The 56,702-nt window shown below is 71.3% G+C and carries 54 protein-coding genes (2 of these 54 cut by a window edge); 17 read left to right on the forward strand and 37 right to left on the reverse strand.

Annotation, left to right across the window (positions count from 1 at the left end; all coding sequences use genetic code 11):
- Positions 1-287 carry the 5' end (the start) of a hypothetical protein gene (locus tag A6A08_RS28440; RefSeq protein ID WP_073700461.1) on the reverse strand. It extends 658 nt beyond the left edge of the window, so 287 of the gene's 945 nt are visible here — the first part of the coding sequence; it begins with the start codon at positions 285-287; its stop codon lies beyond the left edge, outside the window.
- A gap of 89 nt (positions 288-376) precedes the next feature.
- Here A6A08_RS28440 and A6A08_RS00230 point away from each other — a divergent pair, with 89 nt between their 5' ends.
- Together A6A08_RS00230 and A6A08_RS00235 are read left to right on the forward strand one after the other, a co-directional pair.
- A complete protein-coding gene (locus A6A08_RS00230; protein WP_073700462.1) occupies positions 377-1,042 on the forward strand; it encodes a TetR/AcrR family transcriptional regulator in 666 nt (221 codons plus the stop codon).
- Positions 1,039-1,527 carry an NUDIX hydrolase gene (locus A6A08_RS00235; protein ID WP_073700463.1) on the forward strand — a complete coding sequence of 163 codons (489 nt, stop codon included), beginning with the start codon at positions 1,039-1,041 and terminating at the stop codon, positions 1,525-1,527. Before A6A08_RS00230 ends, A6A08_RS00235 begins: the two co-directional genes overlap by 4 nt.
- A 41-nt stretch (positions 1,528-1,568) precedes the next feature.
- Here A6A08_RS00235 and A6A08_RS00240 read toward each other — a convergent pair whose 3' ends face one another.
- A complete protein-coding gene (locus A6A08_RS00240) occupies positions 1,569-2,435 on the reverse strand; it encodes a hypothetical protein (protein ID WP_073700464.1) in 867 nt (288 codons plus the stop codon).
- A 173-nt stretch (positions 2,436-2,608) separates the two neighbouring features.
- Positions 2,609-4,102 (reverse strand): bifunctional ADP-dependent NAD(P)H-hydrate dehydratase/NAD(P)H-hydrate epimerase, encoded by a 1,494-nt coding sequence (locus A6A08_RS00245; protein WP_073700465.1) that lies wholly within the window; start codon positions 4,100-4,102, stop codon positions 2,609-2,611.
- Between the two features lie 153 nt (positions 4,103-4,255).
- Here A6A08_RS00245 and A6A08_RS28445 point away from each other — a divergent pair, with 153 nt between their 5' ends.
- The gene (locus tag A6A08_RS28445) at positions 4,256-6,208 is read left to right on the forward strand and encodes an N-acetylmuramoyl-L-alanine amidase (protein ID WP_242422036.1); all 1,953 of its coding nucleotides are present in this window, start codon (positions 4,256-4,258) and stop codon (positions 6,206-6,208) included.
- An 18-nt stretch (positions 6,209-6,226) separates the two neighbouring features.
- On the opposite strand, the gene A6A08_RS00255 is transcribed toward A6A08_RS28445, so the two are convergent.
- Together A6A08_RS00255 and A6A08_RS00260 are read right to left on the reverse strand one after the other, a co-directional pair.
- Positions 6,227-6,688: an excalibur calcium-binding domain-containing protein gene (locus tag A6A08_RS00255; protein ID WP_073700466.1), complete on the reverse strand. Its 462-nt coding sequence runs from the start codon at positions 6,686-6,688 to the stop codon at positions 6,227-6,229.
- A 228-nt stretch (positions 6,689-6,916) separates the two neighbouring features.
- Positions 6,917-7,735, reverse strand: a complete 819-nt coding sequence (locus A6A08_RS00260) for a DUF4352 domain-containing protein (protein WP_073700467.1) — start codon at positions 7,733-7,735, stop codon at positions 6,917-6,919.
- Positions 7,736-8,010: 275 nt separating this feature from the next.
- Between A6A08_RS00260 and A6A08_RS00265 the strand changes: the two genes are divergently transcribed.
- The 8 genes from A6A08_RS00265 (at position 8,011) to A6A08_RS00300 (ending at position 13,472) form a co-directional block, all read left to right on the forward strand.
- The gene (locus A6A08_RS00265) at positions 8,011-8,373 is read left to right on the forward strand and encodes a hypothetical protein (RefSeq protein ID WP_073700468.1); all 363 of its coding nucleotides are present in this window, start codon (positions 8,011-8,013) and stop codon (positions 8,371-8,373) included.
- Positions 8,366-8,788 carry a hypothetical protein gene (locus A6A08_RS00270; protein WP_073700469.1) on the forward strand — a complete coding sequence of 141 codons (423 nt, stop codon included), beginning with the start codon at positions 8,366-8,368 and terminating at the stop codon, positions 8,786-8,788. The genes A6A08_RS00265 and A6A08_RS00270 overlap by 8 nt, the downstream gene beginning before the upstream one ends.
- A gap of 63 nt (positions 8,789-8,851) precedes the next feature.
- Positions 8,852-9,703: a sulfurtransferase gene (locus tag A6A08_RS00275; RefSeq protein ID WP_073700470.1), complete on the forward strand. Its 852-nt coding sequence runs from the start codon at positions 8,852-8,854 to the stop codon at positions 9,701-9,703.
- A gap of 195 nt (positions 9,704-9,898) precedes the next feature.
- Positions 9,899-10,501: a DUF4178 domain-containing protein gene (locus A6A08_RS00280; RefSeq protein WP_073701024.1), complete on the forward strand. Its 603-nt coding sequence runs from the start codon at positions 9,899-9,901 to the stop codon at positions 10,499-10,501.
- A 7-nt stretch (positions 10,502-10,508) separates the two neighbouring features.
- The gene (locus tag A6A08_RS00285) at positions 10,509-11,042 is read left to right on the forward strand and encodes a DUF2617 family protein (RefSeq protein WP_073700471.1); all 534 of its coding nucleotides are present in this window, start codon (positions 10,509-10,511) and stop codon (positions 11,040-11,042) included.
- Positions 11,039-11,347, forward strand: coding sequence for a hypothetical protein (locus A6A08_RS00290; RefSeq protein ID WP_073700472.1), 309 nt, complete (start codon positions 11,039-11,041; stop codon positions 11,345-11,347). The genes A6A08_RS00285 and A6A08_RS00290 overlap by 4 nt, the downstream gene beginning before the upstream one ends.
- A 64-nt stretch (positions 11,348-11,411) precedes the next feature.
- The gene (locus A6A08_RS00295) at positions 11,412-11,840 is read left to right on the forward strand and encodes a DUF350 domain-containing protein (protein ID WP_073700473.1); all 429 of its coding nucleotides are present in this window, start codon (positions 11,412-11,414) and stop codon (positions 11,838-11,840) included.
- A gap of 66 nt (positions 11,841-11,906) precedes the next feature.
- Entirely contained in the window at positions 11,907-13,472 is a 1,566-nt protein-coding gene (locus A6A08_RS00300; RefSeq protein ID WP_073700474.1) for a polyamine aminopropyltransferase, read from the forward strand.
- 405 nt (positions 13,473-13,877) lie between these two features.
- Here the strand turns inward: A6A08_RS00300 and A6A08_RS00305 are convergent, their stop codons facing one another.
- From A6A08_RS00305 to A6A08_RS00330, 6 genes are all read right to left on the reverse strand, one after another.
- Positions 13,878-15,302, reverse strand: a complete 1,425-nt coding sequence (locus tag A6A08_RS00305; RefSeq protein ID WP_073700475.1) for an FAD-binding oxidoreductase — start codon at positions 15,300-15,302, stop codon at positions 13,878-13,880.
- Positions 15,303-15,345: 43 nt separating this feature from the next.
- Positions 15,346-16,215, reverse strand: coding sequence for an ABC transporter permease (locus A6A08_RS00310; RefSeq protein WP_073700476.1), 870 nt, complete (start codon positions 16,213-16,215; stop codon positions 15,346-15,348).
- Entirely contained in the window at positions 16,212-17,066 is an 855-nt protein-coding gene (locus A6A08_RS00315; protein WP_073700477.1) for an ABC transporter permease, read from the reverse strand. Before A6A08_RS00315 ends, A6A08_RS00310 begins: the two co-directional genes overlap by 4 nt.
- Before the next feature lie 10 nt (positions 17,067-17,076).
- The gene (locus tag A6A08_RS00320) at positions 17,077-18,318 is read right to left on the reverse strand and encodes a PotD/PotF family extracellular solute-binding protein (protein WP_394328470.1); all 1,242 of its coding nucleotides are present in this window, start codon (positions 18,316-18,318) and stop codon (positions 17,077-17,079) included.
- A gap of 206 nt (positions 18,319-18,524) precedes the next feature.
- Entirely contained in the window at positions 18,525-19,679 is a 1,155-nt protein-coding gene (locus tag A6A08_RS00325; protein ID WP_073700478.1) for an ABC transporter ATP-binding protein, read from the reverse strand.
- 98 nt (positions 19,680-19,777) lie between these two features.
- The gene (locus A6A08_RS00330) at positions 19,778-21,226 is read right to left on the reverse strand and encodes a gamma-aminobutyraldehyde dehydrogenase (RefSeq protein ID WP_073700479.1); all 1,449 of its coding nucleotides are present in this window, start codon (positions 21,224-21,226) and stop codon (positions 19,778-19,780) included.
- Positions 21,227-21,454: 228 nt separating this feature from the next.
- Between A6A08_RS00330 and A6A08_RS00335 the strand changes: the two genes are divergently transcribed.
- Entirely contained in the window at positions 21,455-22,831 is a 1,377-nt protein-coding gene (locus A6A08_RS00335) for an aspartate aminotransferase family protein (RefSeq protein WP_073700480.1), read from the forward strand.
- Positions 22,832-22,904: 73 nt separating this feature from the next.
- On the opposite strand, the gene A6A08_RS27825 is transcribed toward A6A08_RS00335, so the two are convergent.
- From A6A08_RS27825 to A6A08_RS00355, 5 genes are all read right to left on the reverse strand, one after another.
- Positions 22,905-23,354, reverse strand: coding sequence for a DUF6069 family protein (locus A6A08_RS27825; protein ID WP_083608698.1), 450 nt, complete (start codon positions 23,352-23,354; stop codon positions 22,905-22,907).
- Between the two features lie 84 nt (positions 23,355-23,438).
- Positions 23,439-23,897: a flavodoxin family protein gene (locus A6A08_RS00345; protein ID WP_073700481.1), complete on the reverse strand. Its 459-nt coding sequence runs from the start codon at positions 23,895-23,897 to the stop codon at positions 23,439-23,441.
- A gap of 117 nt (positions 23,898-24,014) precedes the next feature.
- Complete coding sequence (locus A6A08_RS27830) at positions 24,015-24,155, reverse strand: hypothetical protein (protein ID WP_158069245.1); 141 nt, start codon at positions 24,153-24,155, stop codon at positions 24,015-24,017.
- Complete coding sequence (locus A6A08_RS28450) at positions 24,142-24,582, reverse strand: hypothetical protein (RefSeq protein WP_242422037.1); 441 nt, start codon at positions 24,580-24,582, stop codon at positions 24,142-24,144. The genes A6A08_RS27830 and A6A08_RS28450 overlap by 14 nt, the downstream gene beginning before the upstream one ends.
- Complete coding sequence (locus A6A08_RS00355; protein WP_242422038.1) at positions 24,579-24,755, reverse strand: hypothetical protein; 177 nt, start codon at positions 24,753-24,755, stop codon at positions 24,579-24,581. The genes A6A08_RS28450 and A6A08_RS00355 overlap by 4 nt, the downstream gene beginning before the upstream one ends.
- Positions 24,756-25,128: 373 nt before the next feature.
- Here A6A08_RS00355 and A6A08_RS00360 point away from each other — a divergent pair, with 373 nt between their 5' ends.
- Entirely contained in the window at positions 25,129-25,869 is a 741-nt protein-coding gene (locus A6A08_RS00360; protein WP_242422039.1) for a UTRA domain-containing protein, read from the forward strand.
- A gap of 469 nt (positions 25,870-26,338) precedes the next feature.
- Complete coding sequence (locus A6A08_RS27835; protein ID WP_073700483.1) at positions 26,339-27,004, forward strand: hypothetical protein; 666 nt, start codon at positions 26,339-26,341, stop codon at positions 27,002-27,004.
- A 49-nt stretch (positions 27,005-27,053) separates the two neighbouring features.
- Here the strand turns inward: A6A08_RS27835 and A6A08_RS00370 are convergent, their stop codons facing one another.
- Entirely contained in the window at positions 27,054-28,634 is a 1,581-nt protein-coding gene (locus tag A6A08_RS00370; protein ID WP_073700484.1) for a phosphodiester glycosidase family protein, read from the reverse strand.
- Positions 28,635-28,761: 127 nt separating this feature from the next.
- Here A6A08_RS00370 and A6A08_RS00375 point away from each other — a divergent pair, with 127 nt between their 5' ends.
- Positions 28,762-29,412: an LLM class flavin-dependent oxidoreductase gene (locus A6A08_RS00375; RefSeq protein WP_378701290.1), complete on the forward strand. Its 651-nt coding sequence runs from the start codon at positions 28,762-28,764 to the stop codon at positions 29,410-29,412.
- Positions 29,413-29,623: 211 nt separating this feature from the next.
- Positions 29,624-31,198, forward strand: a complete 1,575-nt coding sequence (locus A6A08_RS00380; protein WP_073700485.1) for an NCS1 family nucleobase:cation symporter-1 — start codon at positions 29,624-29,626, stop codon at positions 31,196-31,198.
- Positions 31,199-31,535: 337 nt separating this feature from the next.
- Here the strand turns inward: A6A08_RS00380 and galE are convergent, their stop codons facing one another.
- The 11 genes from galE to rplM all read right to left on the reverse strand — a co-directional run bounded on the left by galE (position 31,536) and on the right by rplM (position 48,904).
- Positions 31,536-32,546 (reverse strand): UDP-glucose 4-epimerase GalE, encoded by a 1,011-nt coding sequence (gene galE / locus A6A08_RS00385; protein WP_073700486.1) that lies wholly within the window; start codon positions 32,544-32,546, stop codon positions 31,536-31,538.
- Between the two features lie 38 nt (positions 32,547-32,584).
- Positions 32,585-36,130 (reverse strand): bifunctional glycosyltransferase family 2 protein/CDP-glycerol:glycerophosphate glycerophosphotransferase, encoded by a 3,546-nt coding sequence (locus A6A08_RS00390; RefSeq protein WP_073700487.1) that lies wholly within the window; start codon positions 36,128-36,130, stop codon positions 32,585-32,587.
- Positions 36,131-36,221: 91 nt separating this feature from the next.
- A complete protein-coding gene (locus A6A08_RS00395; RefSeq protein ID WP_073701029.1) occupies positions 36,222-38,255 on the reverse strand; it encodes an acyltransferase family protein in 2,034 nt (677 codons plus the stop codon).
- Positions 38,256-38,907: 652 nt separating this feature from the next.
- Positions 38,908-42,411 carry a bifunctional glycosyltransferase family 2 protein/CDP-glycerol:glycerophosphate glycerophosphotransferase gene (locus tag A6A08_RS00400; RefSeq protein WP_073700488.1) on the reverse strand — a complete coding sequence of 1,168 codons (3,504 nt, stop codon included), beginning with the start codon at positions 42,409-42,411 and terminating at the stop codon, positions 38,908-38,910.
- 391 nt (positions 42,412-42,802) lie between these two features.
- Positions 42,803-43,567, reverse strand: coding sequence for a crotonase/enoyl-CoA hydratase family protein (locus tag A6A08_RS00405; RefSeq protein WP_073700489.1), 765 nt, complete (start codon positions 43,565-43,567; stop codon positions 42,803-42,805).
- Positions 43,568-43,576: 9 nt separating this feature from the next.
- Positions 43,577-44,350 (reverse strand): SDR family NAD(P)-dependent oxidoreductase, encoded by a 774-nt coding sequence (locus A6A08_RS00410; protein ID WP_073700490.1) that lies wholly within the window; start codon positions 44,348-44,350, stop codon positions 43,577-43,579.
- 102 nt (positions 44,351-44,452) lie between these two features.
- A complete protein-coding gene (locus A6A08_RS00415) occupies positions 44,453-44,995 on the reverse strand; it encodes a hypothetical protein (protein ID WP_143181624.1) in 543 nt (180 codons plus the stop codon).
- Between the two features lie 225 nt (positions 44,996-45,220).
- Positions 45,221-46,249, reverse strand: a complete 1,029-nt coding sequence (locus A6A08_RS00420) for an ROK family glucokinase (protein ID WP_073700492.1) — start codon at positions 46,247-46,249, stop codon at positions 45,221-45,223.
- 158 nt (positions 46,250-46,407) lie between these two features.
- A complete protein-coding gene (glmM, locus tag A6A08_RS00425) occupies positions 46,408-47,745 on the reverse strand; it encodes a phosphoglucosamine mutase (protein WP_073700493.1) in 1,338 nt (445 codons plus the stop codon).
- A gap of 161 nt (positions 47,746-47,906) precedes the next feature.
- The gene (rpsI, locus tag A6A08_RS00430) at positions 47,907-48,416 is read right to left on the reverse strand and encodes a 30S ribosomal protein S9 (protein WP_073700494.1); all 510 of its coding nucleotides are present in this window, start codon (positions 48,414-48,416) and stop codon (positions 47,907-47,909) included.
- Between the two features lie 38 nt (positions 48,417-48,454).
- Entirely contained in the window at positions 48,455-48,904 is a 450-nt protein-coding gene (gene rplM, locus A6A08_RS00435; protein WP_073700495.1) for a 50S ribosomal protein L13, read from the reverse strand.
- 1,284 nt (positions 48,905-50,188) lie between these two features.
- Here rplM and A6A08_RS00440 point away from each other — a divergent pair.
- A complete protein-coding gene (locus A6A08_RS00440; RefSeq protein WP_073700496.1) occupies positions 50,189-51,175 on the forward strand; it encodes a hypothetical protein in 987 nt (328 codons plus the stop codon).
- Positions 51,176-51,516: 341 nt separating this feature from the next.
- Here the strand turns inward: A6A08_RS00440 and truA are convergent, their stop codons facing one another.
- From truA to map, 9 genes are all read right to left on the reverse strand, one after another.
- Positions 51,517-52,356 (reverse strand): tRNA pseudouridine(38-40) synthase TruA, encoded by an 840-nt coding sequence (truA, locus tag A6A08_RS00445; protein WP_143181625.1) that lies wholly within the window; start codon positions 52,354-52,356, stop codon positions 51,517-51,519.
- Between the two features lie 99 nt (positions 52,357-52,455).
- On the reverse strand, positions 52,456-52,998 hold the full coding sequence (gene rplQ / locus A6A08_RS00450) for a 50S ribosomal protein L17 (RefSeq protein ID WP_073700498.1): 543 nt from the start codon (positions 52,996-52,998) through the stop codon (positions 52,456-52,458).
- Positions 52,999-53,068: 70 nt separating this feature from the next.
- Positions 53,069-54,091, reverse strand: a complete 1,023-nt coding sequence (locus A6A08_RS00455) for a DNA-directed RNA polymerase subunit alpha (RefSeq protein ID WP_073700499.1) — start codon at positions 54,089-54,091, stop codon at positions 53,069-53,071.
- Between the two features lie 182 nt (positions 54,092-54,273).
- Entirely contained in the window at positions 54,274-54,678 is a 405-nt protein-coding gene (gene rpsK / locus A6A08_RS00460; RefSeq protein WP_013156138.1) for a 30S ribosomal protein S11, read from the reverse strand.
- 70 nt (positions 54,679-54,748) lie between these two features.
- The gene (gene rpsM / locus A6A08_RS00465) at positions 54,749-55,129 is read right to left on the reverse strand and encodes a 30S ribosomal protein S13 (RefSeq protein WP_073700500.1); all 381 of its coding nucleotides are present in this window, start codon (positions 55,127-55,129) and stop codon (positions 54,749-54,751) included.
- Between the two features lie 219 nt (positions 55,130-55,348).
- Positions 55,349-55,462: a 50S ribosomal protein L36 gene (rpmJ, locus tag A6A08_RS00470; protein WP_013156136.1), complete on the reverse strand. Its 114-nt coding sequence runs from the start codon at positions 55,460-55,462 to the stop codon at positions 55,349-55,351.
- Positions 55,463-55,507: 45 nt separating this feature from the next.
- On the reverse strand, positions 55,508-55,729 hold the full coding sequence (gene infA, locus A6A08_RS00475) for a translation initiation factor IF-1 (protein ID WP_013156135.1): 222 nt from the start codon (positions 55,727-55,729) through the stop codon (positions 55,508-55,510).
- A 340-nt stretch (positions 55,730-56,069) separates the two neighbouring features.
- Positions 56,070-56,534: a DUF1707 domain-containing protein gene (locus A6A08_RS00480; RefSeq protein WP_073700501.1), complete on the reverse strand. Its 465-nt coding sequence runs from the start codon at positions 56,532-56,534 to the stop codon at positions 56,070-56,072.
- A 67-nt stretch (positions 56,535-56,601) separates the two neighbouring features.
- Positions 56,602-56,702, reverse strand: partial view of a type I methionyl aminopeptidase gene (gene map / locus A6A08_RS00485; RefSeq protein ID WP_073700502.1) — the 3' portion only. It continues 724 nt past the right edge of the window; the window shows 101 of its 825 coding nt (coding positions 725-825); the start codon falls outside the window, past its right edge — the gene reads right to left on this strand; the stop codon is at positions 56,602-56,604.

Consider the following 56,702-nt stretch of genomic DNA (forward strand, 5'->3'; position numbering starts at 1 on the left):
GGCGCGGCGACGACCAGGCACACCAGGCCCTCTCCGAGCAGGGGCCCGGACAGGGCCAGGCCGACGGTGGTGCAGGCCATGGCGACGCCGACGACGCTCCTGGCCCGCACGGTGAACACCACGAGCAGGGCGATCGTCGCGGGCAGGCCGACGTAGAACAGGGCGGTCTGGTCCAGGCCGCCCCAGTGGTGGATCCGCAGGGCCAGCAGGGCGGCGAAGGCGGCCAGGACCAGCCCGGCGAGCAACCAGCGGGCCCGTGAGGGTGAGGGGACGTCGCCTGGGGGCACGGAGACTCCTTCGACATGCGATTAAAACGCTTGATTTAATCACTCGATTAAACCGTATGATGAAAACCTTCCCGAGGGCAAGGAGGATCATGGCCAGGAGCGGCGGAGGACGGCGCACGAGCGAGGAGACCAAGGAGCGTCTGCTCGCGGCCGCGAGCGAGGTACTGCGTGAGGAGGGGTACGCCGGGGCGTCGGCGCGGGCCATCGCCACACGCGCGGAGGCCAACTCGGCGCTGGTCTTCTACCACTTCGGCGGGGTCGACCAGCTGCTGCTGGCCGCGCTGGACCGCTCCAGCGCCGAGCGCATGGCCATGTACCGGGAGATCACCGCACGGGCGGGCACCCTGGAGGAGCTGGTGGAGGCGGCCATGCGGATCTACCGGACCGACCTGGAGCGCGGCTACATCACCGAGTTCTCCGAGCTGGTGGCCGCCGCCGTCACCAAGCCGGAGCTGCGCGAGGAGATCCGGGCCCGCTCCGAGCCGTGGATCGCCTTCATCGAGCACGAGTGGAACCGGGTCCTGGGCGGATCCGCCCTGGGCAGGCTGCTGCCCGCCCGCGAGGTGGCCTACGGGGCGATCACGTTCTACCTGGGCGTGAACCTGTTCTCGGTGCTCGACGAGGACCACTCGCGCACCGAGGCGGTCTTCGGCCTGGCCGCGGGGCTGGCCCCCCGGGCGAAGCTGCTCACCCTGCGCCTGCCCCGGCGGGGCCGGGACGTAGGCTGGCCCCCGGACGAGGAGGAGGGCGCATGAGCAGCGGTATCACGGTGGCGCCGGGGGTCGGGTTCCCGGACACCTCCGACGGGCGGACCCACGTGGCGGGCGCGGTCATCGCCGACGGCCGGGGCAGGGTCTTCGCGCAGCGCCGGTCCCCCACCCGGAAGGTGTTCCCGCACTGCTGGGACATCGTCGGCGGGCACGTCGAGCGCGGTGAGGGCATGCTGGAGGGGTTGGCGCGCGAGGTCGAGGAGGAGACCGGCTGGAGGCTCACCGAGGTGCTGGCCGAGCTGTTCCGGCTGGACTGGGACCCCGGGGACGGCGTGACCCGGCACGAGGTGGACTACCTGGTGCGGGTGGAGGGCGACCTGGACGCGCCGCGCCTGGAGCCGGGCAAGCACACCGAGTTCATGTGGGTGGACGACTCCCTGGTGCACCGGCTGCGCGACGAGCGCGACCCGGGCGACTACTTCATCACCGACATCGTGCAGCGCGGCATCGACGCCGCCCGCTCCCTCTGAGCGGTGGTTCGCGGACTTCGCCCGGAGCGGTGAGCGCGGGGTCAGATGCTCGGAACCCCGGCGAGGACCAGGCCGAGCCACACGGCGAACGGGCTCGCCGCGAAGTCCCGGCCCCACACCACGGGACGGTCGGCGGACCCGGGCAGCCCGTCGCGGGCCTCCCGGACGAACCGGGCGATCCGCCTGGCCACCCTCTGGTTCTGGGCCACGGTGCGCCCCCAGGCCCTGGAGCGGAACACCCCGCCGTCGGCGAGGTGGACGCCGACCCCGTCCCCGGCATCGACCCGTACGACCTGTTCCACGGGAACCGCGACCCTGGCGACGTACCGCTTCAGGATCAGGCCCGTTCCGGACAGGCGGACCTCCGGATAGACCGTCCGCTGCCAGACCACCAGCGCGAGGACCGGCAGCGATACCGCCACTGACGCATACCGGTCACCCTCCTCCGCGCCGAGCACGAGCACCGCGGACAGCGCCATCAGGACCAGCACCACCGCGACCCCCAGGACACGGACGGGGCGGCGGTACAGGGTGACCGGCATGGTGGCCGAAGATCCGGAACGGTCGTCGGCTCCGCGTCCGTCCCGGAGCCGACGCAGGGAGTCGTCGAACGGGTCCGGTGGCAGACCGCTCACGCCCAAGAAGACGAACGCTCCCGCCCCGTAGGCGAGCGCGGCCTCCCTCGCGTACAGGAGAACGCATCCACTGGCGAGGAAACCCCACCAGAAGCGCACGCACGAACGGGGGAACCGCGCTGCCCGGACTGCGTCGAACCACAGCCGTGCGTTGCCGTCTTCCGGTGTCCCCCCGGCCACCCGTCTGTCGGCGGCGATGACGCGCGTCTCCACGTACAGTGCGGCCGTGGTTCCGAGGACGAAGAGCACGAGGATGATCACTGCGGCGGTCATGCGGCACCGCGCGGGTGTGCGGGGGACATGGGGGAACGCCCGTCCAGCCGGTGAAGGGGGACCCCAGCATGCCACACGCCCTCCCCCGAGGCCTTCTCGGGGACCGACGCCCGCCTCCGGGCGATCGGCACCGAGAGCGTCCACGCGGTCCCCGTGCAGGATCCGTACGGGCCTCAGCCGGCCCGGTCGGCCTCCTGGATCGCGAGGGGCAGCGCGTCCAGCAGGTCGGACGCGCTGATCGGCGCCCCGTCCCGGGCGAGCACGGCGGCGCGTCCGTGCAGGTAGGCGCCGCACATCGCGGCCTCACGCGCGGGCAGCCCGGCGGCCAGGAGCGCGCCGATCGCCCCCGACAGCACATCACCGGACCCGGCCGTCGCCAGCAGCGGCGTACCCGTCGGGTTGACGACCACGGGCGCTCCCGGGTGCGCGACCACCGTGGTCGACCCCTTGAGCAGGACCGTGCACCCGAAGCGGTCGCGGGCGCGGGCCGCGTACTCCAGGCGACTCGCCTCCACGTCCCCCCGGTCGGCCTCCAGCAGCCGGGCCAGCTCCCCGGCGTGCGGGGTCAGCACCGTGTGCGCCGTCCGCTCGCCGACCAGTTCGGCCAGCGCGGCTCCTCCGCGCCCCGTGAGCAGGGTGAGCCCGTCGGCGTCGACGAGTACGGGCAGGTCGCTCTCCAGGACGGCGTGGAGTTCGTCGGAGTTGGCCGGATGCGTGCCGCGCCCGGAGCCGATGACGACGGCCGAGGCCCGCCCGGGTGACAGGTCGGTGCTGCTCTGCGGGTCCAGGAGGTCGGCGACGGTCTCCGGCCAGCGGGAGAGCACCTGGTCGACGACGCTCGGCCCGCCCCCGTAGCGGACCATCCCGACCCCGGTGCGCAGCGCTCCCCCGACGCACAGGACGGCGGCGCCCCGGTACCGGTCCGATCCCGCGCGGACGGCGAGCACGCCCCGGCGGTACTTGTCGGTCTCGGCGCCGTGGACCGGCAGGAGCGAGGCGATGTCCACAGCCTGTGGACGGACCAGGGCGGGCCCGGACAGCTCGGGGGCCAGCCCGATGTCCACGAGGTGGATCCGGCCCGCGCGGTCGGAGCCCGGGTCGACGAACAGACCCGGCTTGTGGGTGCCGAAGGTGACGGTGACGTCGGCGCGGACGGCGTGCCCGGAGACCTCGCCGGTGTCGGCGTCCACTCCGCTGGGCAGGTCGACCGCGACCACGGGGGCGGGGGAGTTCGCGGCGAGCAGGGCCAGCGTGGCGTGCGGCTCGCGCAGCCCCCCGCGCCCGCCGATACCGAGGAGCCCGTCGACGATGAGGTCGGCGTCGAACAGGTCGCTCTCGTCCGCCATGGCGTCGGTGAACCACCGGGTCCGGCCGCCCGCCGCGCGCAGGGCGCGGGCACCGTCCTGGTGGAGGCCCCTCCCCGCGAGCAGGGCGTGCACGTCCGCTCCCCGCGCCGCGAGGCTCGCGCCCGCGTACAGGGCGTCGCCGCCGTTGTCCCCGCCGCCGACCAGGAGGACGACGCGCGCCCCGTACACACGGGGCAGGAGCCGGGCGCACTCCGCGGCGAGCCCGGCCGCGGCCCTGCGCATGAGGGTTCCGTCGGGAACGCGCGCCATGAGCGCGGACTCGGCTTCACGGACGGCGCTGACGCTGTGTGCGGAGAGCACGGGTTACCTCCCGGGGGTGGACCGGCCACCATCGTGCCGCAGTCGGGGGCGGGCGGGGTGGGTTCGCCACACCGTAAGGGCCGTGGCAAGAGATTCCCACCGAATGTCATGGATTCACCACCCTCCGGAGTGCTTCCTTGGCACAATGGGGTCATGCCTCGACCGAGCGAATACGTGTCCCGGTCCGAACTCGGCTGGCCGGAGAGCCCGGCCTCCTACGCCGATCCCCGATCAGGCCTGGTCGTCCACTACGACGGTGTCGACCAGGGACTCGCCGGCAGGAACCACTCGGCCTGCCTCGCCTACTGGCACAACACCCGCGCGTTCCACATGGGCCCCTCCCGTGGGTGGGTCGATGTCGGATACTGCGTGGACGAAGCGACCGAGATCCTCACCGAGGACGGCTGGCGGACGTTCCACCAGATCTCCCCCGGTGACATCGTTCTCACCCTCGACCACGAGACGGGGATGTCGGAGTGGCAGCCCCTCCAGGACGTCCACGTCTTCCCCGCCATGCCCCGGGAACTGGTCCGGATGGAGGGGCGCGAACACTCGTCACTGACGACTCCTGGCCACCGGTGGCCCGTGGAGCGCCACCACAGGCGTACAGGAACCGAAAGGCGAAAGCACGAGGACGGGACATGGGCCCGGACCGGCCGCGCGGCACGTGGCGTCAAGGGGCACGAACGGATGTGGGCGACCACGGACACGCTCGGTCACCGGGACCGGATTCCCCTGTCGGCTCCCTGCGCGCACCTGCCCACCGAACCCAAGTGGTCCGACGCACTCGTGGAGCTGGTGGCCTGGTTCTGGGCCGGGGGGCACATCAGGTCGCGGGAGGAAAGCCGCGGAGCCGGCACCAGTGTGGCCGTCCTCCAGTCGGAGGCGAGGAACCCCGCCGGTGCGGCCAGGATCCGAGACGCGTTGCACGGTGCTTTCGGCCCACCCTGTGAGAAGCCTCCCCGGGCCGGCGGGTACACCGACGGCATCCCGTGGTGGCGTGAGGTCCGCAGCCGCCACCAGACCGGGTTCCACCTGTCCTCCGACGCCGGCCGTGTCCTGGACGAACACGCCCCCGGACGGGTTCCCACCCACGCGTTCCTGCGCTCGCTGACCGCGGAGCAGCTCGCCCTGTTCATCGAGGCGTCACCGCTGGGAGGCGGCCACGGCGACCGCACGGACGACGCCCGGGCCCTCGGCCAGAAGGGCCGCGCCGCCGCCGAGGCCCTCCAGTTCGCCGCGATCCTCGCCGGGCGAGCGGCCTCCCTACGGCGCCGGCCTCCCACCTCCTCGACTCCGTATCCCGGGTGGAAGGTGGACCTGCACCGCGAGACCCACGTCGCGCCCCGGGCCGCGGCGGCCGGGAAGGCGGAGTTCACCCTCCTGCGCGAGCCCTACGAGGGACGGATCTGGTGCGTGCGCACACCGAACTCCACCTGGCTGGCCAGGCGTGAGGGCACGGTGTACTTCACCGGCAACTCGTTCATGTGCTGTGCACACGGATACGTCCTGGAAGGCCGGGGCCTGTACAGGGCCCAGGCCGCACAGCCGGGCGGCAACACCACCCACTACTCGGTGACGCTGGCGACCGGCCCGACCGATCCCATCACGCCCGAGCAGGTCAACGCCGTCCGCGCGCTCCGGCAGTGGCTGAGGGAACCCGGCACCTCCGTCTCCGGCAGGGTGCTCGGCCACCGCGACTTCGTCTCCACGTCGTGCCCCGGCGACAGGGCCTACGCCCTCGTCCAAAACGGCACGTTCGAACAGCCCCCCGGTGAGATCACGGAGGTACACGACATGCTCGGACTGCGCATCGGCAGCACGGGAGAGGCGGTCAAGCTTCTCCAACTCAGGATCAGGAGGGCGGGCTTCGGGGACGCACTGGGCGAGAACGGGGCCGACTCCGTCTACGGGCCCGCCACCGCCGAGGGCGTGCGCCGGTGCCGCGAGTACGTCGGCAGCCGGGCGCTGGACGGGTACGGAGACAGGATGACCGCCCACGCGGTCGACCAGGTCGAGGCCGCCGTCACCAAGCGCGCCCTGGAAAGGGCCTCGGAGGCCTTCGGCCCGGTCCAGGACGAGGACGACGAGCCGGCCGTGGGCTAAGGGCCCCGCGCGCAACCCTCACTCGCAGCCGACACCGTCTCCGTCCCGGTCCAGGTGGCGGCCGTAGCCCGCGTCGCCCCGGCGCACGGGGGCCGCGCCGGCGGCGCGCGCCGCGTCGCAGTTCTGGTAGTGGACCGATCCGCCCCCCGTGGCACCGGTGCCCGCGCCGGCGCTGTCGGGCTGTGCGGTCACCGTCTCAGTGGCGGTCTCCGTGACAGTCTCCGCCTCGGTGACCGTCACCTCCACCTCGACCTCCTCGGTCGCGGTCGCGGTGGGCTCCACGGGCTCGGACACGGTCGCGGTGACCGTCTCGGCCGGAGGCGGCGGCCCGGCCTGGTCCGAGCCGCCTCCGGCCAGGGCGCTGGCGCAGGAGCCGACGATCGCGGTGAACATGAGCGCGCCGAAGCACCCCAGGCACCCGATACCGACCTTGGCTCCGGTGGACATACTGCCGACGGGCTGCTGCGGGGGCAGGGACATGGGACGCTCCGACACGTGCGCAGGAAGCGGTGGGGGAACCGCACTGGGTACCGCATGCCGAGCGGGAACACGCGTGCGAGGACGATATCCGAGAGAATCCGGAGAAATCTGTCTTTTCACCAAAAAGGAATGTTCGTCCTCCCCCGTGCGGAGTCCGCGCACGAGCCCGTACACACGACGGCACCCCGGCCGCGGGCGTACCGCCGCCGGGGTGCCGTCACGTCCGGGCTACTCGACCACGGCCACGATCGGCTCCTCCATACCGAAGCTCGGGTCGTACCGGACCTCGGCGACCTCGACCTCGCCCACCACGGCGATCTGCCCGGTGGCACTGGAACCGGGTGCCAGGGTGGTGATCTCGAACGGCGTGATGTCGGCGAAGAGGGCCTCGCCCCAGTCGGTCCGCTCGGTGCCGTCGGCGAGCACCGCGGTGAAGTACATCGGGCTGACGCTGAGGTCCTCGTCACCGTTGTTGGTGAGCTCGACGTCCAGCACCGTGTAGACGGTGTCGTCGATGACGTCGCCCGCGGTGCCCGCGGCGGAGGCGGTCATGCTGACGGCCTGCTCGCCGGCCGCGGGCGCCTCCTCAGCCGCCCCCTCCTGCTGCGGGGCCTCCTCCTCGGTGGCGTAGGGCGTGGGGGAGGACGACGACGTGTCGTCGCCGCTCACGGACAACGCGGCGACGATCACGATGACGACGATCGCGATGATCACGAGTCCGAAGCAGCCGCCGACGCCGATACCGATCTTGGCTCCGGTGGACATGCCCTTCTTCGGGGGCGGGCCGTAGGGGGAGGGCCCTCCGGGCGGCGGGCCGTAGGGGGACCCGGGGGGCATGCCGTAGGGCGGCTGCCCGCCCATGGGGTCGCCGTAGGGGGGCTGTCCTCCGGGAGGAGGCCCGGGCGGACCGCCGTAGGGAGGCTGTCCACCGGTGGGACCGCCGTAGGGGGGCTGTCCGCCCGCGGGGTCGCCGTAGGGGGGCTGCCCGCCGGTGGGACCGCCGTAGGGAGGCTGCTGGGGGCCGGAAGGGTCATGGGGATGGGACACGCGTGTGCTCCGGTTCTCGTACACGATGGCGTAGGGGATGTGCCGCGGCCCTGAGCCTTGTACCGGCTGGAACACATGCGGCTGGAAGGACCATATCCGACACGGGCCCGCCCAGGTCCGGTCCGCCCCGTGCCAGAGGTGTCCCGCGGCCGGGCGTTCCCGCTGCTCGGGCGCCCGCGGCCGGGCGGGGCCGGAGCGATGCGGTGGCCACCGGGTACTACGCTGTGTCGTAGAGATCGCCGACACGGGCGGCAGGACGGACGAGCGGAGGCGGCGTGGTCGACTGGCTGACGGTGACGATTCAGGTGGCGTCACTGGCGATGGCCGGATGGTGCCTCGTGTCGACCTTCCGCGACCAGCCCATGGTGGTCCCCCACCTCGTCGGCATGGGCCTCCTGTGGTTCCTCGTCCTCGGCCAGGTGGGCGCCGCCGTCGTCACCGTGGTCGGCGGAGACCGCCCCGCCGAGACGGCCATGTTCGTGTCCTACCTGGCCACCGTGGCGCTGCTGCCGCCCGCGTGCGCCGTGTGGGGCTTCATGGAGCGCAGCAAGTGGGGTCCGGCCGTGATCGCCTTCGCGTGCCTGATCCTGCCCGTCCTGTTCGTCCGGCTCGAACAGCTCTGGAACCCCGTTGTCTGAGACCACCACGTCCACCGCCAGGACCCTGCGCACCGGCCCCGGACGGCTCCTCGTCGCCGTGTACGGGGTGTTCGCCCTCGCCGCCACCGCCAGGGGCGGCTACCAGCTGGCCACCAGGTTCGACGAGGCGCCCCTGGCCTACGCGCTGTCCCTGCTCGCCGGGGTGGTCTACCTGGTCGCGGCGGTCGGCCTGGCCCGGGCCGGACGCACCTCGCGCGTGGTCGCCCTGGTCTCGTGCGGTGTCGAGGTGGTCGGGGTGCTCGTGGTGGGCGCGGCCAGCGTGCTCCTGCCCGAAGTGTTCCCCGACGACACCGTGTGGTCGAACTTCGGCGGCGGCTACCTGTTCATCCCGCTGGTGCTGCCGGTGGTGGGCCTGTGGTGGATCCTGCGCGTCCACCGCATGGACACGGACTGAACCGCACGTCCGTCACCTGGGCGGACATACCGCGGCCGACGGTCCGGCGTTAGGCTGTCGGCCATGTCCGAACCCTTGTCCCTTCCGGTGGCGGTGTCGGCCGACTGGCTCCGCGAGCACCGTGACCAGGTCGTCCTCGTCGACTCCCGGTGGTACCTCGACGGCCGCTCCGGCCGCGACGCCCACCGTGCCGGCCACCTGCCCGGCGCGGTCTTCACCGACCTGGACGCCGACCTCGCCGCGCCTGCCGACCCCGGGGGCGGCCGGCACCCGCTGCCCGACGCGGACGACTTCGCGAGGACGCTCGGCCGCCTCGGCATCGGCGACGACTCCTCCGTGGTCGTCTACGACGACGCGGGCGGCTCGGTCGCCGCACGCCTGGTGTGGATGCTGCGCGTCCTCGGCACCCCGGCGGCGTTCCTGGACGGCGGCGTCCAGGCGTGGGACGGGGAGCTGGAGGAGGGCGAGGTCACGCCCGAGCCCGTCCGCCGTACCCCGTTGCCCTGGCCCGAGGACCGGGTCGTGCACACCGACGCCGTCCGGGCCCGGACCGGCGACCCGGCGCATCTGCTGGTCGACGCCCGTGCCCACGGCCGCTACACCGGTGAACAGCCCGCTCCCGTCGACGCACGACCGGGGCACGTGCCGGGCGCCCGCAGCGCGGAGTGGACCGGCAACCTCGACGGTGACGGGTTCCTGGCCGCCCCGGAGGTCCTGCGCGAGCGCTTCGCCGCACTCGGGGCCGACTCCGCCGACACCATCACCGCCTACTGCGGGTCCGGGGTCACGGCCTGCCACGACCTGCTCGCCCTGGAGCACGCCGGGTACCCCGGTGCCCGCCTGTATCCGGGCTCGTGGAGCCGCTGGGGAGGCGACGCCTCCCTTCCGGTGGAGACCGGCGACCCCCGCGCGTGAGCCCCCGGCGCGGGGCCCGTCACCGGCTCCGTCCGTTCGCGTGACCTGGGGCCGGCTCCCCGGGGCCGGTTCCGGACGCGTCCGGAACCTCATCCCGCCGAGCGGCGTCAGACTGTCGGCGGGACCGCGCCGCCCTCCCCCTGTGCCCCCGCCCCGTGCTTCACCCCGAAACGAGGAACATTGGCCACAGAACTCCTGCTACTCCTGCTACTCGTCCTCATCGCCGCCGCGGCCGCCGTCGTGGCAGCCGTCGTGGTCGCCATGCGGCGCTCCAAGAGCCGGAGCTCCTCCCCCAAGGCCCCCGCACCGCCGCAGGACCCCTTCGCCGACAAGGGCGACAGCACCGCGGGCGACCCGCGCACGCTCAAGGCGGGCGACATGATCGACTGGGGCACCGAGCGCACCTGGATCCGCGGCACCCTGCGCCTGTCCGAGGGCGGCTACACCTGGTCGGAGCACTTCCTGGAGGTCGAGGGCGGCAAGCGCTGGATCTCCGTGGAGGAGGACCCGGACGTGGAGCTGGCCCTGTGGACCGGCCGCCCCGACCTGGAGATCATCCCCCAGGGCACGTCCATCGAGCTGGAGGGCGTCCTCTACCGGCTCCAGGAGAAGGGCACCGGCTCCTACCGGTCCGAGGGCACCACGGGGCTCAAGGCCCAGGGCGGCCTCGACTACGCCGACTACGAGTCCGACGACGGCAGGCTGCTGTCCTTCGAGCGCTTCGACCACGGCCGCTGGGAGGCCAGCACCGGCACCAAGGTCGTCCCGGGTACCTTCACCATCTATCCGGGGAGCTGAGCCGAACGTGCGCGCGAGCATCAGCGCCCCCTTCGTCGACACCAGCGCCGACGACCTGGTCTGGACCCTGGACCACCCGCTGGTCGCCCCCCTGGCCACCCGCACCGTCAGGGTGCCGGGCGCCCGGGTCGAACTGCGCGTGCTCGGTGCCTCCCACCAGGTGGTCGTCGCGCCGGAGTCGGAGCACGGGTCCCTGGTGGAGACCGTGGCGTGCCTGCCCGGCCTGCCCGGCGGCCTACCGGGCGGTGTCGAGCGCTCCGACCTGGGCCGCTACCGTTTCGACTCGCTCGTGGAGCCCCTGCCGCGCACCGCACTGGCCCTCCGGGTGGAGCGGCTCCACCGCGAGGTGGCGGACTCCCCCCGCGGCCTGCTCGTCGCCTTTCCGGGTGATCCCCTGGCGGTCACCGCGCTGCGCCTGGTTCCCGACCGCGAGGACCCCCTCCGCTGGCGCACCTGGCACGCCTATCCGCAGAGCGGCGAGCTGGTGACGACCACCTCGACAGTGACCATGCCCCCCACCTCTGAGAGAACCGCACAATGAAGGCATACGAGGCCCCCGAGAACAACAACAGGAACGTCATCGTCACGGTGTTCGTCGTCATCGGCGTCATCCTGCTGCTGCTGATCCTGCTCGCCGCATGCAGCAACGACAACAACAACTACTGCCCGGACGACGACGTCGTCGCCATCGAGGGCTACGACGATGACGACTGCGAAGGCTCCTCCGGATCCTCCGGCGGAGGCTTCTTCTTCTTCGGAGGAAGCAGCGGCGGCAGCGGCAGCAGCAGCTACAACGACGGCAGCGGAAGCAGTTACCGTGGCGGCGGCAGCGGTTTCGGCAAGTAGCCCGCTGCCCGCTGCCCGCTGCCGACCTTTCCGAACACGATCCCCCTCACCACCGGACAGGACCATGAACGTCATTCTCTTCAACTCCCTCGCGGCCCTCGCCTACGGAGCGGTGGGTATCGCCATCCTCGTGGTGGGCTACCTGATCACCGACCTCCTCACCCCCGGTAAGCTGCACAAGCTGATCTGGGAGGACCGCAACCGCAACGCCGTGCTGCTCGTGTCCGCCAACACGCTGGGCTCGGCCATCGTCGTCACCTCGGCGATCCTCTCCAGCGACTCCGAGATCGGGCTGGGCGCGGGGCTGCTCTCGACCGCCGCCTACGGGCTGATCGGCCTGGGCGTCATGGCTCTGTCGTTCCTGGTGATCGACCTGATCGTCCCCGCCAAGATCGCCCACATGATCAGCGACAGCGAACCGCACCCGGCCACCTGGGTGAGCGCCTCCGCGCACGTGGCGATCGGCCTGGTCATCGCCGCGGCCCTCACCTGATCCCGGCGGCACCGCTCCCGAACGGCCCCTGTCCCCGGCCACCGGCACCACACGAAGGCACCCTTGTTGACTGAGACGACCGTCCGCCCCCGGTCCCGGCTCCCCATCTCCGCCAGGGCGGCCCGCTTCTTCGTGCTGCTGGCGGTGTTCGTCTGCGCCGCCTGCGGCCTGGTGTACGAGCTGGCGCTCGTCGCCATCGGCAGCTACCTGCTGGGCAACACCATCACCCAGGCCTCCGTGGTCCTGTCCGTGATGGTGTTCGCCATGGGTGTGGGCTCGCTGCTGTCCAAGCGCTTCCAGGCGCACCCGGCCGCGGCCTTCGCCGTCATCGAGGGGCTGCTCTCGCTCGTCGGCGGGCTGTCGGTGCTGCTGCTGTACGCGGCCTTCGCCTGGTTCTCGGCCTACCAGCCCGCCCTGGTGGTACTGGCGTTCGTCATCGGTCTGCTCATCGGCATGGAGATCCCGCTGCTGATGACGCTGATCCAGCGCATCCGCAGGCAGGACGCCTCCGACGCGGTCGCCGACCTGTTCGCCGCCGACTACGTGGGCGGGCTGATCGGCGGTCTGGCGTTCCCCTTCGTACTGCTGCCCCTACTGGGCCTGCCCAAGGGCGCGCTGGCGGTGGGCGCGCTGAACGCCGTGATCGGTGTGGCCGTGGTGCTGTGGCTGTTCCGCTCGGAGCTGTCCCGGCGCGCCTACGCGGGCCTGGGCGCCGGGCTGGCGGTCATCGTCGCGATGCTCGGCCTGGCCTACCTCTACGCCGACCAGTTCGAGGTGAGCGCCCGCCAGGCCCTGTACCGGGATCCGATCGTGCACGCCGAGCGCTCCGAGTACCAGGAGATCGTGCTCACCCGCTCCCTCGACGGCGAGGACGTCCGCCTGTTCCTCAACGGGAGCCTGCAGTTCTCCACGCTGGACGAGTACCGCTACCACGAGTCGCTGGTCCACCCCGCGATGGCGGGCCCGCACGAGGACGTCCTGGTGCTGGGCGGGGGCGACGGCATGGCCCTGCGCGAGATCTTCTCCTACGGCGACGTGTCCTCGGCGACCCTCGTGGACCTGGACCCGGCCGTGGTCGACCTGGCCTCCACCAACCCGGTGATCAGCGACCTCAACGAGCACTCCTTCGAGGACCCGCGCCTGGAGGTCGTCAACACCGACGCCTTCCAGTGGCTGCGCGAGAACCACGAGCGGTTCGACGTGATCGTCGCCGACCTTCCGGACGGTACCGACGTCGGCACCGCCAAGCTCTACACCGTGGAGTTCTACTCGCTCCTGCGCCACGCCCTGTCCGACCGGGGCCGCGTGGTGGTGCAGGCCGGTTCGCCCTTCTTCGCCCCGGAGGCCTACTGGGGCGTGGGCGACACCCTGGAGAGCGCCGGGCTGGCCGCCACCCCCTACAACGTGGACGTGCCGTCCTTCGGCAACTGGGGTTTCTACCTCGCCACCGCGAACGAGGCGCCCGAGCTGCGCGTTCCCGAGGACGCGCCGCCCCTGCGCTTCCTCGACGAGCCCCTGCTGGCCTCCGCCCAGGTCTTCCCCAAGGACCGCCGCGAGGACGACGTGGAGGAGTCGACCCTCATGCACCCCCGGGTGATCGACTACCACCAGGGGGCCTGGCGGGGCTACTGACGTCCGGACGACCGCCGTCCCTCCGGCCGACCGCGGTCCTCCACGGCCGCCGCCCGGCCCGCCACCGCAGGGAAAGAGCACCGCGCGGCCTGAGGACTTGGGCCGGTGGGCGGCCGCGCGGTGGGCCTGGAACGGGGGTTGCTCGGTGTCGGGGACGGCGGCGGCAGGACGGGGAGAAGGCGGCGGTCCGCGGTCGGGAACGCGTGCGCGCACGTACGACGGCGCCGGATCTCCTCGTGACCTGCCCCATCCTGACCCGGTGCCCGGACACGGGAGGCACGCCACGCCGCCCCCGCCGCGTCCCCTGCCAAGCCGTTACCCAGACTTTTCCCCCCTTTTCCGGCCCCTCCCGTGCTCCTGGCCGGCGGCCGACCAGAGCCCTCAGGACGTGCCGCCGGCGCGGCCTCAGCTGTCGAAGCCCAGGCCCACCGCGTCCAGGCCGCGCAGCCACAGGTTGCGGCGGCCCCCGTCGCGGTCGGCGGCGGCGGTGGCGCGCAGGGTCAGTCCGATGCCCAGTGAGCGGACCGGCTCGGGCGGGAAGGGCAGCGGCTTCTCCCGGACCATGCGCAGCCGGGTGCGCTCGGTGTCCAGGCCGTCGAGGCGGTCCAGCATCACCTGCGCGCCGAAGCGGGTCGCGCCCACGCCCAGCCCCGTGTACCCGGCGGCGTAGGCCAGGCGGCCTCCGTACCCGGTGCCGTAGAAGGCGGAGAACCGGCTGCACGTGTCGATGACCCCGCCCCAGCTGTGGGTGAACCGCACGTCGGCCAGCTGGGGGAAGGTCTCGAAGAAGTGCCCGGCGAGCCTGCGGAAGGTCTCCGGGCGCTGGTCGAACTCCGGGCGCACCCTGCCGCCGTAGTGGTGCACGATGTCGTAGCCGCCCCACAGGATGCGGTCGTCCGAGGTCAGCCGGTAGTAGTGGAAGAGGTTCGCGGCGTCGGAGACCCCCTGGCGCCCCTTCCAGCCCAGGGACGCCCTCTGTTCGCCGGTGAGCGGCTCGGTCATCAGCGCGTAGTCGTAGACCGGGGCCAGGTAGTGCTTGAGCCGGCGCAGGGGTCCGGGAAAGGCCCCGGTCCCCCAGGCCACCCTGGGCGCGTGCAGGGCGCCGCCGCCGGTCTCCAGGCGAAGGCCCGCCGGCACGGAGCGGATCGCGCGCACGGGCGTGTTCTCGAAGATCCGCACGCCGAGCCTCCGGCAGGCGGCGCGCAGGCCCCACGCGAGCTTGGCCGGATGGACCATGGCGACGCCGTCGGGGTCGTACAGCGCCCCCGCGTAGGTGGGGGAGTCGATCTCCCGGCGGGTGCGCTCGGCGTCCCACACCTGCGAGGCGTAGCCCAGGGCGTTCATCGTCTCGGCGGACTCGTCGAACCCCTCGGCCTGCCAGGGCGCGGTGGCGGCCAGGATCTCGCCGGTGCGCTCGAACTCGCAGTCGATCCCGTACCTGGCCACCGCCTCCTCGATACCGTCGAGGTTGGCGCGGCCCTGGCGTTCGAGTTCGCCGATCTCCTCGGGCCAGCGCTCGGCGCCGTTGTCGTAGCCGTGGGTGAGGCTGGCGGCGCAGAACCCGCCGTTGCGCCCGGAGGCCGCCCATCCCGCGGTGCGCGCCTCCACCAGCACCACGTCGCGGTCGGGGTCGCGCTCCTTGGCGATGAGCGCGGTCCACAGTCCGCTGAAGCCCGCGCCGACCACCGCCAGGTCGGCGAACACGTCGCCGGCCAGGGGCGGCGCGGGCGCGGGGACGTCGTGTCCGGGGACGTCGGGGTCGAGCCAGAAGACCTGGGGACGGGTGTCCGCCAGGGCCCCCGCCACCCGCTGGGTCGCTCCGTCGGCCATGAGTATCACTTTTTCCGTTCGTGGTTGGGCGGGGCGTTCGGGCTCAGTCCCCGGTCGCGGTCCGGCGCCGGGCCATGGCGATGTTGACCACGGCCATGAGCAGCCCGACCGCGAACAGCAGGGTGCCCATGACGTTGACCTGCGGCGGGATGCCCACGCGGGTGGCGCCCCAGATCCACAGCGGGAAGGTGGTGACGTCGCCGCTGACGAACGAGGTGATGATGTAGTCGTCGATGGACAGGGCGAAGGCCAGCAGTCCTCCCGCCATGATGGCGGGGAACAGCATGGGCAGGGTGACCAGGCGGAACGTGTCCCAGGGTCCGGCACCGAGGTCGCGGGCGGCCTCCTCCAGGCGCGGGTCCAGGGTGATGACGCGGGCCCGCACGGTGATGGCGACGAAGGACACGCAGAACATCACGTGCGCGATGACGGTCGTCCAGTAGCCGGTGGTCACGTTCATCATCAGGAAGGTGGACAGCAGCGCGGCGCCGAGCACCACCTCGGGTGCACTGATCGCCGCGAACATCACCAGGTTGGTGAGCTGCTTGCCGCGGAAGCCGAACCGGCCCAGGGCCAGTCCGAGCAGGGTGCCCAGGAGGCCGGAGACGACCATCGTCAGCAGCGCGATGCTCACCGAGTTGAACATCGCCTCGTTGAGCTCGGTGTGGGCGAAAGCGTTCTGGTACCACCTGAGGGTGAAGCCCTGCCAGGTGATGTTGTGCCGCCCGGCCGGATCGTTGAAGCTGAACGCGATCATGAACACGATGGGTGCGAACAGCCAGGCCAGCACGGCCCAGGTGTGGTAGCGGCCCCAGTCGGTCCGGCGGCGCGCGCGGCGCCGCGCGGTCGCCGGGGCGGTGCCGTTCCCGGCGCCTCCTCCGGCGCCGGCCTGCGTGTGGACGTCGGCGCTCACGCGTGCACCTCCATGACCCGCTCGGTGCCCAGGGCCCGTGCGTAGCTGAAGATCCCGACCAGCAGCAGCCCCATGAGGACGAAGGTGATCGAGGCGGCGATCGGATAGTTGTTGTTGACCAGGTACTGGGTCTGGATGACGTTGCCGATCATCGTGTTGTGCGTCCCCCCGAGCACCGAGGCGTTGACGTAGTCGGCGCTGGTGGGGATGAAGGTCATCAGCACCCCGGCGAACACGCCGGGCAGGGAGACCGGCAGGATCACCCGCACGAAGGCCTGGACGCGGTCGGCGTACAGGTCGTGCGCGGCCTCCACCAGGTACGGGTCCATGCGCTCCAGGACCGCGTAGATCGGCAGGACCATGAACGGCAGGAAGTTGTAGGCCAGGCCGAGGACCACCGCGGGCGCGGAGTTGAGGACGGCGAAGCCCTCCGGGAGCAGCCCGAGGTCCTTGAGCGGGCCGAGCACCACGCCGTTGTCGGAGAGGAAGAACCTCCAGGAGATGGTGCGCAGCACGAACGAGACGAAGAACGGCAGCAGGATCAGCAGCAGGTAGGTGGACTTGTGGGCCCCGCCGCGGAAGGCGATCCAGTACGCCATCGGGTAGCCCAGGGCGATGCACACGAGGGTGGCGCAGGCGCCGTAGAGCAGGGAGCGCAGGATCTGCTCCCAGTAGGTGCTGACGGCGGCGGCGTAGTTGCCCACCTCGAAGGTCTGCTGGAACCCGGTGACCACGTTGCCCGTGGTCAGCGACAGGGACAGCATCCCGCCGATGGGCACCACGAAGAACAGCGCCAGCCAGACCCATGCCGGGAGCACCAGCACGTAGGGCGTGAACTTTCGGTTGCTCATGGTTGGCGGCTCAGCTCTGCGTGACTGCCTGGAACAGGGAGGAGAACTCGCCCTGCTGGTCGGGCGGCAGCGCCACGTAGTTGTGGAGCTTCTGGTAGTCGCCCTCCTCGGGGAAGACGAGGGCGCTCTCCGCCATCGCGCGCAGGGCCTCGGCGCGTTCGCCCTCCCCCTCGGCTTCGGACCACTCGGCCATGACCTCCTGCGCGTGCGGGACCGGGGAGATGTAGCCGATGTACTCGGTGAGACCGGTGGCGATCTCCGGCTCGTAGAGGAAGTTCATCAGCTCGATGGCGTCGACCGGGGCCTGGGTGGTGTACGGGATCATCAGGTTGTCCGTCCAGAGGGTGGCGCCCTCGTCGGGGATGACGAACTTGAGGTCCGTGCCCGCCTCGGCGTTCTGCTGGTAGATGTCGCCGGACCAGGCCATGGTCATCCACAGGTCACCGGTGGTGAGCGGCTGGATGTAGTCCTGCTCGTAGTAGGCGCGCACCACGCCGGAGTCGCGCTGTTCGCGGAGCTTGTCGGCGGCGGCCTCCCAGTCCTCCCGGGTGGAATCCGCCGGGACGGCGCCGTTGGCGAGCAGGCCGAAGACCGCGATCTCCTGCGGGTCGGCGAACATGCCGACCTTGCCCTCGAAGGCCGGGTCCCACAGGTCCTGCAGGCTGGTGATCTCCCGGTCGACGAACTCGGGGTTGTAGGCGATGCCGGTGATGCCCGAGGCGTAGGGGACGGTGTACTTGTTGCCGGGGTCGTAGGAGTTGTTCTTGTAGATCTCGCCCGCGTACTCGGTGAAGGCGGGGAGCCTGCTGTGGTCCAGCTGCGTCAGGTAGCCGAGTTCGATGAGCTTGGCGAGCTCGAAGCCGTTGGTCAGGACCATGAGGTCGTAGCCGATGTCGTCGCCGTTGGCGAGCTTGGGCTGGATCTGCCCGAAGAACGACGCGGCCTCGTGCACGTCCTCCTTGTAGTCGACCTCGATGCCGGTGGCCTCGGTGAACTGCTGGATCTGGGTGCGCTCGGAGTCCATGTACAGCGGCCAGTTGGCCCAGCGCAGGCTGCCCGTGCGCTCCTTGTCCGCCCAGAAGTTCTCGTCCGCGGCGGGGTCGCGCTGCTGGCCGCCGACGCCGCAGGCGGACAGGGCGAGCGCGGCCGCGGTGACGCCGCCCGCCTGGAGGGTGCGACGGCGGGTGAGACCGGGGAGCGCCAGGGGACTGCGACGGGCACGGGTGAGCCCGCGCAGGAGGGCGGAATCCATGTGTGGGCGCGGTCGGTTGTTCATGTCGTCGTTCCCTACTTCGGTTCTTGGGGGCCGCCGTCACGGTGGCGGAGCGGACGGGGTCGGGGGTCCGGGTCGGGGCGGGCGCCTCCCCTGCCCGGAGGTACCGGGAGTGGCTGGTGTGCCTGCCGGGGCCGGGGATGATGGCTGCTGCTCTGCGGGGACCGGTGCGCGTGCGGGCGGAGTCAGGACGGGAGCGCGTAGGAGTGCTCGGGCGGCCAGGACAGCCACACCCGCTCGCCCCGCTCGGCGACCAGGGTGGAGCCCGAGGCGTTCTGCTGGTAGACCGTGACCTCCTCGCCGCCGCCGATGTCCACCTGGTAGTGGGTGGCGGCGCCCATGTAGACGGTCTCGGTGACCGTGCCGGGGACGCGGCTGGCCTCGCCCTCGGGCTGCTCGGTCCCGATGCGGACCTTCTCCGGGCGGACGGTCAGGTGGATGTGGGCGCCGGTGGTGACCGATCCGGGCAGTTCGGCGACCAGGGCGGTGGCGCCGTCGGCGACCTCCACCTTCCACAGGCCCCCCGCGTTGGTGCGGACCACGCCGCGGACGAGGTTGCTGGTGCCGATGAAGTCGGCGACGAACCTGGTGGCGGGACGCTCGTAGATCTCGGCGGGCGCACCGAGCTGCTCGACCACGCCGTTGTTCATCACGGCGATGCGGTCGGACATGGTCAGCGCCTCGCCCTGGTCGTGGGTGACGTAGACGAAGGTGATGCCGACCTCGCGCTGGATGCGCTTGAGCTCGACCTGCATGGACTGGCGGAGCTTGAGGTCGAGCGCGCCGAGCGGCTCGTCCAGGAGCAGGGCGGAGGGCTCGTTGACGAGCGCGCGGGCCAGGGCGACGCGCTGCTGCTGGCCACCGGACAGCTGTGACGGGCGGTGCTTGGCGCGGTGCCCGAGCTCGACGAGGTCGAGCATCCGGCCGACCCGGCGGGTGATCTCGGCCTTGGGGACCCTCTTGCGCCGCAGCCCGAACGCGACGTTGTCGGCCACGCTCATGTGCGGGAAGAGCGCGTAGCTCTGGAAGACCATGTTGACGTCGCGGTGGTTGGCGGCCACACCGGTGACGTCGCGGCCGTCGAGGCGGACGACGCCCTCGGTGGGGTCCTCGAACCCGGCGATCATGCGCATGGTGGTGGTCTTGCCGCAGCCGGACGGTCCGAGCAGTGAGAAGAACTCCCCGCGTTCGATCTCCAGGTCGACGCCGTCGACCGCGCGCACCGTCTCGGAACCGGTCCGGAAGGACTTGACCACTCCGTCCAGGCTGATCGCGGGGCCCGCGGCCGGGACGGTGCCGGCTGCGGGCGCCTCGGGTTGGGTGGTACTGGTGGGAGCCATGGTGGGGTGATTCCTGTCAGTCTCGTTCTTGCCGCGGGCCCGCGGACCGGCGGGCCCGCGACGAGGGCGGGCCGCGCGGAGCGGGCCGACGGGAGGGCTCAGTCTCCGATGTAGCTCATGACGTGCTTGACGCGGGTGTACTCGTCGAAGGAGTACATCGACAGGTCCTTGCCGTAGCCGGAGTGCTTGAAGCCGCCGTGCGGCATCTCCGCGGTGATCGGGATGTGGGTGTTGATCCACACGCAGCCGAAGTCCAGGCGGCGCGAGACGCGCAGGGCGCGGGCGTGGTCGCGGGTCCACACACTGGACGCCAGGCCGTATTCCACGGAGTTCGCCCAGTTCACAGCGGTGTCCTCGTCGGTGAAGCGCTGCACGGTGATGACGGGGCCGAAGATCTCGTCGGTGACCATCTCGTCGCCCTGGCGCAGCCCGGAGACGACGGTGGGCGCGTAGAAGAAGCCCTCGTCCCCGACCCGGGAGCCTCCGGCGAGGACCTCGGCGTGGTCGGGGGCGCGGTCCAGGAAACCGCTCACCCGGGCCAGCTGGTTCGCGTTGTTGACCGGGCCGTAGGCGGCGTCGGGGTTGCCGGGCGGGGCGGTGACGGTGCCGCGCGCCTGTTCGGCGAGGGCGGCGGCGAGGTCGTCGTGGATCCCCGGGGCGGCCAGCACGCGCGTGGCGGCGGTGCAGTCCTGGCCGGCGTTGAAGTATCCGGCCTCGGCGATCCCGGCGGCCGCCTTCTCGACGTCGGCGTCGTCGAAGACCACCACCGGGGCCTTGCCGCCCAGTTCCAGGTGCAGGCGCTTGAGGTCCCTGGACCCGGCCTGGGCGACCTCGTATCCGGCCCGGGTGGATCCGGTGAGGGAGATCAGCCGCGGCACGGGGTGGTCCACCAGGGCGCGGCCGGTGTCGCGGTCGCCTACGACGACGTTGAACACGCCGGGCGGCAGGAACTCGGCGGCGATCTCGGCGAGCAGCAGCGTGGAGACCGGGGTGGTGTCGGAGGGCTTGAGGACGATGGTGTTGCCCGCGGCCAGGGCGGGACCGATCTTCCAGGCCGCCATGGCCATGGGGTAGTTCCACGGGGTGATCTGGCCGACGACGCCCAGGGGCTCGCGGCGCACCCAGGAGGTGTGGTCGGCCATGTACTCGCCCGCCGCCCGGCCCTCCAGGTTGCGGGCGACGCCGGCGAAGAAGCGCAGCGCGTCCAGGACCTGGCCGATCTCCTCGCTGCGGGTGGGACCGACCGGCTTGCCGCAGTTGCGGACCTCGGCGTCGACCAGCTCGTCGGCGCGCTCCTCCACCCTGTCGGCGAACTTGTTGAGGGCGATCTGCCGTTCGGCGGGGGTCCGGTCGCGCCATCCGGAGTCGAAGGCGCGCTGGGCCGCCCGGAAGGCGTGGTCGACGTCCTCCGCCGTGGACACCGGGGCCGTGGCGAAGACCTTTCCGGTGGCCGGGTCGACGAGGTCGCCGCGGATCCCGTCCGCGGTGTCGACGTACTCGCCGTCGACGAAGTTGCGGAGGTGCTCGGTTCCGGGCTCCTGGGTCACTGCGGCTCCCTGCGATCGGGCGCTGTCTCGGCGCGCATGGACTGTGATCCGTCACACTGCCACCCGCACCTCAGGAGATCAAGGGATTCCGTTGTAAAGTTTCTGTTTCTCGACGGATACTTGACAGAACAGCCATGGCTGCCACTATTTCTATTGAGTGGGTTCTGTTGAGACCCCCGGGTCGACCTCCACGGTCCCCGCACCACCCAGCGATCTTGGGAGAACCAAGTGGCAGCGCACCTGAGCCCGGAGCAACTCCAGCGAGCCGCCAAGGACCATCTGTGGATGCACTTCACGGAGATGGCCGCCTACGACGACGCCGACGTCCCCGTCATCACCCGGGGCGAGGGGGCCTACGTCTACGACGCCGACGGGAACAGGTACCTGGACGGCCTGGCCGGGCTGTTCGTCTCGCAGGTGGGACACGGCCGGACCGAGATCGCCGACGCCATCGCCGAGCAGGCGCGCGAGCTGGCCTACTTCCCGATCTGGACCTACGCGCACCCCAGGGCGGTCGAACTGGCCGACCGCATCGCGGGCCTGGCGCCGGGCGACCTCAACCGGGTCTTCTTCACCACGAGCGGCTCCGAGGCGGTCGAGTCGGCCTGGAAGCTGGCCCGCCAGTACTTCAAGGCGATCGGTGAGCCCACCCGGCACAAGGTGATCAGCAGGAGGATCGCCTACCACGGGACCAGCATGGGCGCCCTGTCGATCACGGGCCTGCAGGCGATCAAGACCCCGTTCGAGCCGCTGGTGCCCAGCACCGTCCAGGTACCGAACACGAACTTCTACCGCGCCCCCCTGCACGGCGACGACCCGGAGGCCTTCGGCCGCTGGGCCGCCGACCAGATCGAGGAGGCCATCGTCCAGAACGGCCCCGAGACCGTCGCCGCCGTCTACGTGGAGCCCGTGCAGAACTCCGGCGGCTGCTTCCCGCCGCCGCCCGGCTACCTGCAGCGGGTGCGCGAGATCTGCGACCGCCACGGCGTCCTGATGGTCTCCGACGAGGTGATCTGCGCCTTCGGGCGCCTGGGCGAGTACTTCGGGGCGACCAGGTACGGCTACCTGCCCGACATGATCACCTTCGCCAAGGGCGCCACCAGCGGGTACGTGCCGCTCGGCGGGCTCATCGCCCGCGAGAGGCTGATGGAGCCCTTCAAGGAGGAGGGGGCCGCCTTCCTGCACGGCATCACCTTCGCCGGGCACCCGGTGGCGGCGGCCGCGGCGCTCGCCAACCTCGACCTGTTCGAGAGCGAGGGCATCCTCGACAACGTCCGGGAGAACGGGCCCGTCCTCCGCGCGACCCTGGAGAGGCTCCTGGACCTGCCGATCGTCGGCGACGTGCGCGGTGACGGGTTCTTCTACGGCATCGAACTGGTCAAGGACAAGGAGACCAAGGAGACCTTCACCGAGGAGGAGTCCCACCGGCTGCTCAAGGGCTTCCTGTCCGCGGCGCTCTTCGACGCCGGGCTCATCTGCCGCGCCGACGACCGGGGGGAGCCGGTCGTGCAACTGTCTCCGCCGCTGACCTGCGGACCGGAGCAGTTCGACGAGATCGAGCGCATCCTGCGCAAGGTCCTCACCGAGGCCTGGGACCGGCTCTGACCCTTGTCGCCCGTGCCCTGCGCGCCCCCGACCGGACGGAAGGCCGGGGGCGCCGCCGTGTGCGGGCCCGGCTTCAGGAGAGGGCCCGGAGGCGGACGGCGCCGAGGCCGAACCACACCACCGGGACCAGCACGACGTGCATGAGGGCGAGGACGGCCTCGGTGGCGAGGTCGGTCCCCGCGAGGAACGGCATCGCCGCGGAGGCCACGGCGAGCACGGTCCCGACGATCTGGCCCGTGCGCAGGAAGCCCTTCCACAGCAGGGAGAGCAGGACCGCGGCGACGAACCCGGCGGCGAGCGGGACCGCGCTCATGAAGGCCACTCCGCCGGCCTCCACCGCGGCGATCCCCCCGGCCCCGTCCGGATGCTCCATGGAGGCGCCCACGAGGTGGCCGAGGCCGAGGAGTAGCAGGTTGGCGGCGGTGGCCGCGGCGACGGAGACGGCTCCGGCCGCCCACCAGGGGGCGCCCGGACGCCGGGTGGCGGCGGGGGCGGGAGGGGCGGCGGCGGTGGGGGTGCTCATGGGATCTCCAGTCAGATGTGCGGTGTGCTTCGTGGAGATCCTCCAACCTCAATATTACTTTAGGTCAATGCCGGGTGACGCGCATCACTCCCGCTCCAGTGCGGCCAGGGCGGTGACGGCGCCCAGCTCCCAGCAGGCCTCCCTCGCCTCGGCGTCCGGTCGGCCGGTCACGGTGACCGGCGGCCGGTGCCGCTCCCATCCCATGCCCTTGGCGATGGACTCCACGGCGCGGACCGCGCCGGAGGTGTCGCTGTCCCCGTGCACGTACAGGGAGTACGGCAGCCCCTCGGTCTGCTCCTGGGCGGGGTAGAAGACCGTGTCGAAGAAGACCTTGAGGGCGCCGGACATGTACCCGATGTTGGCCGGGGTCCCCAGGATCAGGGCGTCGGCGCCGAACAGGTCGGCGGCCGTGGCCGACAGCGCGGCCTCGGCCCGCACCTCCACCCCCTCGATGTCGTCGGTGCGGGCGCCGTCGAGCACCGCGCCCAGCAGCTCCTGCGTGGCGGGCGAGACCGTGTGGTGAACGATGAGCAGTCGTGCCATGTCCCCACACTAGGAGGACGCGGGCGCCGCCCCGCCTCCCATGTGCGGGGCGGCGCCCGCGTCCCCGGCCTTTCCGCGTGCCGGGCACGGCGCGGCACACGGAAAGGCCGTCGGGTCTCACCGGATCCGCTGGCGGGCCCGCTGCCATTCCAGATACGCGCCCTGGCGCTCCACCGCCTCCTGCTCCCCGGGGGTGAGCGGACGGTCGGGGTCCAGGTCCTCGCCCGGCCCCGGGACGTAGACGTCAGAGGCGGTCACGGTGCCCCCTCGGAGCCGGGACGGGCGGGTGCCCGGTGTGCCTTCGGAGGTCGGCCTCCAACTGGTCCGGGGTCGGCTCGATGTGCGAGCGCCACCGGACGCGCCGGTCGCGGGCGGTGGCCACCCAGTACGACCCCGTCCACGCGACGCGGTGGGTCCGCCCCCACCGCCGCCTGAGCCGGACGAGGGTGGTGCGGGGCGGCTCCCACCGGGTTCCCCGCGCGTCCTGGTGGTCGCCGTCGTGACCGGTGTCGAGCACGCACACCAGGTGCCGGGTGTCGCGGTCGAGGGAGGTCTCGCCGCACACGGGCGGCGTCACCGGGGCGCCTCCGTCCCGGGCGGACCGGAAGAAGGGTGCCCCGGACGGGCCCACCAGGCCGTCCGGCCGTGCGCCGGACCCGGCGCCCGGCCTACGTCGGCGCCTCATGCGATCGCTCCTCGCAGGTAGTGGGCGACGGCCAGGGCGAGCGGGGCGAGGTCCCCGGCGGGGTGGGCAACATAGTTCCGCACCCGGGACGCGCGGCGCGGACGCCGCCGGCGCAGGCGTTCGGATGTCAGGTAGCGGACGGCCACGAGGGCGCTGGGGTTCAGGTAGCGCACAGCGCACACCTCTCCTTCGGGATGCCGCTGGATGGGAAGTCCGGCGGGACAGGTCATCAGGGCGGGCACCGCGCGACCGCGACCGCCAAGCCAGGCCGCACGGTGCCGCGCTCGGGTTCTGCTCCCTCGGGCACACTGGACGTGTGACCGCCAACCGCTCCGCCGCCTACGCGCCGACGGGTCAGCGTCCTGTTTATAGGGGCTAAACCCTTGCGTGTGACGACGATAACCCACCCTTTCGGCAGGCGCAATAGGGGGGCTAAAGTTTGGGTGGAGTACCCGAAGATGAGGATTCGCCATGGACGCACGGACATTGCATGACATCGCTGGCATGCCCGATCCGCTGGAAAGAGCCCGTGCGGCGTCCGCCGCCATGACCAGCTTGCAGGGACAGAGTGTCGAGCTCTCACGCATTCGTCGCGGCGCCATCGTCGAGGCCCAACAGGGCGGAATGCGACAGGAGGACATCGCACGGCACCTGGGCGTGTCACCGGGCCGCGTGTCCCAGATGAAGAAGGCGGGCGGCGACGGCCCCGCCCACAAGGCACCTGTAGGCCCCGTGGAACCCCGCCCCCGGGTGCTCGTCCAGCGGGCGCTGCCGACCCCTCCCAGCACACGGGGTTCCAAGTCGCTGTACCTGACCGAGGCCGAACAGCAGGGGCTCACACCGGAGCGGAAGATGCTGTTCATCGGGCAGGAGCCCGCGAACGAGCACGTCGCCCTGGGCCTGCGGGTGGATCCGGGAGACCACGTCATCGCCCGGCGCAAGATGTTCTGGGCCAACGGGGTCCCGGTGCGGATCAGCACCAGCTACTTCCGTGTGGACGTCGGCGAGAACACCCGCCTCGACGGTGAGGGATTCGTCCTGCCGACCCTGCAGTCCGCCATCGAGGACCTGGGCCACCGGTTCGGGCACGCCACCGAGACGCTGACCGCCAGGCCGCCGACACCCTACGAGGCGGACCTGCTCGACATCCCCGGCGAGTGGGTGGTGCAGGTGCTGCGTGTCAGCCACTCCACCGAGGACGTGCCGATCCACGCGCTGGAGACGATCTGTGCCGCTTCCCGCCACACGTTCCCGATCGGTCAGGCGGTCGGTTCCGACCAGTTCTGACCGCCCACGAGCAACGGCCCCGGTTTCCGCCGGGGCCGTTCTACGTCCTGATGACGTTTCCCGCAGCCGCTCCGTTCCTGCGGGGAACGCGTGTCCGGTTCCCTGTCCTGTGCCACCTTCCCCCGGAACGCGCTGACCGTTCCCGGGTCCCGAATCCGTCCACCGGCGGGCCGGACCGTGTGGTGAACAGCGAACGGAGAAGGCTTTTCCGCCACACTGGTGCTGGGGCCGAGGGGACCGCTCCCCCGCCGCGATCTTGTACTTGTGGCGAGGCCCGGCGCCGGGCCTCGCCATAAGTACAAGCTCAACGGGTGGTGGATCCCGCCGGCCTCACCGGCGACACCTCCGGTCGGCACACCGGACGCCGGCACGCCGCCGCCCGCAGCAGAAAGCCAGGCCCGCCATGAACCAGCCTCCCGCCCCGCACGGACCGCACCGCCACGGGTCCGGGGCCGCTGGCCGACCGCGCATGGGCCCACCACCCGGCGACGGCCGGCCCCCGGTGGGACCGCCCCCTCCCGGCTTCGGCCCCCCCGGACCGCACGGACCCGCGGGCCCGCCCGGCTTCCCGCCCCCGCCAGGCCCCCGCGGCCCGGGGAACGCCTCCCCCTGGCTGCTCGTCGGCCTGGGCTGCGGCGGCCTGTTCGTCATCGGCCTCGTCCTGGTCGTGCTCATCGCCTTCGTCCTCGACGACCGCGGCGAGGACACCGGCGGCGGGAGCGCGGGCGGCGGCACGAGCACCCCGACCACCGCGGACACGCCCGACGTGAACGAGGCCGTCGAGCACGAGGGCATACTCTTCACGGTCACCGGCACCGAGGTCACCGACGAGATCAACGGCCACCGCCCCCGCGGCGAGTACCTCATCGTGCACGTCGATGTCGCCGACGCGGGCACCGGCGAGTTCTGGCGCGACGAGCAGCACGTGTACACCTCCTCCGGCGAACGGGTCGGGGAGGACTACGGCGCCACCCTCGAACTCGGCAGCCCCATCTGGCAGGACCTGCCCGCCGACGGCTCCCCCGTGGGCGTCAGCATCGCCTTCGACGTGGAGTCCGCCGCCGACGTCTCCCACATCGGCCTGAGCTCGCGTTTCCGGGGCGGCAACGAGGTCGCGGTCGACCTCGGCGACTGACCGCGCCGGGCAGCGCCGGGCAGCGCCGGGCAGCGGGCCGGGCGGAGCCTCACCCGGCATGCACGACGACGGCGTCCCCGACCGCCCGCTCTCCCTCGGCGGACACACCGACGAGCACGGGTTCACCGTCGAGCACCATGCTGACCGAGCCCCCTCCGTCCAGGGCCACCGCCTCCACCGCGCCGAGGTCCCGGATGAGTCCGGCGAGTCCGGCCAGGCCGAAACCGTCGCTCTCCCCCGGCGCCCTTCCCGAGGCGCCCAGCAGGAGCAGGCGGCCGCCACCGTCCACGCCGACGGCCATGCGCGGATTGGCCCTCAGCGCCCATGCGTAGGCGAAGCCGGGGTCGTGGGGGTGGATCAGGCCGTTGGCCTCGGCGTCGATGCTCACCTCGCCACCGCTCAGCAGCCGCGGACCGGCGTTGACGATACTCGTGCCCGCCCCGAGGGGCAGTTCCCTGCCGTCGGCGCCGACGACCCGGGCGTCGACGTCGAAGCGCGCGCCCGGGCGGATGTTCTCCTCCACCCACAGGGCCGCCTCGCCCTTGCCCTGGAGTGCGTATCCCCCGGTCGGGACCACGGCGCCCGGAGGGCCGACCGAGACGACGGCGCCCGTCGCGTCCACCACCGCCTCGGTGCCGTCCGTCTCGGGGGTGGCGCCTTCGAAGGCGTCCGTGAACAGCACGAGCTCGGAGTCCAGCAGGCAGGTCACGTCATGCAGGGGGAAGCGGGTCGGCCGGTCGGGGTCGACGCAGTTGCGCCGGATCCCGGGCACCCGGTTGATCCCGTCCGCCTCCTGGACGGCCTCTCCCACGGAGACCGTGACCCGGGTGGACAGCTCCTCGAAGGAGGGGGACAGCCCGTCGCCCTCCAGTACCACCGCGGTCCTGCCCTCAGTCGCCTCGCTCTCCAGCCTTCCGCCGTAGACGCCGATCCCGGCGGGCGTCCCGGGCACGCCGTCCTCCTCGTCCATGACGAAGTAGCCCCCGTTGACGGCGAAGAGGGCCTCCTCCTCGCGCGCCATCTCCGCGACCGTGCTCGGGGAGTCGATCCCGCTCCCGTACGTGGCGCGCACGCTCCCGTCGAACTCGGCGGGGTCGATGACGGCCAGGGCGACCCTCGTCCGCCGGTGGTCCCCGTAGGGCTCGGCGCCCGGCCACTCCACCGACGTGTACCAGCCCTCGGCTCCGAGCGCCTCGGCGCGCGCGTCGGCTTCCTCCCTGCTGGGATACCGCTCCTCCAGGACGACCTTCCATCCGAGCACCTGCCCGGACCGGACGAAGGCCTCGGGCCAGCGGATCCGGACCACCGCCGCGGAAACGCCCTGCTCCGCGAGCTTCGAGGCGAGCCCGTCCGCCTCGGCGCGCGACCGGATCCAGTCCTGTCCGGCGGTCACCGACACGGACCAGCCGGCCTGCTCCCCGCGGACGACCTCGCCCTCGTAGAGGAGGAATCCCGGCGCGGCCTCCCGGACGGCCCAGTCCTCGGGCGGGCCGGGAACCCCGTCCACCGGGGCGCCGGGCGCCACCTGGGCCTCCAGGAGGGCCGGGGACACGTCCGTGCCGGCACAGGCGGTGGCCGCGAGGACCAGTACGAAGAGCCCGGCGGCGGGCCTTCCGAGGGAACGGGACACAGGACCTCCCCATGAGGTGGGCGGTTGGCGGGAGGGAACCGTCGGCCGGCGGGCGGGACGCGTTCCGAACACGGACGCCGAACAGGATCACCCGCACACGTGACGGGAGCAAGGACGACAGGGGTACGTGCGGGAGAATCCGACGACAACAGCCGGTCGGCACCGGACCGCCACGCTCGTGTCACCTGGAGGACACACGCATCTCCAGCCCCACGGACAACATGTGCGGACCCATGAAATGGACCTGGCGGGCCGCCAGGTGGACGGTTTCATCCTGCAGCTGGCCGACCCGTACCTGACCGAGTGGATGGTCAAGGCGGTGCGCACGGCGGCGGCCGACGCCGGCCGCGACCCCGACGGGGTGACGGTGTGCGTGGCCGCGCCCGCCTACGTCACCGACGGCTCCGCGGAGGGACTGGCCCACGCCCGCGAGCAGTGCCGGTGGTTCGGCGGCATGGTGGGCGACCACGTCGCCGACCTGGTGGCCCGCTACGGCTCCTCCTCCGAGGCGGTCCCGCAGGAGCTGACCGACTACATCAGCGCACGGCGGGGCTACGACTACAGCCACCACGGCCGCGCGGACAACCCCGACACCGCGTTCGTCCCCGACACCATCGTGGACCGGTTCTGCCTGGTCGGGCCGGTGGAGGAGCACCTGGGGAGGCTGGAGCGGCTCCGGGAGGCGGGCGTGGACCAGTTCGCGCTCTACGCGATGCACGACGACGTGGACGGGGTCATCGACGCCTACGGGCGCCACGTCGTCCCGGCCGTGTCCTGAACACCGGCCGCGCGCCGACCGTGCGGCCGTCCGGCCTGGCCCGGCCGGACGGCCGCACCGTGCCCCGGTCACACCCCCGTGTGACGTGCGAGGATATTCGGCGGCCCGGGACAGATGCGGATTTTTCCACGCCTTCCCCCGGGTTTCACCCCGATGGGGCCCGGCGCCGGGCCCCGCCCTGCCTGTCAGCCCCACCGAAACCAGGTGACCTGTGACCCACGCCCCACCGTCCCCGGAACCCGACGTCCTCACCCACCCCGACGGGCGGGTCTCCCTGAGGGAGGGCGCCTCCCTGCCCGAGAGCGCCTTCGTCAACTCCGACCTCCAGCCGGTCCCGATCTCCCAGCGCACCTGGGGCACCGGAAGCTTCAGCGCCCTGTGGGTGAGCATGTCGGTCAGCATCCCGGCCTGGACCCTGGCCAGCGGTCTGATCGCCGCGGGGCTGGACTGGCGCCAGGCCATGCTGGCCGTCGTCCTGGGCAACCTCGTCGTGCTGCTGCCCATGGTGCTGACCGGCCACGCGGGCGCCAGGTACGGCATCCCCTTCCCAGTGTTCGCACGCGCCTCCTTCGGCCTGCGCGGCGCCAACCTGCCCGCGCTGCTGCGGGGCGCGGTCGCCTGCGGCTGGTACGGCATCCAGACCTGGGTCGGCGGCCAGGGCGTGTACGTCCTGCTCGGGCGCCTGTTCGGCGACGGGTGGACCGGTGCGGCCGCGGTCGGCGGCAACCCGTGGACCCTGTGGCTGTCCTTCGGCCTGTTCTGGACGGCCCAGCTCGGGATCATCCTGTGGGGCATGGAGGGCGTGCGCAGGGTCCAGGTGTGGGCCGCGCCGCTGATGGTCCTCGGAGGTGTCGCCCTGCTGGCGTGGATGGCCGTGGAGGCCGGAGGACTCGGCGCGATGCTGTCCCTGGACTCCGGTGAGCCCCTGGACTGGGGACCGCCCTTCTGGGCGCTCTTCTTCCCGTCGCTGATGGGCGTGATCGGCTACTGGGCGACCCTGACCCTGAACATCAGCGACTTCACCCGGTTCTCCTCCTCACAGCGCGCCCAGGTCATGGGCCAGTCGCTCGGCCTGCCCACCACGATGACGCTGTTCTCCCTGCTGGCCGTCATGGTCACGGCGGGCACCGCCGCCGTCTACGGCGAGCCGCTGTGGAACCCGATCGACGTCGTCGCGCGCATGGGCAGCGGGATCGGCCTGCTCTTCGCGGTCTTCGTGGTCCTGCTGGCCACGGTCTCCACCAACATCGCCGCCAACCTGGTCGGGCCGGCCTACGACCTGGCCAACCTCAGGCCGCGGCTGATCAGCTTCCGCACCGGCGCGGTCACCACCTGCCTGATCAGCGTCCTGATCTTCCCGTGGAAGCTGCTGGAGAACGAGGACGTGTACATCTTCACGTGGCTGGGCACGGTCGGCGGCGTGCTGGGGACCGTGGCGGGCATCCTGCTCGCCGACTACTGGCTGCTGCGCCGTGCCCGGATGAACCTGCCCGCGCTGTACGAGCGCGGATCGGAGTACTGGTACACGCACGGGTGGAACTGGCGCGCGCTGGTGGCCTTCGGCGTCGGCGCGCTGCTGGCCGTGGGGGGTTCGCACTCCCCCGAGGGTTCGGGGCCGTTCCCGGCCGAGGGCCTGGTCCCGTTGCTGGCGCCGCTGGCGGACTACGGCTGGGTCGTGGGGATGCTCACCGGGCTGCTGCTGCACTGGGGCCTGGGCGTGCTCCTCCCGGACCGGCGCGCCGCAAAGAGCGCGGCCGAGAGGGCCGGCAGGGCCGCCGCCGGCTGACCCGTGGTCCCCGCCCCACCACCGCGCGGGGCCGTGCCGTTCCTCCGGCACGGCCCCGCGTCATCGGCCACGGCGGATCGGGCGCGCTCCCGTCCGGGCCCTGTCGGGCTCAGTCCCCGTACGCGGCCCCCGGCTGCGGGAGGAGTCCGACGCCGAAGGCACCGTCATCGTCGTAGAAGTGCTCTTCGCCCTCTTCGTACTCTTCTTCCCAATCATGGTCCATGGCCTGTTTGCCCTCCTTTTGCCGTTCACTGAAGGACGTCCGGCCCGGCGGGAGGGTTGCCCCCGGGAGGGGACGACGGCGTCCCCGGACCGGGAGCGCGTCCGGTGCGGTGGATCAGCGGTAGCCGTCGGGGTTGGCCGACTGCCAGCGCCAGGCGTCGGCGCACGCCTGGGCCACCGTGTGCTCGGCCCGCCAGCCCAGTTCGCGGTTGGCCTGTCCCGGATCGGCGAAGCAGGTGGCGATGTCCCCGTCGCGGCGCGGGCCCACCCGGAAGGGGATGGAGCGTCCGCACGCCTGCTCGAAGGCGCGGATCGCCTCCAGGACGGAGGTCCCCCGGCCCGTTCCCAGGTTGAAGGCCCTCAGCCCCTTCCGGGAGCCCAGGTGGTCGAGTGCGGCGACGTGCCCCCTCGCCAGGTCCACCACGTGCAGGTAGTCCCGGACACCGGTCCCGTCGGGGGTGTCGTAGTCGTCGCCGAAGACCGTGAGCTCGGGCAGCCGCCCCGCGGCGACCTTGGAGATGTAGGGGAAGAGGTTGTTGGGGATGTCGTTGGGGTCCTCCCCGATCAGCCCGCTGGGGTGCGCCCCCACCGGGTTGAAGTACCGCAGCACGGTGATCCGCCAGTCGGGGGAGCTCGCGGCCACGTCCTCCAGGATCCTCTCCCCGAACAGCTTGGTCGCGCCGTAGGGGTTGGTCACCCGCAGCGCGCTGCCCTCGGTGATGGGCACCTGCTCGGGGTCGCCGTAGACCGTGGCCGAGGAGCTGAACACCAGGTCGCGCACACCGTGCTCGTCCATCACCTCGGCGAGGGTGAGCAGGGCGTCCAGGTTGTTGCGGTAGTAGCGCAGCGGCTGCTCCACCGACTCCCCGACCGCCTTGAGCCCGGCGAAGTGCACGACGGCGTCGACACCGTGCTCGGTGAGGACCCGTCCGACGACGTGTTGGTCGGTGCAGTCGCCCTCCACGAACGGGATCCGGGCACCGGTGATCTTCTCGACCCGGCGCACGGCCTCCACACTGCTGTTGACCAGGTTGTCCAGGACGACCACCTGGTGTCCCCGGCCCACCAGCTCGACCGCGGTGTGGGAACCGATGTACCCGGCCCCGCCGGTCAGCAGAATCCGCACTCTACTCATCTCCTTCGGTGTGGAAACACGTGCACCCGCTACCCCCGGCTCCGCTCAGCGCTCGCCAGGAGCAGATCGACCGCCCTGGAGGCCGACTTCCCGTCCTCGTGCGGGCAGAAGAGCTCGCGGAACGCCCCGTACTGCTCCCTGGTCCGCTCCTGGTACCCCTCCAGGTCGACCAGCGTGTCGACGATCTCGTCGGTGTCCCGAAGGACCGGCCCGGGACCGTACTCCTCAAGGTCGAAGGAGAGGCCGCGGGTGTGGTCCCGATACTGCTCGTAGTCGTAGCCGTAGACGAGCACGGGCCGGCCCGTTCCCGCGTAGTCGAACATCAGGGAGGAGTAGTCGCTGATCAGGACGTCGGAGGCCAGGCACAGGTCGTTGACGTCCGGATGGTTGGAGACGTCCTTGACGAACTCGTCCTCCCGGGTCACGTGGTGCCGGTTGATCAGGTGGTGCAGGCGCAGCAGGACGACGTGGTCGTCGCCGAGCTTCTCCCGCATGCGCTCGACGTCCAGCCGCAGGTCGAACTGGTAGGTGCCGCTCGCCGTGTTGCCCTCGTCCCTCCAGGTGGGCGCGTACAGGACGACCCGCTTGTCCGGGGCGATGCCCAGGAGCTCACGGACCCGTCGTCCGCGCTCGTCGGCGTCGGGAGCGTGCAGGGCGTCGTTGCGCGGATAGCCGATCTCGGCGACCTCGCCGTCGTAGGCCATGGCCCGTCGCATGATCGGCGTGGTGAAGGCGCTCTGTGAGAGCAGGATGTCCCACTTCTGCGCGTCGTCGGCCAGTCTGCGCAGCCGTTCCTGCGCACGGTCGAAGGAGGCGTTGGAGACGTCCAGCCCCACCTTCTTCAGAGGACTTCCGTGCCAGGTCTGGAGGTAGACCTGGCCCTCCCGCTTGACGTACCAGTGCTGGATACCGCAGTTGCTGACGATGACCCGGGCCCTGGCCAGCGCCTCCAGGTGCTCGGTGCTGCCGATCAGAACGGTGCGGGCGCCGTCGGGGATACGGAGGCTGCCGTCATCGGTCGCCCAGACCAGTTCCATCCCCGTGTTCCGGTTCCGCAGTTCCTCGTAGACGGCCCGCGGGTTGCACGAGAACTGCTTGCCGAAGTAGCTCTCGAACAGCACCATGTCGCGCAGGGGCTCCTCACGCAGGCGCGGGTAGAGCTCCTCGCGCAGGCGGAGGCGTCCGAAGCCGCTGCCGTCCTCGCCGGTGAAGTCCGCCTGGACCCTGAGCGACATCTCGTAGAGGCGGCGCGGCAGGATCGTGAAGCGCTGCCGGTGGTGGCGGTGGTCGTCGTGGTCCGTCCCGCCCAGGTGCCGGTTGAGCATGACGGGGGTCTCGGTACCGTCCTCGCGGTGAACGACCAGGTCCCACCTCCCGCGGGGCAGACCCCGCTCCTCTCCCCAGGCGTTCATCCGCCCCGGTTCGATCTCCAGGGTGAAGGTGTCGTCGACCCAGGTGACGGGGAAGGAGTGCACCACGTGGGACAGGCGCTTGCGCAGCTTGAGACTGGCCGGCCTCTCCCCGGGGTCGCCGCTGTAGTCCCCGATCACGTGCAGGGTTCCGGTGTCCGTCCACCTGTACCGCTGGATCACCATACGAGGCAGGCGGTCGACCAGGACCAAGGCACCGTGCTTGCTCCGGGTGACCACCAGTTCGCTGCGCCCCACGCGGGCGCGGTGCTCCTCGAAGTCGGCGGAGACGACGAGGTTGAACTGTTCCGAACGCTTGGCTTTGGGAGCCACGTACAGTTCCCAGTCCAGCTCCTCGGACCACACGGAGTCGGAATCCTCCTCCGACCCGCTCCCGGCCTCGTCGGGGAAGGAGACCAGGGACTCCATGGGGACGGAGGCACCGAGGTACTTGCGTCCGTCCGCGTCCTCGTGGAGCGTCATCGGGTAGGAGCGGCGCAGCGAGCCCACACGGCGGACGACCTCCAGGGTCGGCTCGTCGATCGTGCCGCCGCGGGGAAGCTCGCACTCGATGTGCCAGTGGCCGTCCTCGATCCAGTCCCTGCGGTGCAGGGCGTACTTCTTCTCCACCCGGACCATGAAGCGGCCGCCCGCCTCGAAGGTCGGCAGGACCCGCGTGCTGTCTCCGACGAAATAGGCGCCGGCGGGCCTGAGGACCTCGTCCTTCTTGGCCTCGCCGAGCACTCCCTCACGGGTGACGCCCTGGCCCTGGACCTGGACCTGGACCTCCCAGGTACCGCGGACCAGCATCCCCGCGACCCGGAGCCGGCTCAGGTCGATCGTGGTCTCGAAGGCCGCCCACGCCACGCTCTTGGACTGGCCGATGCGGTTGTTGGCGGTCGGGTCCGCGAACTGGCGGACCGGCAGGGTCTTGGTCAGCCCGAGGCGCGTGTGCCTGAGGCGGAGCGTGATCCGGTTCGCCTCCCGGGAGGGGGCGCCGATGTGGTTGATGGCGGCGTAACCGCTCAGGTGGAGCCGGTCCGCACGCCAGTACAGCTCGCTGACCATGGTGCGGAGCGTGAGCTCCTGGTCCAGCCGGTAGACGTCGTCGGGGACCCCGACCTCGGGGTCCTGGAAATAGGGGTAGTTCCCGTACCAGTGGTCGCCGTGCCGCACCGCCTCACGCACCCCGCGGCCGTGGCCGATCACGGTCAGGAGCTCCTCCATCCGCCCGTTGCGCAGCAGCCAGTACTGGAGCCGGCTGGAGGCGGGGAGCTCGTCCAGGATGCCGGGGCCGATCTTGTCCACGTAGGCGGTGACCAGTTCGGCGAACTCGCGGCGGAACTCCTCGGTGACGAGGGGCAGGAGCCGCATGAAGATCCAGAAGTCGTCCACCAGCACACGGCTGTCGTAGGCGCGGCGGAGCTCGTGGTGGCCGGCGCTGCCGAGGGACTGGCTGGCGCTGGTGACCGACAGGACACGGGCCCGCATGTTGGCCGGGTCGGTCCGCTGCTGGGTGATGGAGGCGTTGCCGCCCTCACGGGCCCGGTAGTGGTAGACGGTGTGGCGCAGGATGTCCACGCTGCGCGCCTGAGCGTGCGCCGGCACGATGACCGGCACGTCCTCGTACCGCCCCGGGGGGAACTCGAAACGCTCCGCCCTCCAGAAGGAGGCCCGGAACACCTTGTTGCAGGCGATCCGGTCCCGAAGCAGGGCGTTCTCCTTGGACACGTGCGTCTTGAGCCGGGTGCTCCGGAAGAGGCCCTGGTGCATGTCCGAGGGGTAGGTCCCCCGGCTGTTGAAGCGCACGACGTTACCGCTGGCGAAGTCCGAGCCGGTCTTCTCCAGCGAGGAGACGAGCAGTTCGTAGGCGTTGACCGGCAGGACGTCGTCGCTGTCGAGGAAAGCCAGGTACTCGCCCCGGGCGTGGCGGGCACCGGTGTTCCGGGCCGGGCCCAGGCCCTGGTTCTCCTGGCGGACCACACGGAAGCGCTCGTCCCGGGCCGCCCACTTCTCGGCGATGGCCAGGCTCGAGTCCGGCGACCCGTCGTCCACCATCACGACCTCGAGGTCCCCCAACGTCTGCCGTGCGACCGAGGCGAGGCACGCGTCGAAGTACTCCTCCACGTTGTAGAACGGGACAACGACACTGAGCTTGGGACTCATCCATCCACTCCAGGGGCACGGCAGGAACGGCGAAGGGAAAATCGGTACGGCGGAACGGTCCCGTGGAAACGGGTGCCCCGGGCATGTGCGGTTACCATCCGGTGACCTCCAGGATCGCGGGCTCCAGGAGCCAGGACAGGGACCGGGAGAACGAGTAGGTGAAATGGCTCTTGTCGTAGTAGGCCAGCTGGTTGCCGATGACGGCCGCACAGGTTCCCCGCGGGCACAGCTGCTCCGTCAGGTCGATGGAGCGCACGTTGCCGGGCACGTCCGCGATGCTCTCCAGGGGTGACTCCTCGGCCAGCCCGTAGCCGACCTCGGTCACGCACTCCTCGGCCTCTCGCTTGTCGACGCACTCGGGGGCGACGAAGTCCAGCCGCGGCGTGTCACGGACGGCGATCACGTCGATGCCCAGCTCGTCCATCTCCCGCCAGCGCTCCACGTACCCCTCGGGCACGTACTCCTCGCCCGGCGACGCCTGGGAACGGGTGCTGGTGGTGAAGACCGCGTCCGGGCGCAGTTCGCGGAGCCGCTCCATCTGCTCGGTCTTCCACTCCTCGCATTCGGAGTAGACCTCGCCCTGGCGCATCTCGACGGCGGCGCTGAACTGGCAGACGTCCTTGGTGAACGTGACCAGGCGCCAGCCGTTGGCTTCGGTGACCTCGCGCAGCCCTTCCATCCAGTGGATGGCGTGGGAGCTCCCCACGAGCGCGATGGTCCGCTCCGCGTCCTCGGGCCCGAAGTCGCAGCTGACCATCTCGGTCTGCGGAATACGCGCGTGGCACTCGTAGATCCGCTCCAGGGAGGCCGTACGGGCGTCGGCCGTGTCCGGATGGACCGGCAGGGCCGGGAGTTGCGCGGCGGTCTCCTCGTCCACGAGTGCCAGCGCGCCGGGATAGCTGCTGGTGTCGGAGGCCAGGGTCTCCCTGAGCTCGCGCCCGCGGTCGATACGCATGTCCCAGGCGCCCGCGGCGATCAGCACCGGGACGAGGAAGAGCGCGCCCACCGCGAAGGAGACCCTGCGGCCGGGACGCAGGCTCGCCAGCCGCTCGGCGTTCCCCTCGACCAGTTTCTTGGTCAGGAACGCGAGCACGGAGGAGAGGGCGAGGACGTAGAACCCGCCGACCACGCTGGCGCGGACCCTCTCCGTGACCTCCAGGTAGAAGACGAGCACCGGCCAGTGCCACAGGAAGAGCGCGTACGAGAGGCCGCCGACGTAGACCACGGGGCGCCAGGTCAGGAAGCGGTCGGCCGCGACCCGGCTTCCGGTGGTACCGGCCAGGAGGACCAGGATGGCCGCGCCGGTGGGCCACAGGGCGATGAACCCGGGGTAGGAGACGGAGACGGGGACCAGCGCCCCGCAGAGGACGAACGCGACCAGTCCGACCCAGCCGAGGACCACGCGCAGCGCGTACGGCAGGCGGACCCGGGAGATCGTCAGCGCGAGGATCCCGCCCAGCGCCAACTCCCACACACGTGCGGCACCGTCGAAGTAGGCCCAGGCCGGGTCGGAGGCGGTGACGAAGAGCGAGTGGGAGAACGAGACCGCGAAGACCGTGGCCACGGCGACAAGGGCCGCGTTGCGCACGCTCAGGCCGACTCTGGCGGCGATCAGCCCGGTGATGGCCAGCAGGGTGGGCCACAGCAGGTAGAACTGCCCCTGGATGGCCAAGGACCAGAAGTGCTGGAGCGGGCTGCCCGCGTCGTTCTCGGCAAGGTAGTCGACGGCGCCGAGGGCCAGGTGCCAGTTCTGGTAGTACAGAGCCGAGGCGAAGACGTCGGCGATGATGTCCGACCAGCGCGAGCGCGGCATCCAGAGGAAGGATGCGACCAGCACGCCGGCCATGACCACGGCGGCTGCGGGGAAGAGCCTCTTGGCGAGTCGCGCCCAGAAGGCGCGGAAGGCCACACCTGTCCCGCGTTCCAACGCGCGCACCAGCGATCCGGTGATGAGGAAGCCGGTGAGCAGCAGGAACACGTCGACGCCACCGGAGACCTTGCCGAACCAGATGTGGTAGACGGCCACCAGGAGTACCGCGACAGCGCGCAGGCCCTCGATCTCGGGCCGGTACCCCCGCTTCGCCGCCGGCGGGGAGGCCTGCGGAACGGATGTCCCGCCACCCACGTCGGCGACGTTCACAGAAGGCGCAGACACAGGAGAAGGCCACCACCTCAGGTCAGAGAAAGTCGAAAGGATCACAGCCAGACCACGCGGCACGAAGGTCTTCAGTGCGGGGTGGGGGACTCTGGTCGCGCCATCGAAGGCGTCGTCCTGGCCACAGCCAGGTTACGTGATACTTCATCCTATTTTGCCGCCCGGTGTACACGAACCATCGCACACCGACCACCGACCGCACCCCGATTCGCAGGCCCACGGCGGAAGAGCCGGACAGGCGGGATGCGGTGCCCCACAGCCCCTTGGTGCACCGCACCCCCCGGACCCCGACCGCGACGAGGCACCTGACCACCGGCGCCCCACCCAGGGCAGCGATCCCGTCACCACAGGCGACCGAACGCATCCCGGCGGAACAGGAAGACACCATCGCGCCTAATCGGTTTACTGAGGAGTAAAACGATTGCGTCACTTTTTCATCGCTTTTTCGTGCACGGAGAATCGAACCAGAATGAAAGGCCTTCACGGAAGAAGGGACTTTCCGTCACCGTTCCGAGTTCGAAAGCAGAACGGCAAGGGGTGACGAACCTCACCTGGGAACCCGGGGGAAACCACCTATGCCCGCTTCTCGGTGCACGCCCCGGGGATCCTGGGGATGCGGCGTTCACAGAAGGTCGGGGAAGACCCGGTCCACGATCCGCTTGGCGGCCTTTCCGTCGTCCAGGGGGCAGAAGCGGTCGACGAAGGCCTCGTAGCGGTCCTTGTAGCGGCTTCCCACCTCGTCGGCACCGCGGATCGCCTCGATCACCTCGTCCGAGGTGCGCAGCAGGGGCCCCGGGGCGGTCTCCTCGAAGTCGAAGTAGAAACCGCGCAGGTTGTCCCTGTACTCCTCCAGGTCGTAGGTGAAGAACAGCATCGGGCGGCCGGTGTTGGCGAAGTCGAACATCAGCGACGAGTAGTCCGTCACCAGGACGTCCGTCACCAGGAACAGCTCCTGGATCTCCGGATACGTCGACACGTCGCGGACGAAGTCCTGACCCACGGCCGGCACCCGGTCGACGATGTTGGGGTGGCGCCGCACCAGCAACACGTGGTCCTCGCCCAGGGCCTCGTGCATACGGGCCAGGTCGAGCCGCAGGTCCAGCTTGTACTTGCCCGCCGAGTAGAACTTGTCGTCCCGCCACGTCGGTGCGTAGAGCACGACGCGCTTGCCGGGGGGAAGGCCGAGACGGCTGCGCACCCGCTCCGCGACGGCCTCCCGCTCGGGAGCGTGGAAGAGGTCGTTGCGCGGATAGCCGGTCTCCAGGATCTCACCCTCGTACCGGAACGCGCTTCGCAGGATCGGCGTCGCCCAAGGGCTGGGCGAGACCAGGTAGTCCCACTGGCCGGTCTCCCTGAGCAGGCGCTCGTGGTAGTCGCGGTTGCCGAACCGGACGTCCTCGATGTCGAAGCCGATGCGCTTGAGCATGGAACCGTGCCAGGTCTGCACGACCTTCTGTCCCGGCCTCTTGTCGAACCAGCGCGGCAGGTGGGCGTTGGAGACGATGTACTCCGAGCGTGCGAGGGCCTCGTAGTACTCACGGCTCGACACGTGGACCTCGGCGAGCCCCTCGGGCAGGCTGACCTGGCGGTCCTTGACCAGCCAGGACATCGGCGCCTCGGTACCACGCAACCGCAGCTCCTCGCATATGCCGCGTGGGCTGTCGGAGTACTGCTTGCCCGAGTAGGAGTCGAAGAGCACTCCCGGCGACACCGGCTTCCCACGAAGCGCGGGGTAGGTCTTCTCCCGGAGGAGCTGCTGGGCGTAGGAGCCCTGTTCCTCCGCCCGGAGGGAGCCGTCGGCCCTCAGCCGGGGACGGCCCTCGCCGTCGGCCTCCAGACCGACCTGCGGCCCCTCCCCGGCGAGGAACAGGGGAAGTCTCGGCAGGAGTGAACCGTGCAGCTCCACCCGGACGTCCCGGGGGCCGCTCTCCTCATCCCACCTCAGGAAGAACTCGTAGGAACCGGAGGCCAGGGGGAGGGTCTGCCCGAAGAGCGGGATGGCCGTGGGGGTGAGGCGGACCCGGAAGGCCGCCCCCTCGGTCTCGACGGGGAAGGCCCGCTCCTCCATCCGTCCCGTCGCGGACAGGAGGAAGGAGGGGTCCGCCGCGTGCTCGCCCTGGTACTGCCCGGACAGGAGCAGATCCCGGCCCTCCCATGCCGCCGACGTGATGACGGCCGACTCCCGCTCCACCCTCAGGTGGAGGCGGTGGGAGAAGTCCGTACCCACCAGGACGGCCAGTCCGTCGAAGCGGTGGCGCGCCGGTTCCAGCCGCTGTGCGCTGGTGACCTGCTTGGCCCCTTCCGGTGTCTCGAACCACACCTGCCATCTCTCGGACTCGTGTGCCCCGGACACGACCACCCGGTCCGCGTACCCCGCGGTGAGCTCGTCCAGGCGGACCCGCGCGTGGAACGTCCGGCCCTCCACCGTGACCGGAACCGCGATCTCCGTGTCACCGGGATCCCTCGCGAGCCGGAGGCCGACGGTGTCCGCGGCGACGCCGTCCGGCAGCTCGCCCGTGAGTACGACCTCGCTTCCGCGGAGCTCGTGGCCCGTGAAGCGCGCTGGTGCGCGGTCCACGTGAAGGCGCAGTTCGTGGGCGTCGAACCAGCGGGGACGGACCCACACGCCGGAGGCCACCTCCGCGGGACCGATGCGCCGCACACTGTCCTCGCCCGGCACGGCGAGCCGAGCCGACCTGCGGAAACCACGGTTGAGCACCCCGAGTTCGATATGCCACTCGGAGTCCTCCCAACCGCCGTCGACGCGCAGGGACCGCGGGTCGACCGTGATCTCGTACCCTCCCCAGTCCTGACGGGAGGTGACCAGGTCGGGTGGGAAACGGAACTCGTTCGCCCGGTGCACGGAGACGGGAAGCCGCACTCTCCTCCCGCTGGATCCGTTGACCGCCCAGACGCTCACATGCTGCTGGATCCTCTTGTTGGGCCGGAGGAACCTGAGGCAGACCCTGCCGCGGATCACGAGCTTGCCGTCACGCCAGGCCATCTCATCGGTCTTCTGGCGTAGCTCGAGCTCGGTGTCGAGACGGTAGACGCGGCGGGGAACCCCCACAGCGGGATCGTCCTTGAAGGGGTAGTCGCCGTAGAACCTGACCCCGTGCCGCACGGTCCTGGCCTGCCGCGCCTGAAAGCCCTTGCTGAAGGCGACGACCTGCCGTACCTGTTCTGCCCGGCGCTCACCGATCAGGTGCCACTTGAGGCGCTCGATCGCGGACATCCTCCGACGGGCGCGCGGGTCGACCGTTGCGAGATAGGTGGCGGCCAGGTCCAGGAACCGTTCCATGAAGCCGTCGTCGGCCTGGTCGAGCACCTGCACGAAGGCACGGAGGTCGCGGCCGAGCGCGACCTCGTCCCATCTGCGCTTCTCCTGCGGGCCGAGGTTCTTCACGATGAAGTCGCTGACCGCGGTCACCGCGGTGAAGCGGTCCTCCAGGGCCCGGGGACGGAACCGGTCCTGGGTGATGGAGCGGTCGTCGCTGGGCCTTTGGCGCCACAGGTAGACCGGCTCGGACAGGACGTCCACGGACTTCGCCAGGAAGTGGAGCGGAACCACCACCGCCTCGTCCTCGTACAGGACACCGACGGGGAAGGACATCCCCTGCCTGTCCCAGAAGGACCTCCGCCACACCTTGTTGGTGGCCAGCCTGTCCACGAGCAGGCTGTCCTCCCTGGTGACATGCGTCCTGGTCCTCGTGGTCAGGAAGATCTCCCTGTGCATGGGGGACTGCCAGACATCCAGCTCACTGAGCAGGTGGACGTTCCCGCTGGAGAAGTCCGACCCGGACCGGCGGAGGCTGTGGAGGTGGTAGCCGAAGGCGTAGGGCGGGATGATGTCGTCGCTGTCGACGAAGGTCAGGAACTCACCCGTCGCATGGCGCGCCCCGGTGTTGCGGGCCGCGCCCAGGCCGCCGTTCTCCTGCTGGACGAGCTTGAACCTCGGGTCCTCGCGAGCGAAGCGTGCGGCGATGTCCGCGCTGCCGTCCTTGGACCCGTCGTCCACCATCACGACCTCTAGGTCGGTCCACGTCTGCGCGCGCAGGGAGCGCAGGCATTCGTCGAGATACCTCTCGACGTTGTAGATGGGGACGACCACACTGAGTGCGACCACGATGACTCCAAGGTTCCACGTATCCGGACACGCCCGTCTCGCGGCTCGGGCCGCGGTGACGCGAACCCGTGCCGCTGAGTGGAAGGAAGGGGGATCAGGCTGCCGCACCCGCCAGTCGGTGGGTAGGTAAAGGCTGACAAGTCACGACAAGGTGGGCGAAGTAAACTTCAGACTAACCCATACCTTCCAAGTGCCCCGAACCACGTGAACCGACCGTCACAGGGCCGGAGCGGGAGGGCACGGGCGGCCCGAGGTTCGGATGGAGGGCCGTGCCCTCCGCTCGGGAGTCCCTCCGCCGCCGCGTATGCCGCGGGACCGGCCGGGAGACGACGGCGGCGGCCGCCTCCCCGTCCGGGGAGGCGGCCGCCGCTCGCGTCGCGCGGGGTGGGGGCTACTCGCCCTTCCACACGGGAGCGCGCTTCTCGGCGAAGGCCGCCGCGCCCTCCATCGCGTCCTGGCTGACGAACACCGGGCCCGTCAGCTCGTTCTGCCTCTCCCACATCTGCGCGCTGGACCAGTCGTCCGAGGAGGTGATGACCTCCTTGGACACCCGCACCGCCAGCGGACCGTTGGCGGTGATCCGCGCCGCCAGCTCCCGGGCCCCCTCCAGGGCGCCGCCGCTGGCGGTGACGTGGTTGACCAGCCCGAGCTCGGCCAGGCGCGGTGCGTCGACGAAGTCGCCGGTCAGGGCGAACTCCATGGCGATGTTGCGCGGGATGCGGTGGTGCAGGCGCAGCAGGCCGCCCGCACCGGCGACCAGGCCGCGCTTGACCTCGGGGATGCCGAACCTGGCGTCCTCGGCCGCGACGACCAGGTCGCAGGCGAGCACCGCCTCGAACCCGCCCGCGAGGGCGTAGCCCTCCACGGCGGCGATCAGCGGCTTCTTCGGCCCGCGCTCGGCGAACCCGCCGAACCCGCGCCCCTCCACGATCGGGACCTCACCCTTCATGAAGGCCTTGAGGTCCATCCCCGCGCAGAAGGTGCCGCCCGCGCCGGTGATGATGCCGACGCTCAGGTCCTTGCGCGAGTCCAGGTCGTCCAGAGCCTCGGCGACCTGGGCGGCGACCGCGGCGTTGACCGCGTTCTTGGCCTTGGGCCGGTTGATGGTGATGACGGCGACGCCGTCCTCGGCCGTGTAGAGAACCTCGTCGGACACGGTGTCCCCCTACTTCGGCGGCATGCGCAGCGCGCCGTCGATGCGGACGACCTCGCCGTTGACGTAGCTGATCTCCACCAGGGCGCGGGCCAGCCTGCCGAACTCCTCGGCGGTGCCCAGGCGCTTGGGGAAGGGCACCGGCGCGGCCAGGCGCTTCTTGAACTCCTCGGCGCCCTCGCCCTCCCCGTAGATGGGGGTCTCCAGGATGCCGGGGGCGATGGTGTTGACCGTGATGCCGACGGCCGCGAGGTCGCGGGCGGCCGGGAGGGTCATGCCGATGACGCCGCCCTTGGAGGAGGAGTAGGCGATCTGGCCGATCTGCCCCTCGATGCCGGCGAGCGAGGCGGTGTTGATGATGGCGCCGCGCTCGCCGTCCTCGTTCAGCGGCTCGGTCTTGGCGATCTCGGCCGCGGACAGGCGCAGCACGTTGAAGGTGCCGATGAGGTTGACCTGGATGACCTTCTGGTAGCTGTCCAGGTCGTGCGGGTTGCCGCTGCGGTCGACGGTGCGGGTCGCCCAGCCGATGCCGGCGCAGGAGACGGCCACGCGGAAGGGCTTGCCGGTGTCGACGGCCGCCTGGACCGCGGCCTTGACCTGGTCCTCCTGGGAGACGTCGGTGGACACGAAGACACCGCCGATCTCCTTGGCGACGGCCTCGCCGCGCTCGGCGTTGAGGTCGGCGATGACGACGGTCGCGCCCGCGGACGCGAGTTCCTTGGCGGTGGCCTCACCCAGGCCACTCGCGCCGCCCGAGACGAGGGCGGAGATTCCGTTCAGATCCATGGGCCGAACTCTACAGAGGATGGGGACCGCAGACTAGAACCGGGTTCGGTTAATTGCGGGTGGCCCCGCCCGCCCGGGGACGGCGCCTCGGGCGCGGGCCCGCTACCAGGGCCACCAGGGGGCACCGCCGGGCTCGTCGGGCTCCTCCTCCTGCGGCGGGGTCTCGGTCTCCGAGGGCTCGGGAGCGGGTTCGGGCTCGGGTTCCTCCGGGGCGGGCTCGGGCTCCGGCGGCTCCTGCGTGCCGGTGCCGCCGTTCTCGGCGGCCTCCTCCGGGCTCCCCGGGGCGTCCTCCTCCGCGTCCTCGGCGGGGGAGGGCGAGGGTTCGGGGCTCGGGCTCGCGGAGGGCGAGGGGGACGGCGAGGGGGAGGGCGAGGGCTCGGGACTCCGGCTCGCGGAGGGTGCGGCGGACGGGGTCGGGGAGGGCTCCGCCACCGGCTCCTCGGCACGGTGGGCGCCCTGTTCGACACCGGTCTCGGACTCCGGGCGGGAGGGGTCCTGCGACACCAGGAGGACGGCCAGGACCCCGCTCATCACGACGACGCCCGCCGCGCAGGCCAGGGCGGCCATGAGCAGGCGGTGGCGGCGCCGCTCCAGTCGGCGGGCCTCGCTTCGGCTGAGTCGCGGCGGATGAGGGGTGCGGGTCATCGCGTGCGGCTTCTCTTCGGGGAACTGGTGAACGGGGGCGCGGACCGGACGGTGGTCCGCAGGGGGCTCTCGGTGGTCCGGTCACCCTACAGAAGCACACGTGTACACGCACGTTCCAACTGATCACGGGAGATATCGGTACCGACACGGGGCCGTGAGCCAGAGACCTTTCGGGAAACCGTCGCACACCGTCGCCACGGAGCGCCACCGTCCTGCCAGGGCCGCCTACTCCCTGCCGAAGCGTCCCAGGCGGCGCTGGCGCCGCCGCTGGTGCCACCGGGGAAGCCCCTCCCGGGCCAGGTCCGCCGCGCCGATCAGGCCCGCCTCGTTGCCCAGGGCCGCCGCGACCACCCGGGCCTCCGGCCGGTAGCCCCGCCCGGTCAGGTTCCGCTCGAAGGCCGTCCGGGCCGGATCCAGCAGCAGCTCGCCCGCCTCCGACACACCGCCGCCGACGATGAACATCTCCGGGTCGAAGGCGGCCGCCAGGTTGGCCAGGCCCGTCCCCAGCCACTCCCCCGCGTCGCGCATCAGCTCCACGCACGCCCGGTCGCCCTTGCGCGCCAGTTCGCTGACCAGCGGGCCGGTGATCTGCCGGACGTCGCCGCCCACCGCCTGGCACAGCGCTCCCGCCACGGGCGACTCCGCGACCACCAGCTCGCGTGCCTCCCGCACCAGCGCGTTCCCGCTGGCGTACTGCTCCCAGCAGCCCCGGTTGCCGCACTCGCACCGGTGGCCGCCCGGCACCACCGTCATGTGCCCGAACTCCCCGGCCAGCCCGTACCGGCCCCGGCGCAAACGTCCGTCCAGCACGACCGCGCCGCCGATGCCCGTCCCCAGGTTCACCACCACGACGTTGTCCACGCCCTGGCCCACCCCGGCGCGCACCTCGGCCCAGGCGGAGGCGTTCGCGTCGTTCTCCACCACCACCGGCAGCCCCAGACGCAGCGACAGGGCGTCGCGCAGCGGCTCCCTGCGCCAGGACAGGTGCGGAGCGAACAGGACGTTCGCCCGCCGCTCGTCGACGAACCCGGCGGCCCCCACGCCCACGGCGCGCACCCGGAACTCCCCGCGCAGCTCCTCCACCGCCGAGACGATGGTGTCCTCCACCACCGCCGGGCTCTTGCTGCGCTCGGGGGTCTCCGTGCGCAGCCGCGCCAGGATGCGTCCGCCCGGCGTCACCACGCCGGCGGCCACCTTCGTTCCGCCGATGTCCACGCCGATCGTCAGGGCGTGCCCGTACCGCGTGTCCGCCATCGTGACCACTCCGACCGTCGATGACCCGCGACCACGCGGGCCAGCCACACATGAGAACGCGCACCCGGACGGCTTCGTGCCCGGGTGCGCGAGGGGCGGTGTCCGGGCGTCGGCGAGGGCTCCCGCCCCCGGGAGGCCCGGACAAGGAGGAGCGCCGCCTACCCCAGGGCGGAGCGCACCACGGAGGCCAGGCGCTCGGCCACGGCCGTGGCCTGCTCCTGTCCCGGCGCCTCGACCATGACCCTGACCTTGGGCTCGGTGCCGCTGGGCCGGATCAGCACCCGGCCGGTCTCACCCAGCTCCTCCTCGGCCGCCCGCACGGCCGCGGCGAGCTCCTCGGACTCCCCGGCCCGGGACTTGTCCACGTCCTTGACGTTGACGAGCACCTGCGGCAGGCGGGTCATCACCTTGGCCAGCTCGGCCAGGCCCTGTCGGCGGTGGGCCATCGCGGACAGCAGGTGCAGACCGGTCAGCACGCCGTCGCCGGTGGTGGCGTGGTCCAGCAGGATCACGTGCCCGGACTGCTCGCCGCCGAGGCCGAACCCGCCGCGCTTCATCTCCTCCAGCACGTACCGGTCGCCCACCGCGGTCTCCACCACGGTGATGCCCGCACGCTCCATCGCCAGCTTCAGGCCCAGGTTGGACATGACCGTCACCACGAGCGTGTCCTCGGCGAGCCTCCCGGCCTCCTTGGCCTCGGTGGCCAGGATCGCCAGGATCTGGTCGCCGTCCACCACGCGCCCCTCGGCGTCCACGGCCAGGCAGCGGTCGGCGTCGCCGTCGTTGGCGATACCGGCGTCCGCCCCGTGCAGGCGCACCGCCTCCTGGAGCGCCTCCAGGTGGGTGGAGCCGCAGCCCTCGTTGATGTTGTACCCGTCCGGCCGGTCACCGATCACGACGACCTCGGCGCCCGCGCGGCGCAGCGCCTCGGGAGCGACCAGGGAGGAGGCGCCGTTGGCGCAGTCCACCACGACCTTGAGGCCCCTGAGCCCGTGCGGCACCGAGGCGAGCACGTGCTCGACGTAGCGCTCGGCTCCGTCGTGGGCGTCGACGACCCGGCCGACGCCCTCGCCCACCACGGGGGAGACGGGCACACCGAGCATGCCCTCGATCTCCTCCTCCAGGGCGTCCTCCAGCTTCTGGCCGCCCCTCGCGAAGAACTTGACGCCGTTGTCGGGGGCCGGGTTGTGGCTGGCGGAGAGCATCACGCCGAAGTCGGCGTCCAGCTCACCGGTGAGGTGGGCCACCGCCGGGGTGGGCAGCACGCCGACGCGCACCACGTCCACGCCGGTACTGGCCAGTCCGGCGACCACGGCGGCCTCCAGGAACTCACCGGAGGCGCGCGGGTCGCGGCCGACGACGGCCTTGGGACGGATTCCGTCACCGCCGCGGGTCAGAACACGCGCCGCAGCGGTGGACAGCTCCAGCGCGAGGGCGGCGGTCAGGTCCTGACCGGCGACACCGCGTACACCATCTGTTCCGAACAGCCGAGCCACAGGCGGACAGCCCCTTTCGAGGACGGCGCCGATGCGCGGCGCCGGTGAGATTCAACGTGGCACGGGGCCACCGGGAAAACGAAGGGCCCGTACGCCGCACCCCGGGAAGGGGAACGGCGTACGGGCCTGAGCTCAGCCGAGCGGGTGTCGGCGCATGAGCACTAGCGCTTGGAGAACTGGGGAGCCTTGCGCGCCTTCTTGAGACCGGCCTTCTTCCGCTCCACCTCACGGGAGTCGCGGGTCAAGAATCCGGCCTTCTTGAGGGTCGGGCGGTTGTTCTCCGGGTCCAGGGAGGCCAAGGCGCGGGCGATGCCGTGGCGCAGGGCGCCGGCCTGGCCGCTGGTGCCGCCGCCGTCCAGACGGGCGAAGACGTCGTAGGCGTCCTCGAAACCGAGGGAGACGAGCGGCTCCTTGATGGTCTGCTGGTGGACCTTGTCCGGGAAGTAGGTCTCAAGCGGCTTGCCGTTGACCTTCCACTCGCCCGCACCGGGGGCGATACGGACGCGGGCGATGGCCTGCTTGCGACGGCCGGTGCCGGCGCTGGGGCCGGACGCGGTGGGGACGTATGCGGCGACGTTCTCGTCGGACTCGCTGGTGTACTCGGAGGGGAACTCCTCCGGGTTGTCAACGTACTCCTGCTCGACGTCTTCGATGCCGGTGGGCTCGACCACGGTTCTCCTCGTGCTCTCTGTAAAAAGTCTGCGAACGCCTAGGCGGGCTGCTCGATCTTGCTGATTTCGAACGGAACCGGCTGCTGGGCCTGGTGCGGGTGCTCCGGACCGGCGTACACCTTGAGCTTCTTGGCCATCTGGCGACCGAGGGAGCCCTTGGGCAGCATGCCCTTGACGGCCTTCTCGATGGCCCGCTCGGGGTTCTTCTCCAGCAGGTCGGCGTAGGCGACGGAGCGCAGACCGCCCGGGTAGCCGGAGTGCCGGTAGGCGCGCTTCTGCTCCAGCTTCTTGCCGGTCAGGGCGACCTTGTCGGCGTTCACGACGATCACGAAGTCGCCGGTGTCGATGTGGGGCGCGTAGTACGGCTTGTGCTTGCCCCGAAGCAGCGTGGCAACCTGGCTCGCCATACGCCCGAGCACGAGATCGGTAGCGTCGACAACGTGCCACTGACGCTGGACATCGTTTGGTTTGGGGCTGTATGTGCGCACGATCGTTTGCCTTCGCTCTTCAGTCGGCTGCCCCATCCCACTGCAGGGAAGGGGGACTCGTAATACACACCCGCGGTTGCGGGGTGCTTGGCCGGATGTCCCGTGCCATGCCACACAGGACCTTCCGAATGGTGAGTGCGCAGACGATGGTGCGTGGATCGGCGCCCGACTTCGGGTGGTTCGGGGCCCACGGCAACTCAACGCACAACGACGGAATATCCTACCTTGCCACCACAGCGCAGGTCAAAGCCAGCGGCGGGGCGGACCGGCAGGACCGCGCTCGGCGGTTTACGGCTCAAGCACGGGGTCACATCCGTGACCTCTCCGTCTTTTATTATGCCCGTTGCCGGGAGTGCTTCGTCCTGCTTCCGTCCCCGCGTTGGCTACGCTTGCACCCAAAAGGCTGGTCTGTGCCCGCAAGGACGGGCGCCGACGCGAATCTTGGAGATGCCCGTCACGGTCGCCGACACCCGGGAAACCAGCACGGACGCCATAGCGCGGACCAGGCCACGGACCTCGGTGCGCCGCGGTCCAGTCCCACCCCCAGAGCCTTCGGAGACTCCCATCAGTACCCATCCGAACCAGCCACAGTACGGCCCTGACGGTCAGCCCGTCGGGCCGGAGGCCGGTGACGGCCAGGACCTGCTCGGATCAGCACCCTCCCAGCCCGAGGGTCAGCATCCCACATCGGGGCCACAGCAGTCACACGGCGCGCCCGTGTCCGGCCAGCCTCCCCTGCCACCGCATCCCTTCCCGTCACACGCACCGCCCAGCGGGCCGCAGACGCCGCCCAGCGGCCCCCAGCCGCCCCCGTACCCCCAGGGCGGGCCGGGCTTTCCCGGAGGCCCCCAGCAGGGCTTCCCCGGCGGCCAGAGCGGCCCCCAGCACCCCCAGGGCGGGCCGGGCTCCCCCGGGGGCCAGAGCGGCCCCCATACGCCGCCGCACGCTCCCAGCGGGCCCCAGGCACCGCAGTCTCCCCCTCCGGGAGCACCCGGCTTCCCCGGCGGGCCGCAGCAGGCGCCCCCGGGTGGCGGCCCCGCCCCGCAGGCCCCGTCGGGCGGCTTCCGTCCGGGCTCGGGACCCCAGCCCTCCGGCGGACCCGCCATGCCCCCGGGGCAGCCGGGACAGGCACTTCCGCCCGGCGGCCTCCCCCACGGCCAGAACGTCCCCCCTGGTGCTCCTCCGCCGCAGGTCGTCCAGGGCCGCCCGGGCATGCCGACCGGCCCGCAGGATCCGGGTCGGCCGCCGCACGGCGCCCCCGGGGCGTGGCCGCCCGGCCCGGGTATGCCCCCCGGCGCTCCCCCGACCGCCCAGCAGGCCTACCAGGCACCGCCCGCCGGCCCCCCGGCGGGCGCGCGTGAGGAGCCCGTGTTCCCCGCGGAGGCCATGGGCGCCACACAGCACATCAACGCGGTCCCCCCGGACGCCGCGGGCGCCACCCAGCACATCAACGCCGTCCCCGCCGCGCCCGGCCGCGGGGACGACCGCCCCCTGTTCCGGGACGAGGTCCCCGGCGACGCCGGTGTCGACACCGCCCAGTTCGACGTCCAGTCGATGAACGACTACGACGACTACGACGGGTACGACGACTACGGGCACGACGGCGGCGGCACGGACCCGCGGGCCCGGAGGCGCCTCGTCCTCATGATCGGCGGGTTCGCCCTGCTCCTGGTCGTCGCGGGCGGCGGCGCGTTCCTCCTCGCCAGCGGGGGCGGGTCCGGCGAGGGCGCGAACGCCGCGACCGTGGCGAACGAGGCCGACGACCCGGGCGCGCTCGACCCGGAGTCCCTCTTCCCCGAGACCATGGACATCGAGGGCCAGGGCACGTTCACCCGCGTGGCCGTGGAGGACACCGAGGACTGCGCCGCCGGCACCCACGGCGGCTACGGCCAGGTGCTCACCGAGAACGAGTGCCGCCAGATGGTGCGCGCCTCCTACCTCAGCGAGGACGAGGGCCACGCGGTGACCATCGGCGTCGCGGCCATGCCCACCAGCGAGGAGGCCTCCGCCGCGCTGGACGCCCAGGACCTCGTGGGCGCTCAGTGGTTCGCCGGGCTCCCCGGCGAGGAGGGCACCCCCGCGGAGCGCCTCGGCTACTCGGGCGGCTACGGCAGCAGCGGCCAGTGGGGCCGCTACCTGCTCTTCTCCCTCTCGGCCAACAGCGACGGCACCGAGGAGAGCGGGGAGAGCGAGTCCGCCACCGAGCTGCGCGCCATCAGCGAGGGCTTCTTCGACCAGACCCACACCCACCTCGACGAGAACCGGGGCTGACCCGCCGAACGGCGGAGCGGAGTGAGGGGCACCCGGACCGGGTGCCCCTCTTCCTCGTCCACGGCCGGGAACCGCTCCTCTCCCCAAGGAGGGCGCCGCCCTGGGCAGGGCCTCCGGCGGGACTCCCGGGCACCGCGCTGATCGGCTGACCGGATACGTCGCCGGTGCGACTGGAGTGCCCCACCCCCGGACGATCTTGTACCTATGGCGAGATCGGGCGCCGAAGCGCGCTACAAGTACAAGAGGTCAGGCGGCGGACCGACGAGGCTTATCAGCCTGCCGCTTGACATAGAAGCGCCGCGGCCCATGGGGCGGGCCGGTGAACCTCCGCGGTCACCGCACTAGGTGCTGTGCCCCGGGCAGGGCAGCTCCCGCACCCGGCGGGTCGCCGAGGCGCGCGCGGCCAGCTCCTCGTCGGGCGGGTAGCGCACCTCCTCCAGGCTCAGCCCCTGCGGCCCCACCACGTGCACCGACGAGTCCCGCTCACCGGCTCCGAGCACCCTGCCCGGCCAGTCCACGTCCCGGCGCCCGTCCCCCACCGCCAGGAGCGCGCCCACGAGCGCGCGCACCATGTTGTGGCAGAACGCGTCCGCCTGGACCGTGCCGTGCAGCAGGTGCTCGTCCACCCGCGTCCACTCCAGGCGCAGCAGCTCCCGGACGGTCGTCGCGCCCTCGCGCCTCTTGCAGAAGGCCGCGAAGTCGTGCTCTCCCAGCAGGCGCCGCGACGCCTCGTTCATCCGGTCCGCGTCCAGGGGGCTCCGGTGCCACAGCACGTCCCTCCGCAGCAGGGGGTCCACCCCGTAGGGCGCGTCGCTCACCCGGTACAGGTACCGCCGGAACAGCGGTGAGAACCGGGCGTCGAACCCCGGCGGCGCCGACCGGGCCGCGTTCACCCGCACGTCCTTGGGCAGCACGCCGGCCAGGCGGCGGAGCACCCGCTCCCCCTCCTTCTCCCACGTGCCCACCGGGATGTCGGCCTGCACCACCTGCCCGCGCGCGTGTACGCCGGCGTCCGTGCGCCCCGCACACGTCAGCGACACCCGCGGCAGCCGCAGCACCCGTGCCAGCGCCGCCTCCAGCTCCCCCTGCACCGTGCGCCGGCCCGGCTGGGTCGCCCACCCGCTGAAGTCCGTGCCGTCGTAGGCCACGTCCATCCGCACGCGCACCGTCGTCTCGTCCATGCCACCCATCTTCCGCGTCCGGAAAAGACGAGTGCCCGACCCCCACGGGATCGGGCACTCGTCGGGCGACGCGCGCGGGAACCACCCGCGCTTCGCGCCCTACTTGTCGTCAGCCGGCTTCTCGCCCTCGGCCTGGGCGGTCTCATCGGCCCCGGCGGTCTGGCCGGAGGTGGCGCCCTCGGCGGGCTGCTCGCCCGACTCCTCGGCCACGGTGCTCTCGTCGGCCTGGGCGGTCTCCTCCATCTTGGGCTCGGAGGCCGGGGCGGACGGGGCCGCGGGGGCGCTCAGCGCCTCGACCAGCTCGATGACGGCCATCGGGGCGTTGTCACCCTTGCGCGGACCGATCTTGGTGATCCGGGTGTAGCCACCGGGGCGGTTCTCGTAGCGCGGGCCGATCTCGGTGAACAGCTCGTGCACGACGGCCTTGTCCGTGATCTTGGTCAGGACCTGGCGGCGGGCGTGCAGGTCACCGCGCTTGCCGAGGGAGATCAGCTTCTCCGCGTACGGGCGCAGGCGCTTGGCCTTGGCCTCGGTCGTGCGGATGCGGCCGTGCTGGAACAGCGAGGTGGCGAGGTTCGCCAGGATGTGCCGCTCGTGAGCGGGCCCGGAACCCAGACGGGCGCCCTTGGTAGGCGTGGGCATGGTGTCGTTCTCCTAGTGATGCGGTCCACGGCCGCACTCGGCCGGGGACCATGTGGGCGACGAAGGTCGGTTAGTACTGCTCCGTCTCGACGAAGGACTCGCCCTCGTCGTCGTCGGAGCTGTAGGAGTCGGCCGCCGAGCTGGGGTCGAATCCGGGAGGGGAGTCCTTCAGCGACAGGCCCATGTCGATGAGCTTCTGCTTGACCTCGTCGATGGACTTGGCGCCGAAGTTGCGGATGTCCAACAGGTCCTGCTCGGAGCGGGCAACCAGCTCGCCGACGCTGTGGATGCCCTCACGCTTGAGGCAGTTGTAGGACCGGACCGTGAGGTTGAGGTCCTCGATCGGCAGCGCCAGGTCCGCCGCCAGGGCGGCGTCCGTCGGCGACGGGCCCATGTCGATGCCCTCGGCGTCGACGTTGAGCTCACGCGCCAGGCCGAACAGCTCGACCAGGGTCTTGCCCGCGCTGGCGACCGCGTCACGGGGACGGATGGCCGGCTTGGTCTCGATGTCGACGATCAGGCGGTCGAAGTCGGTGCGCTGCTCGACACGGGTGGCCTCGACCTTGTAGGTCACACGCAGGACCGGGGAGTAGATGGAGTCGATCGGGATACGGCCGATCTCCTGTCCGGCCTGCTTGTTCTGCGTCGCCGAGACGTAGCCGCGGCCGCGCTCGACCGTCAGCTCCATCTCCAGCTTGCCCTTGCCGTTGAGCGTGGCGATGTGCAGGTCGGGGTTATGCACCTCGACACCGGCCGGAGGCGCGATGTCCGCGGCGGTCACCACGCCGGGGCCCTGCTTGCGCAGGTACATCAGCACCGGCTCGTCGTGCTCGGAGCTGACGACCAGGCCCTTGAGGTTGAGGATCATCTCGGTGACGTCCTCCTTGACACCGGGCACGGTGGTGAACTCGTGCTCGACGCCCTCGATGCGGATGCTGGTGACAGCAGCGCCGGGGATGGAGGACAGCAGCGTGCGCCGGAGCGAGTTACCGATGGTGTAACCGAAACCCGGCTCCAGCGGCTCGATGACAAACCTCGAGCGCAGGTCCGAGACGGCTTCCTCGGTGAGCGTGGGACGCTGTGCGATCAACATGGTCCGTGTCTTCCCTTCCACATGGCCGCCCGCTATTTGACGGCCACCGGACGGACACCGCGGCAGCGGTGTCCTCTACTCGGATTCCTACCCCGCCCGCGCGGTCCCCACCGGGGCCCGCGCGGGATCAAGCGCGGCGCGGCGCCCGCGCGGGATAGGACCGCGGGCGCCGGCTGCCGGGATCAGACCCGGCGGCGCTTGGGCGGACGGCAGCCGTTGTGCGGAACCGGGGTGACGTCCTGGATGGAGCCGACCTCCAGGCCGGTCGCCTGCAGCGAGCGGATGGCGGTCTCCCGGCCCGAACCCGGGCCCTTCACGAAGACGTCCACCTTGCGGACGCCGTGCTCCTGGGCGCGGCGGGCAGCGGCCTCGGCGGCCATCTGCGCGGCGTAGGGGGTCGACTTGCGCGAACCCTTGAAGCCCACCTGTCCGGAGCTGGCCCACGAGATCACGGCACCGGTCGGGTCGGTGATGCTCACGATCGTGTTGTTGAACGTGCTCTTGATGTGAGCGTGTCCGTGGACAATGTTCTTCTTTTCCTTGCGGCGCACCTTGCGCGCGGCACCCTGACGGCCCTTAGGCGGCATGAGCGAAACTCCCAGAGATCATCGGTCCGTGTCGTTCCGGACGCGGTCGCATTAGTCCAGTCCGAGCGGACTACTTCTTACCGGCCTTCTTCTTACCGGCCACGGTCTTCTTCTTGCCCTTGCGGGTGCGCGCGTTGGTCTGCGTGCGCTGACCGCGGACCGGGAGCCCACGGCGGTGGCGGATGCCCTGGTAACTACCGATCTCCATCTTGCGACGGATGTCGCCCTGCACCTCACGGCGCAGGTCGCCCTCGACCTGGTAGTTCGCGCCGATCCACTCGCGCAGCTTGACCAGGTCCTCCTCGGACAGCTGGTAGACGCGGGTGTTGCCGTCGACGCCGGTGCTCTTCAGGGTCTCCAGCGCACGGGTGCGCCCGATCCCGAAGATGTACGTGAGAGCGATCTCCACCCGCTTGTCGCGGGGAAGGTCAACGCCTTCGATACGTGCCATGTGGGCGAGACTCCTAATTGCCCTATGCGGAGGTCTGGCCCGTTCCACCCTCTCGTCGCCCAATCGACGAGGCCCCGGCCTCCGACCGGGGGTACTTCCCGCGCCCTCGGCGCCGGGAGTCGGAACAGGTTCTTCGTTGTTTCGTGCGCCCGGTACGGGGCCGTTACGCCCGCCGGGCCGCTCGCGGTACGTGAAGCCGCGGCCAGCTGACCGGGGTCGTTAACCCTGGCGCTGCTTGTGACGCGGGTCCGAGCAAATGACCATGATCCGGCCGTTACGGCGAATCACGCGGCACTTCGCGCAGATCTTCTTCACGCTCGGCTTGACCTTCATGGTGACTCCGAACTCATCCCTCGCGGGCACGCGGCCCGCGACGGGCTACTTGTAGCGGTAAACGATGCGCCCGCGCGTGAGGTCGTACGGGCTCAGCTCCACGACGACACGGTCGTCGGGGAGAATACGGATGTAGTTCATCCGCATCTTGCCGCTGATATGGGCAAGGACCTGGTGCCCGTTGTCGAGCTCTACCTTGAACATAGCGTTGGGTAGGGACTCGACAACGGAACCCTCGATCTCGATGGCGCCGTCTTTCTTGGCCATGTCCTCCACGCCTCGCTCATCGATTGGTTGATCAGGACAACCCGACGCGACCCCAGTGGCCTCGCATGACGCGACGGCCCCGGCGACGGCGGATGCCGTCACCGACGCCAAGACACACTGGAAGTTCAGGCCAACTGCAGAGCGTGCGTCGATGAGAAGACGCGGCAAAGAAGGCAGACTGACCCAACAGCCCGCGTATGGGCAATGACAGTCTATCCCCTCGGAGCAAGTACTCCTAACCGGCCGGCAGAGCACCCTACACCGCGCGCCCTCGGAGGGGAACGGCCGCGCCGGGACCTCCGGAGGGGCTCTGCGGCGCGGGCCATCGGAGGGGTACCGCCTACTTCTGCCCGCCGCCGTCGGAGGGGTTCTTCTGGACGGCCAGGACGCCCATGGTCACCACACCCATCACGATCCCCCAGGGGCCCATCACCCACAGGAACCACGGGTAGTCGTAGTCAGTGGTGAGGAACAGGATCAGCCAGATCACGAAGCACAGGAGGTTGACCCCGGCGTACAGCGCCCACGGCACCATCAGGGCCGGGTCCCGCAGGCTGATCGGGGGCGCCACCGCGAACTCCTCCTGCCGGGCGCCCGCACCGCGGACGTCGGCGAGGTCGCGCTCGGGCAGGTCGCCGGTGACCGTGGCCAGCTCCCCCGCGGTCCTGGCCTTGTAGACGCGGCCGAGGCGGTCGGTGAACTCCTCGTGGTCCAGCCGCCCCTGGGCGAAGTGCTCCTGCAGCAGCTGCGCGACGCGGTCGCGTTCCGCGTCGGACGTTCGCATCGACGGCACCGGGTCGGACACTGCGCACACCTCGCATCTTCACCCGGAGGCGGCCCCGTCCCCGCGCCCCGCGCGTGGAACCGAACCCCTACCAGGTCGGCTGGACGAACCCCATGCTGGCGATTTTATCGCGGTTGGACTCTCGCGCGGTCAGGACGACGGGGCCGTCGGCGGTCACCGCGACCGTGT

It is taken from the genome of Nocardiopsis sp. TSRI0078 (genome assembly GCF_001905145.1).
In the GTDB taxonomy this organism is placed as follows: Bacteria; Actinomycetota; Actinomycetes; order Streptosporangiales; family Streptosporangiaceae; genus Nocardiopsis.

What these genes read in the sequence shown, in the direction of transcription:
- A6A08_RS00420 (WP_073700492.1), bottom strand. Translation starts at nt 46,249, where the DNA reads ATGGCGGACACGCGGTACGGGCACGCCCTGACGATCGGCGTGGACATC.
- A6A08_RS00415 (WP_143181624.1), bottom strand. Translation starts at nt 44,995, where the DNA reads ATGACCCGCACCCCTCATCCGCCGCGACTCAGCCGAAGCGAGGCCCGC.
- A6A08_RS00295 (WP_073700473.1), top strand. Translation starts at nt 11,412, where the DNA reads ATGAACGTCATTCTCTTCAACTCCCTCGCGGCCCTCGCCTACGGAGCG.
- A6A08_RS00360 (WP_242422039.1), top strand. Translation starts at nt 25,129, where the DNA reads ATGACCAGCTTGCAGGGACAGAGTGTCGAGCTCTCACGCATTCGTCGC.
- A6A08_RS00240 (WP_073700464.1), bottom strand. Translation starts at nt 2,435, where the DNA reads ATGACCGCCGCAGTGATCATCCTCGTGCTCTTCGTCCTCGGAACCACG.
- A6A08_RS00440 (WP_073700496.1), top strand. Translation starts at nt 50,189, where the DNA reads ATGCCCCCCGGCGCTCCCCCGACCGCCCAGCAGGCCTACCAGGCACCG.
- rplQ (WP_073700498.1), bottom strand. Translation starts at nt 52,998, where the DNA reads ATGCCCACGCCTACCAAGGGCGCCCGTCTGGGTTCCGGGCCCGCTCAC.
- infA (WP_013156135.1), bottom strand. Translation starts at nt 55,729, where the DNA reads ATGGCCAAGAAAGACGGCGCCATCGAGATCGAGGGTTCCGTTGTCGAG.
- A6A08_RS28445 (WP_242422036.1), top strand. Translation starts at nt 4,256, where the DNA reads ATGCCTCGACCGAGCGAATACGTGTCCCGGTCCGAACTCGGCTGGCCG.
- rpsK (WP_013156138.1), bottom strand. Translation starts at nt 54,678, where the DNA reads ATGCCGCCTAAGGGCCGTCAGGGTGCCGCGCGCAAGGTGCGCCGCAAG.
- A6A08_RS28450 (WP_242422037.1), bottom strand. Translation starts at nt 24,582, where the DNA reads ATGAGGCGCCGACGTAGGCCGGGCGCCGGGTCCGGCGCACGGCCGGAC.
- rpsM (WP_073700500.1), bottom strand. Translation starts at nt 55,129, where the DNA reads ATGGCACGTATCGAAGGCGTTGACCTTCCCCGCGACAAGCGGGTGGAG.
- A6A08_RS00325 (WP_073700478.1), bottom strand. Translation starts at nt 19,679, where the DNA reads ATGGCTCCCACCAGTACCACCCAACCCGAGGCGCCCGCAGCCGGCACC.
- rpmJ (WP_013156136.1), bottom strand. Translation starts at nt 55,462, where the DNA reads ATGAAGGTCAAGCCGAGCGTGAAGAAGATCTGCGCGAAGTGCCGCGTG.
- A6A08_RS00455 (WP_073700499.1), bottom strand. Translation starts at nt 54,091, where the DNA reads ATGTTGATCGCACAGCGTCCCACGCTCACCGAGGAAGCCGTCTCGGAC.
- A6A08_RS00345 (WP_073700481.1), bottom strand. Translation starts at nt 23,897, where the DNA reads ATGGCACGACTGCTCATCGTTCACCACACGGTCTCGCCCGCCACGCAG.
- A6A08_RS00235 (WP_073700463.1), top strand. Translation starts at nt 1,039, where the DNA reads ATGAGCAGCGGTATCACGGTGGCGCCGGGGGTCGGGTTCCCGGACACC.
- A6A08_RS27825 (WP_083608698.1), bottom strand. Translation starts at nt 23,354, where the DNA reads ATGAGCACCCCCACCGCCGCCGCCCCTCCCGCCCCCGCCGCCACCCGG.
- A6A08_RS27835 (WP_073700483.1), top strand. Translation starts at nt 26,339, where the DNA reads ATGGGCCCACCACCCGGCGACGGCCGGCCCCCGGTGGGACCGCCCCCT.
- A6A08_RS00305 (WP_073700475.1), bottom strand. Translation starts at nt 15,302, where the DNA reads ATGGCCGACGGAGCGACCCAGCGGGTGGCGGGGGCCCTGGCGGACACC.
- A6A08_RS00230 (WP_073700462.1), top strand. Translation starts at nt 377, where the DNA reads ATGGCCAGGAGCGGCGGAGGACGGCGCACGAGCGAGGAGACCAAGGAG.
- A6A08_RS00390 (WP_073700487.1), bottom strand. Translation starts at nt 36,130, where the DNA reads ATGAGTCCCAAGCTCAGTGTCGTTGTCCCGTTCTACAACGTGGAGGAG.
- truA (WP_143181625.1), bottom strand. Translation starts at nt 52,356, where the DNA reads ATGGACGAGACGACGGTGCGCGTGCGGATGGACGTGGCCTACGACGGC.
- A6A08_RS00320 (WP_394328470.1), bottom strand. Translation starts at nt 18,318, where the DNA reads ATGGATTCCGCCCTCCTGCGCGGGCTCACCCGTGCCCGTCGCAGTCCC.
- A6A08_RS00255 (WP_073700466.1), bottom strand. Translation starts at nt 6,688, where the DNA reads ATGTCCCTGCCCCCGCAGCAGCCCGTCGGCAGTATGTCCACCGGAGCC.
- A6A08_RS00275 (WP_073700470.1), top strand. Translation starts at nt 8,852, where the DNA reads ATGTCCGAACCCTTGTCCCTTCCGGTGGCGGTGTCGGCCGACTGGCTC.
- A6A08_RS00315 (WP_073700477.1), bottom strand. Translation starts at nt 17,066, where the DNA reads ATGAGCAACCGAAAGTTCACGCCCTACGTGCTGGTGCTCCCGGCATGG.
- A6A08_RS00290 (WP_073700472.1), top strand. Translation starts at nt 11,039, where the DNA reads ATGAAGGCATACGAGGCCCCCGAGAACAACAACAGGAACGTCATCGTC.
- A6A08_RS00410 (WP_073700490.1), bottom strand. Translation starts at nt 44,350, where the DNA reads ATGGATCTGAACGGAATCTCCGCCCTCGTCTCGGGCGGCGCGAGTGGC.